This is a genomic window from Shewanella sp. SW24 (assembly GCF_025653395.1).
Taxonomy (GTDB): Bacteria; Pseudomonadota; Gammaproteobacteria; order Enterobacterales; family Shewanellaceae; genus Shewanella; species Shewanella oncorhynchi.
Window position 1 is genome coordinate 115,343 of the sequence record NZ_JAKKSH010000007.1, and the last position, 57,671, is coordinate 173,013.

Here is a 57,671-nt window from a genome sequence, read left to right on the forward strand (position 1 = left end):
CGTGTTGGAGAACTCTTATTCCTCTCGGCTTGCTGGCACATATACATACCAAATATCAGCAAGACATAATGCGATATTTAAGGCCGGATTATCTCAATCTAAAGCTAATTATCAATTGAATGACTACGGAAATAGTAGTGATGATGTTATAACTATAGAGGAGTATTCAGACGATGGCTATGGCTTATATGCCGCATTAGGTTGGCGTTGTCGTTTTTATAATGGCTTCGAAATTATGACAACATTAGCCTACCAGGATTCTGGAGTATTTGAAATGACGAGCTTCACTGTAGGAATAGGCTACAGTTTCTAAAGCTATAAATTTAAAACCCATAATGCCAGTAAATACTGGCATTATGTTCCCAATAAAAAATTTAACTTAGAATTATAGTGAAAACCCATTTTTATCATAATTAATTACGTTATTTCTATTAACGCTATATAAAATTTATAGCAAATGCTGAAGAAAAATTTCCCATTCCACAGCTGATTAAACTATATCCCATAACTATATTTCCTAAGAATAGTCATCTTATATTCACTGAAGACACTATTTTAAGCAAATATCTATACATAAAAAACGCTATTGCAGATTGGCAATAGCGTTATATTTGAGATGACAAGTTAATAAGTCTAAAGTCTCATCATTATTCTATGGGTCATCGAATTTATTTTTAGTAACTTACTCCGCCCATTTACCCATAGTGCATCTGTCATTACTGCCAAAGTCTCGCACTGTCGCGACATTCTCGTAGCCCAGTTCGATAAGCTTAGCTCTGAGTTTTACAGCCTGCTCAAAACCATGTTCGAGCAGGATATAGCCGTTAGGCTTTAAGTAATCTCGAGCTGTGTTGGCAATATAATAAAGATCGGCAAAGCCTTCCTCGGCGGCGGTTAACGCGCTTTGGGGCTCGAAACGCACGTCACCTTGGTGCAAGTGTTCGTCAGCTTCATCAATATAGGGCGGATTTGAGACGATTAAATCAAAGTCCCGCGACTTTACGGCACTGAACCAGTCACTCTGGAGAATTTCGACCTGTGGCAGCTTTAAGTTCTCACGATTCGCGATAGCCAAAGCCACGGCATCATCGACTTTATCGACCGCGGTGATTTGCCATGACTCACGCTCAGACGCCAACGCCAGCGCAATTGCCCCAGTGCCAGTGCCTAAATCGAGCACTTTGGCGTAGGTGGAAAGCGGCATGTTCAATGCAGTTTCGACCAAAATTTCCGTATCAGGACGTGGGATCAAAGTGGTGTCGTTGACGATAAAAGGCAACGACCAAAATTCGCGCTCACCGACAATATGTGCCACAGGTACGCCTTTTTGGCGTTTCTGTACCATTTGCTGGAAGCGTTTCCACTGTTCAACCGTTAGGGATTTTTCAGGCCAAGTATACAAATAGCTGCGGCTTTTATTGAGGCAATATAACAACAAAACCTCTGCATCCAGATGAGCGGATTCAGAGGTTGATGCTAACTGCACATAAGCCCATTGCAGGGCTTCGGCTATGCTAGATTGATCTGACAAAATTACCCCTGCTCGTCAGCCAGTGCGGCTAACTGATCGGCTTGATGCTCTTGCATCAGAGGCAATAAAATAGCATCGAGATCGCCTTCCATCACTTCGTTCAAGCGATATAAGGTCAAGTTGATGCGGTGTTCGCTCACGCGGCCTTGCGGGAAGTTATAAGTACGTACACGTTCGGAGCGATCGCCACTGGCAACCAGACTACGACGGGTCGATTCTTCGGCGCTACGGCGTTTTTCGTCTTCAACAGCTTGAATACGTGCGGCCAGTACACTCATGGCTTGGGCACGGTTCTTATGCTGCGAACGTTGATCTTGGCATTCCACCACGATCCCAGTAGGAATATGGGTGATTCGAATAGCTGAGTCAGTTTTGTTAACGTGCTGACCACCCGCGCCCGATGAACGATAAGTATCGACTTTCAGATCGGCTGGATTGATTGAAATCGCTTCGGCTTCAGGCACTTCGTGGAGTACCACAACAGTAACCGCTGAAGTATGCACACGTCCTTGGGATTCGGTTTCTGGCACACGCTGTACACGATGGCCGCCGGATTCAAACTTAAGTTTGCCGTATACGCCTTCACCGCTGACCTTCATGATCACTTCTTTAAAGCCACCATGTTCACCTTCGTTACAGCTCATGATTTCGATCTGCCAGCGATTTGCTTCAGCATAACGGCTGTACATGCGGAATAAGTCACCGGCGAAAATAGCCGCTTCATCGCCGCCTGCACCAGCGCGGATCTCAACGAAGGCATTTTTATCGTCGTCAGGATCTTTTGGCAGTAATAGAATTTGCAATTCGTCTTCGAGCTGCTCGAGTTTGGCCTTAGCGGCTTTCATCTCTTCCTGCGCCATTTCACGCATTTCAGCATCGTCTTCTTCCAGCATTTCTTTGGCAGAATCGAGATCGGCCTGCGCTTGCTGATAGGCTTTAAAGCCAGCAACAACGTCTTCTAACTGGGCATATTCTTTCGATAACGCACGAAACCTGTCTTGATCAGAAATGACGCTAGCATCACCCAGCAAAGCCATGACTTCTTCATTGCGCTCGAGCAAGCCTTCCAGCTTGCGGATAACGGATTCCTTCATTTAACTCGCTAACCTTAGTTTTTATCTAATCCAAGCGCTGATCTTAACTGACCGAGAGTATTCAAATCGCCCTGACGACTCGCTGCCGTGAGGGCCTGTGTCGGTGCGTGGATAAGTTTGTTGGTCAGGCGATTGGCTAGTTCAATCAATACCTGCTCAGTGTCTGAACCCTGGGCTAATTTATTCAAGGCGCGTTCCACTAACTCATCTTTTACCGCCATGCTCTGGCTGCGATACTCGCGAATACTGTCGACCGACTCTAAAGAACGGATCCAATCCATAAATAGGAAAGATTGTTCTTCAGTAATTACTTCAGCTTGCTCGGCGGCTTCTTTTCGAGAAGCCATATTCTGTTCAATAATGCTATGCAGGTCGTCCACTGTATACAGAAACGCGTCATCCAAATCGGCGACTTCCGGCTCAATATCCCGGGGAACTGCTATATCAACCAATAACATAGGTTGATGGCGACGCTGCTTTAGCGCTTTTTCGACCATGCCTTTACCTAGGATAGGCAGAGGGCTGGCGGTAGAGGATATCACGATATCGGCTTTTGGGAGATAATCTGGTATCTGCGCCAGTGTAATTGCTGTTGCGCCAAACTCCTCGCACATGCCTTGGGCACGTTCTAACGTCCGATTTGCTACGACCATTGAAGCCACGCCGTTATCTTTAAGATGCTTCGCAACCAGTTCTATGGTTTCACCCGCACCAATTAACAGCACTTTAGTGGTCGATATCGATGAGAAAATATGTTTCGCCATGCTTACCGCGGCAAATGCCACTGAAACTGCGGCGGCGCCAATTTCAGTGTCAGTGCGGACTTTCTTAGCAACTGAAAAAGTATTCTGAAAGAGTCTATCTATGGTTAACGCAACCGTACCAGCCTCTTTGGCCTTAACAAACGCTTGCTTTACTTGACCGAGAATCTGCGGCTCACCAAGGATCAAAGAATCGAGCCCGGAGGCTACGCGCATCAAATGCCTTACGGCATCTTGACCGTGATAGTTATAGAGACAAGGTGCTACATCCTCATGATCTAGGCCGTGATATTCTTCAAGCCACGCAATAATGTCGGCCTCATCGCCATTGTTGCAATACAACTCAGTGCGATTACAGGTCGAGACAATAACGGCTTCACCCGAGCGTGTACGACTGGCCAGACTCTTCATAGCGTCATGAATTTTGTCCGGAGAGAAGGCTACTTTCTCACGCAGGTCTACCGTGGCTGTTTTATGGTTAATACCGATTGCTACAAGGCTCATCTGACTCTTTCTAGATTCTTGGCGACTCTCTTAATAAGGGCATTCTACTGAATTGGCCCAACTAAAAACAGAATACGCTTAACAAAACCGAATAAAGGTCTAACTTCTTACCTAAATTTTCTATCAATAATAGGTAAGGCAAAATTTGTCCCAAGGGAGCAAATCTAAGTGACCGCCGATGGAAATTTTACGTTTGGCATTGGTATTCTTTCCAAGCCCTCGTATCATAAGGACTTTGGTATATCAGTCATAGATGAATAATTTGAAGCGCCTCACAAAAACCATTTTCTCTTGTTTTACCTTAAGCGCCCTACTCTTACTGGCGGGGTGTGAAACTTTGCCGCCGATGACTGACTTAAGCCCAATCACAGTCAATGATGCGCGCCAAGCCAAAGCTTGGGAATTACAGGGAAAACTAGCGATAAAAACTCCCGACGATAAACTCAGTGCCAATATCTACTGGCGCCACAGTGAAGATCGCGATGAACTCACACTCACGACTATGCTAGGCACAACTGTGTTGACGCTTAATTCAACCTCGAACTCTGCCCATTTACATATCGATGGCAAAGATTTTCGCGACGAGAATGCCCAGCGTTTACTCGAGCGCGTCAGCGGTTGGTCCATCCCCTTGGCCGATTTACCTTTGTGGATCACTGGTCAAGTTGGCCAAAATGATCAAGTACTTGAAAGCGATAGCCAAGGCAAACCTAAACAGCTCACAAACACTCAAACCCCACCGCCTTGGCAGGTCACATTTTTAAGTTGGCAATCCCAGAGCGGCGCCAACGTGCCCCATCAATTAAAGCTTGAGCGTGGTGACTTACAACTCAAACTACAATTGAATCAATGGCAAGCCCTCGGCAAGCCTGAAATCATACTCGAAGAGAAACCTTAGCATGCCCGCAGCAATTTCACGCCATTGGCCAGCACCAGCCAAGCTTAACTTATTCTTACACGTGAATGGTCGCCGCGCAGATGGTTATCATGAACTGCAAACCTTGTTTCAGTTTATTGATTACTGTGACATGCTCGATTTTAAGGTCACTGAAACCGCAGAACTGATTTTGCACTCCAATATCTCTAATGTTGTCGCCGATAGCGATAACTTAATTCTGCGAGCCGCAAAATCATTACAACAAATCACAGGCTTTACTGGCGGCGCCGAAATCTGGTTGGATAAACGTCTACCCATGGGCGGAGGTTTAGGTGGCGGCTCGTCAGATGCTGCCACCACCTTAGTGGCACTGAACACGTTATGGAACACCCAATTATCGACCGAAGAACTGGCTAAAATCGGCCTTAAATTGGGTGCCGATATTCCTGTTTTTATTCATGGTTTCGCCGCTTTTGCCGAAGGTGTAGGTGAACGCTTACAAGCGGTAAATCCGAGTGAGCCTTGGTACTTAATCATCGCACCCGATGCCCATGTTTCCACCGCTGAAGTATTCCAAGATCCACTTTTACCACGTGATACCCCGAAACTGGCCATAGAGACCTTAATGAACCAACCTTGGGCAAATGATTGTCAAAAACTAGTCGTTTCTAAATACCCTCAAGTTGCCAAGGCATTAGGCTGGCTGCTAGAATATGCGCCGTCGAGAATGACAGGAACAGGCGCATGCGTGTTCGGGGAATTCACACAAAAGCAACAAGCTCTCGCAGCCTTGGCGAAATTACCGTCTGAAATGCAAGGATTTGTTGCACAAGGGATGAATCTTTCGCCGCTCATCACGCGACTCACTCACCCTTAAACTACTTTCTTCTAGAGTAACCACTTAACGATAACGCCTCGGGTTCCTCCCGTCCCTACATCGTCGTTACTCTAGCCACTAAAATATAAAGCAAACGCCTGAGGTTCATACAGTGCCCGACATCAAGCTCTTTGCTGGGAACGCCACCCCCAGTCTCGCTAAAAAGATAGCCGATCGTCTATTTTGCAAACTCGGAGACGCAGTGGTTGGTCGTTTCAGCGATGGTGAAATCAGTGTCCAAATTAACGAAAATGTACGTGGTGCCGATGTGTTCATCATCCAATCCACTTGCGCGCCGACAAACGACAACCTGATGGAACTCATCGTGATGGTTGACGCGCTGCGCCGTGCATCTGCTGGCCGTATCACAGCTGTTATTCCTTACTTTGGTTATGCTCGTCAAGACCGTCGCGTTCGTAGCGCCCGTGTACCTATTACTGCAAAAGTGGTTGCCGATTTCCTGTCTAGCGTGGGTGTTGACCGCGTTCTGACCTGTGACCTGCACGCTGAGCAAATCCAAGGTTTCTTCGACGTTCCTGTTGATAACGTATTTGGTAGCCCAGTGCTGCTAGAAGATATGTTAGCGAAGAACTTAGATAATCCAGTCGTTGTTTCTCCAGACATCGGTGGTGTTGTTCGCGCTCGCGCAGTAGCAAAACTATTGGATGATTCTGATTTAGCGATCATTGATAAACGTCGCCCACAAGCGAACGTTGCGCAAGTTATGCACATCATTGGTGATGTTCAAGGTCGTGACTGCATTATCGTTGACGATATGATCGACACAGGCGGCACTCTGTGTAAAGCGGCTGAAGCCTTAAAAGAACATGGTGCGAACCGCGTATTTGCTTACGCAACTCACCCAGTCTTCTCTGGCAAAGCGGCTGAAAATATCGCTAACTCAGTGATTGATGAAGTGATTGTGACTGACACAGTTCCTTTAAGCCCAGAAATGTTGAAAGTGGCTAAAGTAACTCAGTTAACTATGTCTGCGGTACTGGCTGAGGCAATTCGTCGCGTAAGCAACGAAGAGTCTATTTCTGCCATGTTCCGTCACTAATAGTTACGTCGCGAATAGTTCGGTCGCTGAACGTTCTGACTAATCTGAGTGGTTCCGATGCACAGCTTACTGTTTTAACGAATCACTAAGCTTGCAGAGCTAATTACTCAGACATAAAAACGCACTCCTCGGAGTGCGTTTTTGTTAGTGTATTTTTTAAGCCAGCTTCTGATCATCAGATGTAAACTGGCTTCTACGCATTAGATTTTAAAATTACTCACCGCACGGAATAAGAATTCAGCTTGCGCCTTAAGCTCATCCGATGCGGACGCATTTGCATCTGCCGCATGGGATGACTCCTCAGCGATATCGCGGATCACCACCACATTCTTATTCACTTCGGCCGCCACCATACTTTGCTCTTCAATAGCCGCCGCAATTTGAGTGCTCATGTCCATAATATTACGCACGTCGTTATTGATAAGCTTCAATAAAGCGCCAGCACTTGCCGCTTGTTCAGCGCTTTCAACGCCTTGTTTTTGGCTAGATTCCATCAATTGCACAATCGATCGGGTACGCGTCTGCAGGGTTTGAATGATGTTAGCAATCTCTTGGGTTGACGATTGCGTCCGCATCGCTAAGTTACGCACTTCATCGGCAACCACAGCAAAACCACGGCCCTGCTCACCCGCACGCGCCGCTTCAATCGCAGCGTTCAAGGCTAAAAGGTTAGTCTGCTCAGCAATGCCGCGGATCACATCTAGCACGCTACCGATAGTCTCGCTGTCACGTTCCAATTCGTTAACGACCGCTGCTGAGCTATTCAACTGCTCAGCAAGTGACTGGATTTTATGTATCGTTTGCTCAACCTCTAATTGACCACTTTGGGCATTATCGTGGGTCTGACCTGCTTTTGATGCCGCTAATTCGGTTGTTTTAGCGATTTCCTCAATCGTTGCGCCCATCTCAGTGATTGCTGTTGCGACCATGTCGGTCTCATTAAGTTGTTGGCCCACACCTTCGGAGGCGAGCATGGCATTTTCTGAAACACGTTTACAGGAAGTGTTAATCGTTGCGACCGACTCAATCACTTGCTCAATCAGCTGTTGGAAGCTACTCACCATGCTATTGAAATGCTGTGCAATTTCACCAAGTTCATCTTGGGTGGAGGCATCGCACCTCAATGTCAGATCTTTACTCACCTCGATGCGAGAAATGATCTGCGTGATACGCTCAACAGGCGCGATAATACTGCGGATAATCAAGTAGGTAATGATTGATAGTAGTAACGCAATAAAGATAAACACAGTAATACCGACATTAACGCTACTACTCTCAGCATCATCAATAGCCTTAAGAGCCAAGTTTTTCAAGTCACTCGTACTGCTCTCAGTTTGCTGGTTTGCAGCTAAAACTCGCGCCATAGTACCGTCATTTTCGGTCAAACCAAGCTGCTGTTCTTTATTAATTAAGCTTTTGAAATCCTTTTGATATTGAGTAATAAGCTCTTCAATTTTTCGTTGAGTATCAATATCGATACTCGAGGCATGAAGCTTGTCATTAAACTTACCAATATTAATATCGAAGGTTTCGACATAACTTAGCTCACGACGCAGCATAAAATCCTTTTCGTTACGCCTAAGTTGCAGCATTGCGGCTTCGAGTGCGGGCTGATCAAATTCCTTGAGTAGCGTTTCAACGTTATGCACCGCAGCTCGTAACGTACCGTACAAACCTGTTTTAGGTGTTAAGCCAATCTCTTGTTGTAGCTGCACCACTTCAGAAAAAGCGGCTTGATACTGATTTAAATTACGGTCAAAACTTTCAAGTGAGGCAGTCGACACCCCATATTCTTTAAAGACTTTCTCTAACTCAGGGACAATACTGTCGATTGCCATGTGGCTTTGCTTATGCAGCTCGACATATTTCAAATCCTTGCGAGCGAAAAAGTCCTTTTCATTTTTACGCAAAATTAAGACGTCGCGCTCTAAATCAAGCACACTTTGAGCCGCGTTAGAAAGTTCCGATTTCACCGAATTTGAATAGAGTTGTAATCCAAACATGGCAATTAGTGCCGAAATAGACACTGCAGCACTGAGTAACAACTTTGAGCGGATAAACATAGAAAGTCCCCGAATATGTAATCTATCTTAAAAAGATAGCTGGAAATTAAGCCTTTAACAGCGCAAACATAGCAATACATTAAAAGTTCACATCAAATACTTTGATAGCTTGTCGATTTAAGCTCCCATACTGTGAGTACCGCATTATTTTTAACTTATTTTTAGCTTGGTGCTTCAGGGTGATACCCTACCGTTACTACAAAGTATTTCGTTTTAATTACGTTAAATATACCGTCTCAAAGCAGATGTAATTACCATAATATCAATTAGTATAAAATGAATTACTTCATTAGCTTAGTAGTAATTTTTCGGGCGAATTCTACTACAAATTACAAAAATATTACGCTGGATCATTGTTCTAAATAAAATATATTTTTTAAGGTTCCAAACCTTTTGTAGCGCCCACTGCGTCAAAACTACAACACTCAATCATTATGGCAGGAAATTACAGTGACAGCAGGGATCCTCCCACTCAATGGCTCAATGTCTGACTTTGAACTGGTCACCTTAGCGAGCCAAGGAGACAGAACTGCCTTCAAGTTGCTTTATCAAAGCCATTACCAACGTATTTACGCCCTATCACTGCGCCTTTGCGGCCATAGCGCTATGGCCGAAGAAATTACCCAAGAGTGTTTTATTTTAGTGTGGCAGAAGTTGCCACAATTTCGAGGTGAGAGTCAGTTTTCCACTTGGTTACACAGTATTTGTGTCAATCAAGCATTGAGCAGCATTCGTAAACAAAAGTCCTTTTGGTCACGATTTATTCCGCTGGAACAAGAAACTGAACCCTTAAGCTCTGATAGCAGCTATAGCGGATTAGATAAGTTAATTTTCAAACTGCCAGAACGCGCTCGCATGGTTTTCGTACTCTGTGCAATCGAAGGTTATCAACATGATGAAATCGCTGACTTACTCGGCATTGCCGTCGGCACCAGCAAGACCCAATACCATAGAGCTAAGCAACTACTACAGGAGATGCTGTAATGACGTTAACGCCGCTTTCCCGTGAACAACAGCTTGAGCAATTGCTCAATAGCGCGCCCAAAGAGATGTCGCCTACACATGATCTGTGGCAAGGCATTGAAAAACGCATGGATAAAACGCTGATAGCCCAAACGTACAAACCCCAGAAGAGTCACGCTTGGGCGATAGCGGCTTCGTTTATTATTCTAGCGGCATTGGGATATACCCAATTGCCCTATTTCAACTCATTCATAATGCAGCAGACAGAGCTTGCCCAGAACCAAGCTATGCCAGAGCAACCAGGAGATGCGGCCTTACATTTATTACTCACCCAAATTGCAACATCGCACCAAACGCAAGTGGACAACCTAGAACAGGCGCCAAATGCGCTAATGTGGCAAACGAGCAGTTTCAGCGCACCCGTTGAGCAAGGTTTAACTGAGCTAAGGCTCGCGGCAACACAGATTTACCAAGCTTTACAAGCAAATCCAACCGATAAACAACTTTGGCAACTCTGGCTTTGGGTGCAGCAGCGTGAGCTCGACCTATTACAACAGGGCCAAAAATTACCCATTAGAAACTCGACACAAGGAAACACCCTATGAGCAACCGCAATCTCACTAAAGCTAGCCTATTGGTTTCGACACTCTGTTTAGGCTTAATGGGCAATGTGTTAGCAGCACAAAGCGTTGATAAACAGTTAAGTGTCAGCAGCGACACTCAACTGCAGATCAAAGTCCAACGCGGTGATGTGACCATTCAAACATGGGACAAGAGTGAAGTGAGTGTCACTGGTACATTAGATGAATTGAGCGAAGGCTTTGTGTTTGAGCAACAGGGAAATAGTCTCAATATCGAAGACAAGATGCCTCGCCACTATAATGGCAATAATGACAAAGGATCACAGCTCACCATTAAAGTCCCAAAAACGGTTAAACTCAGTGCAGATACCATATCTGCCAATCTGCAAGTTGCCGAAACTCAAGGTGAACTAGATTTGAATACGGTAAGCGGCAATATCAACGCCAACAACTTAAGTGGTAAACCTGAGTTACATACAGTCTCTGGTGATATCACGACCAAAGCACTTGATGGAAAAATCAAATTAGAAACCGTATCCGGCACGATTCAGGACACTGACAGTAAAGGAGAAATGAATTATCGCCTCGTTAGCGGTGACTTAAAAAGCCACACTCAGGCAGAAAAAGTCACGATTGAACAAGTCTCAGGTGAAGTGAATGCTAACTTTAGCGTCACCAAGGAAATCGAGCTCAGAACCGTCAGCGGAGATTCACAAGTGTCACTCGCTAAAAACTTCAACAAAGCGAATTTAGAAAGTGTGAGTGGCGATATTACTGTGATCTTTAATGATGTTCCCGATGCAAGCTTCAACTTAGATGGTGGTCCTGGTGGAAAAATCAACAACGGTTTAACCCAAGATGTACCGCAAAAACAAAAATATGTACCAAGCACAGAGTTATCATTCCAAACAGGCTCTGGTGCAGCCAACGTGAAGATGAATACCATCAGCGGTCATCTGATTTTAAAGAAACAGTAATAAAAGCTATTTAGCACAAATAAAAATGCCGCCAAAGTAAAACTCGGGCGGCATTTTTTATATCAAACTCATCAGACTGAAGCTATCTCTTCAGCCGTCAAATATCGCCATTCACCCAGTGCTAAGGTGGGGTCTAATTCAATTTGCCCTACACTTTCACGATGCAACCCTTGCACATGATTGCCCACAGCGGCAAACATACGCTTCACTTGATGATACTTACCTTCGGTGATGGTTAATCGCACTAATTGTGGATCAATAATCTCCAGTGACGCCGGCTTAGTTAGACCATCTTCACCGCGCAATTCAACGCCAGCGGCAAATACCGCAATCAAACTAGCATCCACTGGCTCAGCGAGTTGCACTAAATAGCGTTTGCCACATTCTTTCTTCGGTGAGGTGATCTTATGCGACCATTGGCCATCACTGGTAATCAACACGAGTCCTGTAGTGTCAGCATCTAAACGACCAGCAATGTGCAAAGTTTCTGGCTTAGGCACATCCACTAAGCTCAATACCGAAGGGTAGGTTTCATCTATCGTCGAGCAAATAGTGTCTACCGGTTTGTTAAGCATTAAATAACGCTCGCCCACTAAGACAATCGGCTCGCCTTCAAGGCAAACACACATACCTTCAGTCACTTTAAAACCCGAGTCTTTAACGACTAAACCATCACAAGTAATATCACCGCGATGCAGGGCTTTTTTCGCTAATGAGCGAGTCAGTGAGGTACTCTCACAGATAAATTTGTCTAAACGCACGTTAATACTCAACTTCAATAAAGAAAACTGCCGTATTATGAAGCCGACCAGTTCAAAGGGCAAAGAATTGCTGCTCAACGCGACCTGTGTTTCTATATTAGCCCTTACGCATTGACAGTAATCACCATAGGGAAAGATGCTATGACTGAATTCCAAAAGATGATCACAGGCCAAGAATATGATTGTCTTGACAGCGAACTCTTAAGTTTAAGAACACAACAGCAGCGACTGAATCGACAATTAAATCAAACGATTGCTCAAAATAGCACTGAGTACACCCAACTCTGCCAACAACTTCTGCCCCTTAAATCGCCAGTCGCAACTATCTCCACGCCGATTTTTATCAGTTATGGCATCAATCTTACTCTTGCTGACAGAGTGTTCATCAATGTCAATGTCACCTTGCAGGATAATGCCCCCATTTTTATTGATGAACAGACTATGGTCGGCCCCAATGTACAGTTTTATACCTCAAGTCACCCACTTGATGCCGAGCTACGTTGCTCAGGTTTGGAAACCGCTAAAGCGATTCACATCGGTAAACGGGTATGGATTGGCGGCGGCGCAATCATAATGCCAGGAATCAATATTGGTGATGATGCCGTCATCGGTGCTGGCGCCGTAGTGACTAAAAATGTCGCAGCCAAAACAGTGATTGCAGGTAACCCTGCAAAACTAATTAGGCAACTGAATTAACCCTATTTTAAAATGATAAATCGAAGTGCTCACTTACCTGAAAAGGCCTGCATACGGTAACTTTGCAGCTACTGACTTAAATATGCTCACTGGTAACCTTTAGTTACATATCACTCAAGATAAATCCACGATAAACAGTGTAATGACCTTGTTTCGATTCCTAGTAAGGCATTAACATAGTTCATTGCGCCTGAAGCAATCCCATTTTGCCAAAATAACAGCCCCAATAATGGGCACAATAATAAACTCGAAGGAAACAACATGAGAAAAGTACTCATTGGGGGACTGTGTGCCTCACTTATCGCAGGCCTGACTGCCTGTAATGACAAGGCTGCCGAAGTTAAAGCACCTGAAACTGCTAAAACAGCCACCGCAGCGGCAGTGACTCAAGCACTAGGTTCTGGAATTGAATTTGCTAATTTTGATAAAGCGATTCGTCCACAAGACGATTTCTATAAATACGTTAACGGCACTTGGCTAAAAAACACTGAGATCCCAGCTGATCGCACTAGCATTGGCGCTTTCTACGATTTACGTGAAAAATCACGTGACGACGTAAAAGCCATTATCGAAGAAGTGGCTGCAACACCCAACCTCGCCGTTGGTACAGATGAGCAAAAAGTGGCCGATTTATATCGTTCATTTATGGATACTGAGACACTCAATAAACTGGGAGTCACACCAATCCAAGGCGAATTTGATGCTATTAATGCCTTAAAAGATAAGAATGAATTAGTGAAGTACTTCGCCCACAGCCAAATCGCTGGCGCGGGTACCCCAATAGCATTTTATATCGATATCGATGCGAAAAACTCTAGCCGTTACGCAACGCATCTCTATCAATATGGCCTAAGCCTGCCAGAGAAAGACTACTACTTTAACGAATCAGAACGCTTCGTTAATATCCGTAAGGCATATGTCGCCCATATCGAAAAAATGTTTACCCTTGCGGGTCTTGCTAACCCTAAAGCCAGTGCTGAAGCTATTTTAGCCTTAGAAACGGCCATTGCTGCCAAGCACTGGGATGTGGTTGAAAACCGCGACAGCACTAAGACCTACAATCTATATCAAGTCAAAGATCTACCAACACTGGCACCGGATATCGATTGGGCTGGCTACTTAGCCACTCTTGGCGCTGACAAGCAAACCGATATCATAGTTAACCAACCTAGCTATATCCAAGGGTTAAACGAAGTTTTAAAAACAACTGAGTTAGCCACTTGGAAAACCTATATGCAATGGCAAGTGCTGACGCACGCGGCGAGCAATCTGAGTGAAGCGTTAGACAATGAAAACTTCGCTTTCTTCTCTAAAACCTTGAATGGCCAAGAAGAACAAGAACCTCGTTGGAAGCGTGGCGTTGCAGCCGTCAATGGCGTTCTTGGTGAAGTTGTGGGTAAAGTGTATGTCAAACGTCACTTCACTCCAGAAGCCAAAGACCGTATGCAAGCACTGGTTGAAAACCTGCGTGGTGCTTACGGCGACAGCATCAAAGAATTAACTTGGATGAGCGACAGCACTAAAGTGGCTGCGGCGGATAAATTAGCAAAATTCAACCCGAAAATCGGTTACCCGAACAAATGGGAAGATTACAGTAAGCTGACCATCAAGGCAGACGACTTAGTCGGTAACGCTATGCGTGCCAGCGAAGTTGAACATGCTAAATCACTAGCCAAACTGGGCGCGCCAATCGATAAAGACGAATGGCACATGACGCCACAAACGGTTAACGCTTACTACAACCCAACCATGAATGAAATCGTGTTCCCTGCAGCCATTCTGCAACCACCATTCTTCAATTTGGCAGCTGACGATGCAGTCAACTACGGTGGTATTGGTGCGGTAATCGGCCACGAAATGGGCCACGGTTTTGACGATCAAGGCGCTAAATTCGATGGCGAAGGCAACATGCGTGATTGGTGGACAGAGCAAGACTTGAAAGAGTTCTCTGCTCGCGGCAAAGCGCTAATCGCACAGTACGATGGTTATGCAGTGTTTGATGATCTGCATGTCAACGGCAGCTTAACCTTAGGCGAGAACATTGGTGACTTGTCAGGTGTGACTATCGCTTATCGTGCTTATAAGAAATCGCTTAACGGTAAAGATGCACCCGTTATCGATGGCTTAACGGGCGATCAACGTTTCTTCATCGGCTTCACGCAAATTTGGCGCGCAAAAGCTAAAGAAGAAGCCATGCGTAACCGCGTAGCGACCGATCCACACTCACCTGCGGAATTCCGCGCACTGGGTGCACTATCTAACATGCCTGAGTTCTACACTACGTATGATGTAAAACCTGGCGATGCCATGTATATCGCACCAGAGAAACGCGTAAAAATTTGGTAAGCCAAATTTAAATCACTGTTCAGCGGCATAAGCTGGCCAACAATGGCGCTCACTGTTACAGGTGGCGCCATTTTTATTTCCTTAAACCACTGAGCCCCATGCGCAAGATGAACAAGTCTTCATGGTTGGTTCAGCTTTAATTAAGCAATAGAAGCCTATGGTGGATGCGTGACCTGAATAACTCACCCATAAGGAAGTAGGCCGCATGACTAAGTTATTTCGTACCTTTTTTATTTTTCTACTCTTATTATCGAGCCGCGCTGGTGTAGCAAATCCTCTCGACATCAGTGACAGTAAAGCTGAACGTGGTAATTACAGTGCAAGACAGGCACCAAGCCATGACCTACAAGGTCTATATGCACTCAGCAGTCAGACCTTCGATGCGCCTCATCAATCCTCGAATGACTTATCCGTGCTCCATCACCAAGCCTATGATGCACAAGCTGAGCTCGCCCAATTACTCACCAAAATTGCCCATTATTCACAGGCACAAGTGATTGTTCCACCAGTAAAGAGTTACCAAAGAGCTGCCGATAAAGTGGCGACAAAATTTAACGGTGATGCCAGCCAAATTACCGACCTTGCAAGGGCAAGTATTGTGACCGACAGCATTCAAGATCTGATGCATGCCTACCAAACTTTGAATGAGCACACCCAAGTTGTGAAACAAAAAAACCGCTTTGCTGAACCTAAAGCCTCTGGCTATCGCGATCTCAATCTACTGGTACGCTTACCCCAATCAGGCATGATTGCTGAAGTGCAGTTACACCTACAGGATATCGCTGATATCAAAAATGGTCCTGAACACAAGGTATATGAAAAAGTACAAAGGATTGAGGCCAATGCTCGTAAACAACAACGTTCACTAAGTGAGTTTGAACTCGCGCAGATTGCCCAATTACGTCAAGAATCACATAAGTTGTACCACAAGGCATGGCTTAACTATAAACGGGTTGATGAAGCCAGTTTATTAAGAGCCTCAGTCGCTTAACTAAAAAGCTTCCACTCTTGCGCTGGTTATCTGTAAAGGTGCCAGCGCCTTTTTTTATATTTTACAGTGCCTGAAAAAACATATTAAAAATAAGCTGAAAAATGCACTCTCTCGCATCGAACGTCTTTTTAAGTATATAATCCCGCGCCATAGCCCTATCAGCAGGAAATGCCATGCACGACATTATTGAGCAACTCCAAGAACGCAGCGAAACTGTTCCTGTACCACTCGAATTACCCACATTTGAGCAGCTCGTCGAAGTCGAAGAGCAAATCCTGATTTCATTGCCAAGGGAGCTAAAAGAATACCTGTTGTATGCCAGTGATGTAATTTACGGCACGATAGAGCCAGTAACAGCATCGGATCCCTACTCGCACACCTACCTGCCCGAAGTGACTTGCTATGCGTGGTCCATCGGTATGCCAAGGGACATGATTGCCATATGTCAGCAGGGTGATGCTTTTTACTGTATCGACCAAGATGGTCAAGTACATTTCTGGAAAAACGGCGACTTTACCGATATCTATTGGGAGTCGTTTTGGGAATGGGTTGAAGAAATCTGGTTAAAGATCAAATACTAATTTTACTTTTATTGCATTGAGAACACGATTATGTCTAAGAACATTGGCTTGAATGCCATCGAAATGAGCTACTTACGCCAGTCACTCAGCTTAAGCGCGGCTCAAGTTGGTGCTCTGACTAACCATAGCGAAGCCGATGTATTCGCCTGGGAAAGCGGTGAACAACTGGCACCTGAGCTGGCACAAAAGAAACTGCTTGATATTGATGACATCATTGAGATGCAAGTGCTCAACACCTGCGATGGTATCGAAGAACTATTTAAGAAAGAACCTAAACGTCACTTAGCCTTCGTGGTCTACCCCACTCAAGCGGTTTACACACAATACAACCCCGAATTCTTAAGTTCACTGCCTTTTACTGAGCTGTACAACACGGCAGCTTGGCGCATTAAGAAAGAGTGCAAACTGGTCCTAGAAGTCGACGTCAGCCTAGTGGCTCTCGACGTGGATGCCTACAAAGCCTTCCGTGGACCGACCAAAATGAGTGAAAGCCGCGAAAGTCGCGCAAAGTGGGCAGCGACTCAGTTATAAACTCAACCGCCACAAGTTTTAACCCTATAAAAATAAAGGCCAATATCATTATTGGCCTTTTTTATTAGAGATCACACCACCCATCATAAATGACGCGCCATTCCGAATGAAATGACGCTAAGCGGTAGTTAGAAGTTCATCGTGAATTTAGTGTAAATGTAGCGGCCCATAGGATTATGTACTGAAATAACATAGCCGTAGAGATCCGTATCACCGTCACCGATAGCAAATGGTGGCTCTTCATCAAATACGTTGTTCACGCCTAGTGTCAGCTTGAACATTTCATTGAAGCGATAAGTACCAGACATGTCGACCAATAATTGAGAGTCGATCATACGAGACTTATTACTTTCAAAATCAAGTACACCATCGAAATTGATATCTGGAGTATCTTCAAATTCACCGATGTAACTCAAATTAATATTGGCGGCAAAATTATCCATAGTCCAGTTAGTGGTGAGCAACCAGCGATGTTGAGGAAACTTATACTCACCCGTGTAATCCAGACCATCTTTCTCAAAATTATGTAAGTAGCTGTACTCTAAGCCAAACTTCAAATCCCCATAGCTATCTAACTCAAAACCATAATGACTAGAGACATCCATCCCTTGTACATCTTGAGAGCTTAAGTTGATAAAGCTTGAATGGATAATACTGATCGGACCTAAAGTTTGACCTAGCTGTGGCGCTAAGCGCTCGCACACAGTGCTATTTTGATCGTTACAATTTGCAGTATAGATATCGCCTAATGGCTGTTTATCAATTTTGTTGTCTTGCGTGATGCTAAAGATATCAAAACCCACATCAAACGTCTGACTCGGCGCCCAGATCATACCGACGTTCCAAGTTTCGGATTCTTCAGCATCCAGCTCAGAGTTACCTTCAAATTCAGTGTTGTAATCTAAGGCTTCACAATCAACATTATCGGCAGCGCAACGGTAAGTATCGACAAAGAAACTACTTTCGCGAGATGGACCAAGACCTATCTGCGCTAACGAGGGTGCACGGAAGCCCGTAGACCAAGACGCGCGCGCCGTTAACTCGTCGGTCACTCCCCATTGAAAGGCAACTTTAGGGTTAGTCGTTGAACCAAAATCGCTGTAATGATCATATCGACCAGCGAGTTGCAACTCGAAGTTATCCGTGACTGGAATAGATAATTCCATATAAGCGGCATATTGCTCACGGGATGCCGCCGCAGAGACAGCTTCAGTACCAAAAATCAATCCACGTTGGAATTGCTCATCGGGCACATCACTGACATCTTCTTCGCGATATTCAGCTCCCGCCGCCATCATGATGTCGCGACCGGCCAAGGTAAATGCTTGACCAGATATGTTAGCCGCATAAGATGTCATGTTTGACAAACCTTGGCGTACTAAACTGGTGGTAATAGCGTCAATGACCTCTTGTGAGTTCATCGTGCCGCCGAAAGGATTGTAACGACCCGCATCAATTTCACGTTGTAAATAATCGGTTCTTACCCAGCCTTGGCTGCGATCACCCGTTTGAGTCGACTCACTGCGACCTTTTTGAACAGAAGCTTCCCAATCCCACTCTTTTACTACACCGCGTAAACCAGCAACTAAACGTAAACTATCGGATTCAATATCCCAACGTCGCGCCCCTGCATCAACCGTACGGAAGCGACCAATTTCAATATCTTTCCCCCAAGGATTATTCGGGTGAGATCCAGGTACAGTTAAACCAGCATCCTCGTCAAGTGGTGTCGGTGCTCCACCTGCGATTGAGGTATTGTGCTGCGCCGCTAACTCTAAAAATGCTGTTAAATCATCATTAAAATGATAGTCAAATTGGCCAATAGCCCCTACGCGCTCCGCAGCCGGCGCAACAAAATTGTATGAGCCGTACTCAAATAAACAACTTCCACTCGCGGTTGCACTATCAGCAGGACAAGCAGGGTCGATAGTTTTAACACCATCAACATAGAAATACCCAGGAAAACCACGGGAAGAACGAAAATCTTCACCACCATAAGGTGATTGATTTGAAACACCAAAACGTCCTAAATCAGTCGCAGCTAAAGTATCATTTTTGAAATAGTCGAGGATAACGGAAGCACTGCCCTTATCGGACTTCATCCCCCACACCATATTCGCTGTAGTTTCATCGTAGCCAGTGCCTGAAGCATCACCGTAGCCAAGATTGACCTCAATGCCTTCAATGTCTTTTTTCAGAACTATGTTAACCACACCCGCGATCGCATCAGAACCATAAATAGCCGATGCACCGTCCTTCAGTATGTCGATACGTTCAATAGCTGATACCGGAATATTATTGATATCAACAAAGGAATTAGTGATACCTTCGGCAAAAGCACTCGCCGCAACACGACGACCGTTAATTAACACTAAGGTCGCGTCTGGGCCTAAACCACGTAGGCTGATAGATGCGCCGCCGTTGGCGGTTGAATCTTGACTGTTTCCTCGGGTAGAAAACGCGCCAGCACCATTGGCAGGCATGCGTTCAAGTAATTGCTGCAGGTTATCAAATCCCATATTGGCAATATCGTCTTTACTGATCGATTGAATAGGGGAAGGGCCTTCAATATCGGTACGTTTAATACGGGAACCCGTTACTTCAATACGTTCAACTTTTTCTGCACCTTTATCGGCAGCATGGGCCACTGTTGGCGCACATGCCATAGCAATTGCGATTGCACAAGCACTGGGTAGAATCTGAGGTCTGTTCATACATTTCCCTTGTTTTATTTATCTCATTAAAATTATTTTAACAATAAGAAAACCCTAAATTAACAATACACAAGGTAATGAGTTACAAACCAAAGTCAATGGCAGAGAAATAAAAGTTAAACTTTTGTTACATTTGAGGCAGTGTATTTTCCTCATACGAGAATCAAAGAACGTCTAGGCACTAAAAATTCAACCTACAAGACAAGTCGCAGTATTTGAATATCAGAATTAAAGGAAGAAATATGGAAGACAAGATTATTTATCAAGCAGAGTTTGAAAACCATTTAGGTCTGTATTGGTTGCTTTCAGGGGCCGCCTATTTCAGCCTAAGTATAATAGGTATTCCCTTGTTATTACTTTGGTTTCCAATAGGGCTGTGGGGGACTCGCCGCTATATTAACAACATGAGTGCGCAACTCACCAGCAATAAACTTATTGTCAGGAGGGGCATATTAACTCGTACTGAAAACACTGTGCCTTTGGACAAAATTACCGATATGGCATTGATCCAAGGCCCAATTATGCGCCTATTTGGTCTGCATAAACTCACGGTAGAAACCGCAGGGCAATCGGGCGCAGGCGCATTGATAAGCTTAGTCGGCATAGTCGATGCGCCTCGATTTAGAGCCCGCGTATTAGAACAAAAAGAACGGCTTACCCAGCCCTTGCACCCAATAAGCCCATCGGCACAGCCAGATAATACGCTGTTACAAATCGTAGTCGAAATGGCTGCAAGCTTAAAACGCATTGAAACTTTACTCAGTCAAAAATTAAACAGATAAATTGAATAAAACGACTTTTAGTTCAATCACTTTACCTTTAATGTTGAGCCACTCACTTAGCGTTAGCGCGGCTTTAACATGAGCGCAGCCTTAACATGAGGGAGTGTTCGATTCCCCAGATTAATTTTCAACAGGCATTTTTAATAACGACATGACAGAATCTTCAGTAACTTCTCCTTCATCCTCTTGGATGACACACCTAACTCTCGGCATTAAAGCCATGGGCCCAGGTGTTCTTATGGCCGCCGCGGCGATTGGCGCATCCCATTTAGTCGCCTCGACTCGGGCGGGCGCCGAATTTGGTTGGCAACTGGCTTGGGTTATTCTTGGGGTGAATTTACTTAAGTATCCCTTCTTTGCAGCTGGCGCACGCTACACAGCTGCCACAGGGGAGAGCCTACTGCACGGCTACCAAAAACAAGGCCGAGGTTACTTACTGCTGTTTACTGGGCTCAATGTGATAGCCGCCATTGCCAGTACAGCAGGGGTGTGCATGTTAACCGCCGCTATGTTGACCCAATTTATTCCGCTCCCCATCGATTGGTTAGCCCTACTGGTATTGCTGAGTTCATTGGCTTTACTGATTTTAGGCCATTATCAACTCCTTGATAGACTCACTAAGATCATCATGTTCGCCCTAACCTTAACCACATTAATTGCCGTGGCCTTAGCTTGGGATCATGCTCAACCATTAGCGAGCAATTTTGCCTCTCCTTCACCTTGGCAATGGGCCCATGTGGGATTTTTGGTCGCCATGATGGGTTGGATGCCAGCACCGATTGAAGTCAGCGCTTGGAACTCTCTCTGGTTGCTCGAAAAACAAAAAAGCCAGACGGTCACGAAAGCGCAGGCACTGCTCGACTTTAACTTAGGCTACATCATCACTGCGATCCTCGCGATCGTGTTTTTGTCCTTGGGCGCTTTAGTGATGCACGGCAGTGGCGAACACTTTTCAGATTCCGGCGCGCAGTTTGCTAATCAATTGATTAATCTTTACAGCCAAGTGATGGACGGCGAGAGTCGTTATCTTATTGGTATTGTGGCATTTCTGTGTATTTTCAGCACAACAGTAACAGTGATTGATGGCTATAGCCGTACCTTAGATATGGGCTGGCAGTTACTCACCTCAAAGACCAGTTCAGACAAACGCCTCACAGGGATCATGCTCGCCATCAGTGCCTTTGCCTTATTACTGATCCTCTTCTTTAAAGGTGCACTCTTACCGTTACTCGAGTTTGTGATGATCTTGGCCTTTATGACCACAGTCATTTTTGCTTGGTTAAACTACCGCTTAATGACCAGCAAACAGCTCCCCGAGACAGACAGATATGGCGCTAAGATGAAACTCCTCTCTTGGTTTGGCCTGATTTATCTACTGATTTTCGCGGCACTGTTTATCTATTGGTACAACATCATTAAAGGTTAATTGCCCAGAATGTTTATGTCGGAGCAATAAATGGCCTTAACTAACTGCCATTAAATTCCCGCTGAATTCTGCAATTAAGGTGGTTTGGGTATATAATGCGGGCTCTTAAACCAGATAGCGCAGCCGCGCCAAGAGATGACCATGATTAATAATGATATTTTGCGCCGTTTGCGCTTCGTGTTTGATTTTAGCAATGCAAAAATGATTAAAATTTTTGCTAAAGCTGGAAGAGAAGTGCCTGTCGAAGAGATGATTGATCTTCTACGTAAAGAAGAGGAAGAAGGTTATAAAGCTTGTAACGACACGACCTTATGTCAGTTTTTAGATGGTCTTATCATAGAGAAGCGCGGTCTACGTGAAGGTGCAGAAATTCCAGCGCCCGTTTCACGTTTAAACAACAACCTCATCTTTAAAAAGCTGAGAGTTGCCCTCGAAATGCGTGAAGAAGACATAGTAGCAGCTTTGGCTTTAGCCGAAGTGCAAATGTCAAAATCAGAGCTAAGCGCCCTGTTCCGCAATTCAGACCACAAGAATTTTAAAGAGTGTGGCGATCAAATACTGCGTAACTTTATCCGCGGCTTATCACTTAAGTATCGCGGCGTATAACGCTAAACTTATGACATAAAACGCAGCTTAGGCTGCGTTTTTTATATCCGTTTTTATCTACACCTGAGCTTGTTTGGATATAAACAAGACCTTAACAATTCCATCTCAACAACCTCAGAAATCCTGTTTAAAACAGCTGACTTTTTTACTGCTGCAAAAAAAACCACAAATACCTCGCTCCACGGACAACAAAGATCACATTTCATGATAACCTTACGTGACTTACAGCACGTATTGACCACTTAAACAATAACTCAAAAGGTTACCCATGGACGATAATAAACGCCCCCTCTATCTTCCGTTTGCAGGACCTGCCATTCTTGAAGCCCCACTGATTAACAAGGGCAGTGCATTTTCTGAAGAAGAGCGTATTTTCTTTAACCTCGAAGGCTTAGTCCCCTATGCCATTGAAACGATTGAGGAGCAGGCTTCTCGCGCCTACGATCAATTTAGAAGTTTCAATAACGACTTAGACAAGCACATTTACCTACGTAATATCCAAGACACAAACGAGACCTTATTTTATCGTTTAGTGCAAAATAACATCAGCGAGATGATGCCCATCATCTATACGCCGACAGTAGGTTTAGCTTGTGAACGTTTCTCGAAAAACTATCGCCGCAACCGTGGTTTGTTTATCTCCTATCCGAACAAAGATAGGATCGATGACATCCTCAATAACTCGACTCGTCAAAAAGTTAAAATTATCGTAGTCACTGATGGTGAACGTATTTTAGGACTTGGCGATCAAGGTATTGGCGGCATGGGGATCCCTATCGGTAAGCTGTCACTCTACACTAGCTGTGGCGGTATCAGTCCGGCTTATACCCTGCCTATTACCTTAGATGTAGGCACAGATAATCCGCAGTTGTTAGAAGATCCTATGTATATGGGTTGGCGCCATCCACGCATCGGTGGTGAAGAATACGCCGAGTTTATCGAAGCCTTTATGCAAGCTGTACATGTGCGTTGGCCGGATACTTTGATCCAGTTCGAAGACTTTGCCCAAAAGAATGCCATGCCGATCCTAGAGCGTTATAAGGATCGCTATTGCTGCTTTAACGATGATATTCAAGGCACTGCTGCGGTTGCTGTTGGTTGCTTGCTCGCCGCGTGTAAGGCTGCAGGCACTGAATTGAATCAACAACGTATCGCCTTCCTCGGTGCTGGTAGTGCCGGTTGCGGTATTGCCGAAGCTATCGTGGCACAAATGGTGTCTGAAGGGATCAGCGACGAGCAAGCTCGCACTCAAGTGTGTATGGTTGACCGTTGGGGCTTATTGCTGGACAACATGCCTAACCTGTTGCCATTCCAGCAAAAATTGGCGCAGAAATGCACCAACATCCAAAATTGGAGCAATTTCAGCGACAATATTTCACTGCTCGATGTGGTTAACAACGCCAAACCGACAGTGCTGATTGGGGTATCTGGCGTTCCGGGTCTCTTCACCGAAGAAATCATCCGTGCTATGCACAGCCATTGTGCTCGGCCGATTATTTTCCCTATGTCGAACCCCACCAGTCGCGTTGAAGCGACACCGAAGGACATTTTGCATTGGACCTCAGGTCAAGCACTCGTCGCTACGGGCAGCCCATTCGAGCCTGTGGTTGTCGATGGTGAAACCTATGAAATTGCCCAGTGCAACAACAGCTTTATCTTCCCAGGTATTGGCTTAGGCGTATTAGCTTCAGGCGCACGCCACGTATCCGATGCCATGTTGATGGCTTCAAGTCGAGCACTTGCCGAATGTTCACCACTGGCAATCGATGGTACAGGTCCACTACTGCCTAAACTGGAAGATATCCATGCGGTGAGTAAGCATATTGCTTTCGCCGTAGGTAAAGTCGCAGTTGAACAAGGGTTAACGCTGCCCATGAGTGATGAGATCTTACAGCAGTCGATTGAAGGCAATTTCTGGAATCCAGAATATCGCCGCTACAAACGCACTTCGTTCTAAGCATAGCGTTGCCGCGACTCAAGTTGCAGTAAAGCAGCTTAGTTGAGCGTTTGTGCTAGCCAGCAAAAAGCCCGTTACTTTGCAGTAACGGGCTTTTTCATTTCAGGCACAGTTTTTCATTTCAATAGAACACTAAGGTGCCATCACCTGTTTAAAGCTATTGAGCAAAGCGCGATCGGTACGCGCTTTCTTCAACTTACGTAGGCTTTCTTTGAGCGATTCATCGGCTAAGCGCGTAAAAATGCCATTATATTCTTGCTCTTGGATTGCACTATCGGTATCGGCTTGCTCAGAAATTTCTTGGGCGACACGACTCAATTGCAACCAAGCATTAGCAATATAGAAACCGTGGAATGCGGCTTGTTCCATTAGATTACGCGCACTGGCAGGTAAAGATGCCCAAGCTTGACTAAATTTACCTTCCCTGTCTTCCAACAGTTCGGCACACAAACCTTGGTACGCTGCTAATAAGTCACCCGGTAATTTAGCCATTGGTAACACTTTATTCGCAACATTGTAAGAAATCTGCTCGGCAGTTTCGCGGTAAACAGCTGATAATTCGCTCATAAAAATCTCGATTCGCATCCCAAAAATAGACTTAAAACTGGCCACTCACATATAAACCATAAACGCCGTTACTCGCAATCGGCGTAACTGTAATCCCCTCATAGGGTTGAGTAAAATACCAACCCGCCAGCGCTCCAATCGCCGCGCCAGCTAACACATCCTCGAGGTAATGTTGGTCGCTCGCCACTCGGGTGTAGCCCACATAAGATGCAGCAACATAGGCAGGTAAACCATATTGCCAACCATAGCGCTGCTGAATAAACGTCGCCGCCATAAAGCTGTCTGAGGTATGACCCGATGGAAACGAATCATCGCCACTATCGTCTGGCCTGTCTTTACTCACACCATACTTAAGACCTTCAACAATTAACCGACTCGACACCGCTGCCTGAATTAACTGCCAACTACCATCATAACCCTCTTCATAAAACAAGGTCGCCCCCATCGCAGTAGCGGGTAATAATAAATGCAATACATCGCCAGAGGTTTCTAAATCTGAGCCTGCCCAACTAGTGCCACTCATCATGAATAATGCAGCACAGAGTAATTTCTTCAAGGGTGATTCCTTTGTGGGATAATAACCAAGGCGGAGTTTATACCTTGATCATTAACCGAATGCAAAATTGCTATACATCTATATTAAAAATGAGCAAACAAGTTATGCTAAGCTAATAATTAGCTATTGATTTTAATTCGAACAGGAATCTTTTTTGCTACATCAACTTAGGTATTTATCATTCTCCTTATTGCTGCTTCTACTGCCGCTCAGCAACGCTATGGCAGAAGAAAAGACTCAGGTTGATAAAATATTTGCAAGATTTGAAAGCGGCGTCCCTATGACCCGTGAAGAAATCGAAAGCAATCTAGTGTTATTAAGCAAACTAATTTCGACTGACGATGTCACCCGTCATGAAAAGCTGCAACTGCTTAAATGCTGGGATCAGAATACAGAAAACGACACCGCTATTGCACTGGCACTTAAAAATACTAACCAAGCACTGAGCAATATTCCGCCAACCGCCTCCCCCCATTTCATTACCGACCTCACGCTCTGCCGCTCTTGGTTTCTGCAATTAAGTGGTGATATGGATGGCGCGATGGAAGGCTATAATCTCAGTGTTAAACGTGCCTATGAGCATGAAGACCTTAAGCTAATCGCCGACTCGCGCAGCATTCGCGGCGCACTTTACTCTTATATTGGCGATTTTTCTGCGGCATTAGACGATCTCGTCACAGCGCAAGATCTCTATGAATCACTCAATTTAAGCGGTTGGGCTAACATTAACCTTGCCGATGTTGCGACCAGTTTTAGACGTTATGGCGATCCCCAAAGTGCAATCCGCTATTACACCAAACTCAAAGCTCTCTATCTAAAAAACAATAACCAAGAACAGGCAATGTATGTCAACTCGGACATTGGCCTTGCCTTAGATGAACTCGGTGAACATCAACAGGCCGTAGATAATTTCTTAGTAAGTTATCAATACTTCAAGGAACATCAGCAGGAAAAAGTGGCAGCAACTATGGCAACGAATATTGCCTACAGCTTAATCAAACTCAATCGTCTAAACGAAGCCGAAAAGTATTTAATCGAAGCCGATACTGTTATTAATGAAAAAGATCTGACCGATTACAGCTTCATGAAGCTATTTATGGCCGATATAAAGTTTCAACAAGCTCGCTATAAAGAGGCGCTTACCGAACTTGAGCAAGGGGAAAAAGCCTTTCGCACTCTGCAGAATAATCGGGGACTCACTCAACTGCTGCAGCTTAAAAGTAACATATATGTGGCGATGAATGATTTATCTGCCGCCTACGGAGCGCTGCAAGAATTTGTTACCCTAACAAAAAAAGTCGATGGCAATTCTCTCTCCCATCATACGACAGAATTAAAGGTCAAGTTTGATACCAGTCGGATTGAATCTGAAAATCAACGCTTGATTGAAAACCAAAACCTTAAAGAACAAGAGCTCGCGCTACTCGAAAAGAACAAATCACTGCAACACATTATCCTATTACTAGCGGGCTTTATCCTGACGATAGTTTCTATATTCGCTTATAAACAAGTACATAGAAATCGCCAACTGCAAGTTATTGCCCTCACTGATTATCTTACCAAACTCCCTAATCGTCGGCATATTTATGCCCAAGCCGCGAAATATTTTCAGCAAGCCTTAAAACATCAAAGCCCTTTTTCAGTGATTATTTTTGATGCGGATCACTTCAAAAAAATCAATGATAACTTCGGCCATGAATTAGGCGATCGCGCCCTTATGACCATTGCAAATGCAGGCCGAGCCTTATCGGGTAATAAAGACCTCGTTGGCCGCATCGGTGGTGAAGAGTTTTTAATCCTATTGCCTAACACTGATGCCACACGTGCGTTAGCGCTGGCGTATCAATTGCAGAACCATATTAGCCGCCTTAGCGCACAGAATTTACCAGCAGAACTCAAATTGACCGTTAGTGCTGGTGTCGCCACTTTAGAACCACAAAATAATACGGAAGATGCATATCAAGATAAAGATTTTGCCACCCTGCTAAAGCGGGCCGACAATGCTCTTTATGAGGCTAAAAATGCGGGCAGAAATTGTGTGAAATCAGCCAAGAATGAGGCTTTAAGAGAGAATTAAACGGCCTTATGCCAAAACACTTGATGTTGTAATGGCGGTGGCAAAGTGCCAAACCATGTCTGATACAGACGACTAAATTCACCCGAGTCTTTCATTTTCTCAAGCTCTGTTTGCCAACTGATAACGGTTTCCGCCGACGTCCCTTTAGAAAAAGCTAAATAGAGATTAATCTCCGATACCACAAACACTTGGCGGATATCTGTCTCACTCGCGCCAACCTCTTCGAGTATCTGCTTTACCGCAAGATCCGCTTGGCACCAAAAACGAATTCGAGAAAACAGCAACTGTTTCGCCGATTGCTGTGGAAAACTCGCCACCAGCAAATTATCCACGCCCGCTTGTTGTAGCAACTGCGCACCCGCCGATTCCCGATAAACCCCCACAATATCTGTCGATTGAAGTTCAGCAAGTTGATCGAGAGCGATAGGATCTGCCGCCCTTGCGTACAATGCAATTTTGCTGGTCGCAATAGGACCGATAAAATCAAACTGCTCAGCTCGTTCATCATTAATTGACGTAGCAAAAAGTAAAACGTTCGCAGAGGTATTAGCAATCGAATACGCCCGAGCCCAAGGTAACACATCGATTTTTTCACTCTGACCCAGTCTTGATTGCAAGGTATTGACTAAGTCCACCGCAAAACCTTGCGGCACACCATTTTGCTCGTAACTCATGGGAGGCCAAGCTTCGGTCACCAATTTCAACTTGTCAGGCGCCGCAAAAACAAGATTAGGCATCAGGCCTAATAAGCTCATCGCAAGAAAACACGCCCTAAGGGGAATCGCACTCAGCATACGAATACCAAACGATAAACAGTAGACCTAATCATAGACTCAATCCCAACAGCAAATAAACAAATACCCCAAAGAAAATATCGCCTCACGCCCCCTTCTGAGTAAACTCGTCCTCAATAAGTGAAAACTGCTATCATATTGCCACCTAGCCAAGAGCCTCGCTGCAATCAATTCATGTCAACTTTAGTCAATCAAACCCCAAGCCAATCCTATGCCAGCATGCTGTCGCGGCTCGCTCTGCAAATTAAAACGTGGGGAAAAGCACTCGGATTTGCGCAGGTTGGCATTTGCGATACGGATTTAACCGCTGAAGAAGCCAAACTCCAAGCATGGCTAGACAAAGGTTTTCATGGCGAAATGGCCTATATGGCTACCCATGGCATGATGCGCGCTCGCCCGCAAGAACTGCATCCGGGCACAGTGCGGGTGATCTCCGTACGGATGGACTATTTGCCACCCGAAGCTGGCTTTGCAACGAATCTCACCGATCCCAACTTAGGTTATATTTCCCGTTATGCCGGAGGTCGCGACTATCACAAGTTGATCCGCGCTCGACTTAAAAAGCTCGGAGATCAAATCAGTGCAGAGTTAGTTGCTCTCGGTTTCGATGCCGCTGACTTTCGCCCCTTTGTTGACTCAGCCCCTGTACTTGAGCGCCCCTTAGCCGAAAAAGCCGGTATAGGCTGGACAGGTAAACACTCACTCATACTCAACCATGAGGCTGGCAGTTGGTTCTTTTTAGGTGAGCTACTGATCAATTTGCCTCTACCTGTGGATATTCCCATTCAAGAAGGCTGTAACACTTGTGTCGCCTGCATTACCTCCTGTCCAACGGGTGCAATCGTAGAACCTTATGTGGTCGATGGCAGACGCTGTATTTCCTATCTCACCATTGAGTTGCAGGGCGCTATTCCCGAAGAATTTAGGCCACTCATGGGCAATCGCATCTATGGCTGCGATGATTGCCAACTCGCGTGTCCCATCAATCGCCAAGCGCCGCTGACTGAAGAAACTGACTTTCATATTCGTCCGCAGTTAAAGCAACCTGACCTTCTCAGCCTTTTTGCTTGGAGCGAGGCCGAGTTTCTTAAACAAACTGAAGGCAGCGCCATTCGTCGCATTGGACATAAACGTTGGCTACGTAATATTGCAGTAGCACTGGGTAACGCTCCCGCGAGCCCAAGCATTATTGCCGCACTTAACGCCCGCAATCACAGCGAAGATATCGATGAGATAGTGCGTGAGCATATTGAATGGGCGCTTAATGCCCAGCAATCGCGCCTTGCTGAAAGCGCAGCAACTGAACAACAAAAAGCCCGCCGCAAAACCGAGCGCATGGTGCGCATTATCGAAAAAGGCTTACCGCGAGATGCTTAAGTTAGTCGGCAAGCAATAAACAACAACGGATGCATAAGCATCCGCTGTTACTAACTCAATAAACTCAGTAAAAAAATATTTCACTCAAGCATAATATTAACCAAGGCGGCGACGTAGTTCTCGCGTGGCATCGACCATGTTTTTCAGTGCGGGTTCAACTTCATCCCAAGTACGGGTTTTTAGGCCGCAATCTGGATTAACCCATAGCTGACGTACGGGCACTTTTTGCGCCGCTTTCTCGATTAAGTACACCATGGCCTCCACACTTGGAGTGTTTGGCGAATGAATGTCATACACACCGGGGCCAATTTCATTTGGATATTCAAAATCTTCGAAGGCATTGAGTAACTCCATCCGTGAACGCGAAGTCTCGATAGTAATCACATCGGCATCCATGGCGGCAATCGCGGCAATGGTGTCATTAAACTCGCTGTAACACATGTGGGTGTGGATTTGAGTCTCATCAGTCACGCCAGCAGCGCTGAGTTTAAAGGCATTAACCGCCCAATCTAAATAGGTTTGCCACTCACTTTGTTTCAATGGCAGACCTTCACGGAAGGCGGGCTCATCGATTTGTATAATGCCAATACCGGCATTTTGTAAGTCCACCACTTCATCACGAATCGCCAGCGCCAGCTGAGTCGCAATCACATCGCGGCCGATATCTTCACGGGCGAATGACCAATGCAGAATCGTCACAGGGCCAGTCAGCATGCCTTTTACAGGCTTGTCGGTGAGACTTTGGGCAAACTCGGCCCAATCAACCGTCATCGCCCTTGGACGACTAACATCACCATAGATCAACGGTGGCTTAACACAGCGTGAACCATAACTTTGCACCCAACCATTTTTGGTAAAGCCAACGCCCGCAAGCTGCTCACCAAAGTATTCCACCATATCGTTGCGCTCGGCCTCACCATGAACCAGTACATCGATACCGAGTTTAAGCTGGCGGTCGATAGTATCGCGGGTGACTTGCTGCAATTGCTCTGTATATTGTGCATCACTCAGATCGCCCTTGCGCCAACGACTGCGTAGTCCACGGATTGCCGGTGTTTGTGGGAAGGAGCCAATGGTGGTGGTCGGCAACAGAGGTAAACGGTATTTCTGCTGCTGCACAGCTTGGCGTACGCTGAAATCACTGACGCGCTCATAATCGGCAGATGTCAACGCGGCAACGCGGGCAATCACTTGACTGTCGGCGGCCTGCGCTTTCGCCTCACGGCGTGCCAAACAGGTTTGCACAATCTCTTTTGCCGCGATAGATTCAGGTGCCAGTAGCAATTGGCGCACATTGGCCAGTTCGAGTAATTTTTGCTTCGCAAACGCGAGTTGTTGACGCAGCGCGGGCTCAAGCGTGGCTTCCACCTCTAAATCCACAGGGCTGTGCAGGAGTGAGCAAGAGGTACCAATCCACAAGCGATCTCCTAGATCACGGGCAACCGCGCCTATGCGTTCGGCAATCAAATCCGCCTCTGCCGCCCACACGTTGCGACCATTGACCACACCCGTCGACAAAATTTGATCTTGACCAAGCGCATTGGCAAAGACTGCCAATTGATCCGGCGCTGTGACTAAATCGACATGCAACCCCGCAACAGGCAAAGCCGATACCAGTGCTTGATGGTGTGCGATACCGCCGTAATAACTGGTAAGAAGGATCTTCACCTTCGTAATGCTGAGGGCTTGATACGCCTCAGTGATCGCCGCTTGCCATTCGCCATCCAATTCCAATGCGAGAATGGGCTCATCGAGCTGTACCCATTGCACTCTCTGAGCAGCAAAACGCGCCAAAATGTCAGCATAAGCAGTTAATAAATTGGGTAATAAGCTCAACTTATCAAACTCTTGGCCCACGGTTTTAGCAAGGAACAAGTAGCTAACAGGGCCGAGTAGCACAGGTTTTGCTTTATAACCTAAGGACTGCGCTTCGCTGACTTCATCAAAGAACTGCTCATAGGCAATCGAAAACTCTTGGTTTTGGCTGAGCTCAGGTACCAGATAGTGATAGTTAGTATTGAAATACTTGGTCATTTCAGAGGCTGACGCATCTTGGCCCGTTGGCGCTCTGCCGCGGGCAACGCGGAATAAAGTATCGAGATCGATTGCCCCTTCACCACGATGACGCTCAGGAATGGCATTTAAAGTCGCGCTTAAGGTCAGCACTTGATCATAAAAGGCAAAATCACCTACGGGAACTTGCTCAATGCCCGCAGCAGCTTGCCACTGCCAATGGGTGCGGCGAAGTTCACTCGCCACTTCACGTAATTCCGCCTGAGTGCTCTCGCCACGCCAGTATTTTTCTAAGGCAAATTTCAATTCACGACGACGCCCAATATGGGGAAACCCAAGACTATTTAATTGCATACTCTATCTTCCTTTATTTGAGATAAGCCACATTCGGCACTTGCACCCACCAGATTGTTTTCTCTTAGCACTTTTCAGCACTTCAGCCTTGATAAATAACAACGGGCGTCTGGACGTCTAGAAGTTTATTGTGTTAGTCTCTATTCCAGCAACCGAATTGATTTCAAGCACAACATGAGCGAAATTCACTTGGAGTGAACATGATCGAACTAAGACACCTGCGAACCTTAATGGCCCTGAAAGAAAGCGGCAGTTTGGCGGGCGCAGCCAAAAAACGTTTTGTCACTCAATCCGCCCTCTCCCACCAGATTAAGGAGTTGGAGCAAAGGATTAACTCGCCCATTTTTGTGCGTAAGAGTAAGCCACTGTCATTCACCCAAGAAGGTGCACGCCTGTTGCATCTGGCCGAAGAGATTTTGCCTAAGGTGTTAGAAACAGAGACAGATTTGAAGAATGGGCTGGAAACCGAAACCAATCAGTTGCGAGTCGGCATTGAGTGCCATAGCTGTTTTCGCTGGTTAATGCCTGTGATGGAGCAATTTAGACAAGATCATCCGACAGCCGAGTTAGACTTGTCGAGCCGTCACCTATTCGACTCGCTCAATGCCTTAGAAATGGGTGAACTGGATATTGTATTAACCTCAGATCCTGTGCCTGGGCATTCACTCGCCTACCAGCATTTGTTTGATTTTGAAGTGAAGTTAGTAGTTGCTAAGGATCATCCTTTAGCGAAAGAAGCCTATGTCACCCCTAAGCAATTAGCACACTTGCCTATTATCAGTTATCCAGTGCCGTTGACACGTTTAGATATTTATCGCCACTTTTTAGAGCCTGCGGGCATAGAGGCAGGCGAGCAAAAAACCTGTGATTTAACCATGATGTTATTGCAACGCATCGCCTGTAAAGACGGCATAGCCGCACTGCCAAGCTGGTCGATTAATGAAGGACATGGACTGAGTCTCGCTACGGTAAAACTCGGCCAAGAAGGTCTGAAACGACCGCTATTTGGTGCCTATCGCCGCCACAGTGCTAACTCTGCATTGATCCAAAATTGGTTACAACTGGTGGCGAGGGAAGGTTTATCCCGCCAGCAGAAGACGAATTAATGCGGGTGACATAGAGTAAAAAGCCTGCGAATGCAGGCTTGTTTATTGAGTCAAATGACTATTTCATAGCATCGACAAATTACAGCGGATTCATCAACAATCCACGCATAGACAAGACACGGCGCAGTATCAACCCTGATGAATTAGGATTACGGGTCTGACGCAAATTATGGGCGATCATAAATTCTTGACGCAGATCCTGATCGAGATCTAACGCCTCGAACGCTTCGATGGTTAAGGTCTGTTGTTGATTATCAATCAATGACTTAATCACACTTAAAGGAAATGACTGTTCGGCATTAGCATTTAAATAGGCAAATGCGGTCAGTGCGATAATTTGGCCGAACACACTGAACAGAGCTAAGGTTTGTACTTCGTCAGCATCAACCTCCACACCTTCCATATCCGCTAAGCTATCTACCGCATCCGTTGCAATATCTTCAGTCAACTTCCAATAACCTTGGACCAACTTTTTATAGGGCTGTGGCAGTTCATCGAGGCGTTCTTTTAAATAGAACGTAAAGGCGTAGCGATAGATATTAACTTGACCTAAGCGGATCAAAGCTTCTTTCAACGAACGAGTTTTGTGATTTTCCACTACAGCAGCCTGTGCGGAATTACTGCGCATAAGCATGTGCGCTGCCAATGCGGGATCGCTCGAGATAATGTCAATCACATTACGAATGTCGCCTTCAGCAAGGATCGCTTTTTTGAGTGGAATTAGAATTCCTCGGCGGCCAATCACTTGCTCTTCGTTCGCTATGATAGCTCTAACTTGAGTAAAAACCTGTTGCTCAAGATCAGTCATAAGACACTTTACACCTGTTTATTAACAATAAGATGATTCGGTTACAGCTCACATCATACCTAAAATACTAAGAATTTCAGCCATAAACAGCAGAGTAAAATATAAATTACTCCTATTTAGTAATGACTGCCCGCTAACACTATAAATAACGACAATTAAACCACTCTACTAAAACGATATTCAAGACTATACCTATTTTAAGATTTATTCTTTGAACTCAGCGTAAAAAATAAAAAGCCAGACTGAGTCTGGCTTTGTTATTAGATAACTCATTAATATTTAGAAGCGGTAGCCCACAGTGAAACGAATATCGCGGCCTCGACCAGAGTAATAACTATCACCCCAAAGGCCACCGTAATAGCCTGCGCTGACATAGTCTTTATCAAATAGGTTATCGATACGCAGGCTGGCAAGCCAAGCATCACGATTGTAGTTCAAGGCTAAATTACCAAGCACGTAACTTGCTAGCTTATCACCTTGATTAGCGTTATCGCCTTCGATAAAACGATCCCCCGTGTAGATAGCTTCGGCAAATACTTGGAAATGCTCAGCAAAATCCATGCTGACATAACCGCGTCCCGTGTGTTTTGCCACCCAAGACAGCTCTTTGCCATCGTTAGCACCATCGGTAAATTCGGCGTCGGTATAGTTATATTCCAGCCCGAGTTGCAGCGCTTTAGTGATCTGCCAATCCCAATCGGCACCCGCGCCATAACGACGAGAAGCGTCGGCATTAACGTTTGCACCGTTGAAATTTCCACCTATGGGTTTAACTGCACTCGAGTCATAAACAATTTCATCCTCTAAATCGAGACGATATAGGCTGACTCGTAGGGTTTGACTAGCGACAGCCCAATCCCAACCCGCCTCATAGGAACGGCCTGTTTGCGGCTTTAAGCCAAATACGCCCGGCGATGTATAAGCTTGCTCATCCACTTTGGCAAAACGGAAGTTATCATCGGCGCGCACATAGAGTCTGTGTTCCGCAGTTGGGCGGTAATTTAAACCCAGTTCGAATGCGTGGGCATTTTCGTCTAAATCCATGCCATTAGGATAGACATTGCCATCGACCAACTCATCGGTCACCCGCGCATATCGTCCACCCACAACGTAACTTAAAGTATGGCTTAAAGGCACTGTAGCTTGTAGATAGGCGCTTTGCATTTGCTGCACATTACTGCGCGCCATAGTGTCAAAATCAGCCTTGCCACGGCTGATGTCTAAACCTGTGACTAGGCTTAGCTCACCTTGACGCGTGCTGTAATTCGCTAACGCTTTAGGGCTAAACATTAACAGTGAGCGTGTGTTATGGCTGTTCGCCCCCCAATTAAGAGAAGACACTAAGGTATCGCTGTAATCTAAATCCGCCGCCAGCGCCCAGTTTTGATTAAGCTGATGCTGGTAACCCGTTCGCGCCGCAGTGGTCATCTCGTGGGCATACTCTACCTTATTTGATGAAGCACGGGGATCGTCTTTAAATTGCTTTTCAGTAAGCGAGCCCGGATTTTCACGATCGTTATCGTAGTAGCTGGTTTCAACAAAGAAGGAGTCTGTGGCTGTTTTATATTGAATGCGGCCAAGAATAGAGCCGGTTTCGTTGGCATTATGCTGGCGATAGTTGTCACCTTGGTTGTAACTACCGGTGAAAAAGTAACGCCAATCTTTGTTAATCGCGCCAGACACATCACCACGACCTTCATAGGTATCAAAACTACCGCCAGATAACTGCACGCTGCCGCCAGTATTTTCAGGGGACTTAGTGACAATATTAATCACCCCGCCCACGGCTTGATCGCCATAAAGTACACCTGCACTACCCGATAAAATTTCAATACGATCCACTTGATTAAGCGGAATGGCATTAAGGCTAGGTGCGGCGATATCGATATTATTGAGACGACGACCATCAAGTAAAATCAGCGTGTTATTAACGGCAGTGCTGGCGCTAAAACCACGCATAGCAAAGCTAGTTCCAATATTGTTATCCGAAATTTGAATACCGCTTTGACCGCGTAAGACGTCGGTCAAATTAGTCGCGCCACTCATTTCAATCGCGGCTGCATCAATCACATTCACATTGGCGGCAATATTTAAGGGGGTCTTATCAGAGCGGCCGATCACGACAAGATGCTCGTCAACTTTAGCTGTGCTGGTATCGTCAGCCGCCATAACGGGCGCGATAATTGAAAAACTGCAAAGGCTGCCGATCAGCAGCGCGATTTTTGTTGGATTTGTTCCCATTTTACCTTTAACTCCTGCAAGGAAAACGGGGCATTGACGCCACGATACCGTTAATTCAGTCGTAAATACTGACGGTGATTATCGCATTTTGAGATCTGCCCACCGAAATCTCAAAAACACCTTTAGGGCCGGTCTCCGGACTTAGGCTATGTTAATCCATTAAAAGTTAGATTAACGCGAGACTGACCTTTCACATTCTGACTTTCGGGTTCACTCTTGAACACACCAATCAAACGCGGTCTTCTCTCACCTTTTACCGTTGCGGGGGCAGTGCCAGAATTTCACTGGCTTCCCGATTATCTCACGACACTATCATCGTAAGCACCACAGAAGGTTGACTCAAAATTAGGTTCAAAGGGCGTACAATCTGTTAACGCCCAACAAGGCTCAGAGCATATCAGACCTGAGCGCGCGCATTATAGACGTCTATACGGATGAAAGTCCATTAATCTCAAGTTAGCGAGAAAACTCACATGAGCTAGAAAACACCATCCCAGTTTTTTGCCGCAGGTTTTGGTCTGTCTTTGCTCAAAATCGCCTGACGCTGCTCAGGGGTTTCGCATTGGGCAACGGGGGTAAAATCCAGCGGTTTAATCACTAACGAGTCAGCAGGTTGCACTGGCGACTTGTCGAACATTGGCAAATTCATCGACCAAGAGACCAGCTCCCCCTTTTCGCTGATGCCAACATAACCGTCATCTGCGCCATCTAACCAAGTGAGTCGCGGAATACGTGCAATCAACTTCTCCACATTTTCACGGTTGGCGCGATAACCAACAGGCACCACTTTGCCATCGGGACGCGTAAACACAAAGGAGGCAGGCCCTCGAGTAATGACGCTGCCTTCCTGCCAATATTTATCAAGAATGTCTTGGGCATAGTGAAACCCAAACATATGAGCGTAATCAGTATCGTCGGCCACAATTTGCGGCACGGCCTTATCCCGCAGTAATAAAAAGCCTGAGCCGATGCTGATAATCTCTTTTACCCCTGTGATATCGGTTTTTTTAATCCAATCGACACCACAGTTAATCCCATCGCCCCAAAAATGCGCATCCCCCGTAGGACTTAAAATCGCAAAGGCACAATTGTTTGCCGTCATACTCGCCACATCCTTTAAAGCACTGCGGATCGAGTAAGCATCACTGCGCCAACCCCAACTCACCACAGTGCCGTCCTTTTTCAAGGCGGCATAGGTGTGTTGAAAATATTCGATCTTCGCTACATCCGTAAGCTGCGGGAGTAACTTTTTCATATTGGTCGACTCTTCAACCTGCCCCCAAATCACCGCGCTACCTTCTTTTTTGAGGGCGACAAAACTGCGTCCTCTGGCAAAGATATCGACAACATCAACTAATTGATCCTGCACATGTAAGCTATTGCCGCCGTAGGGGCCATAACCCCAAGTGTGTACCTTGCCATTAGCATCAAGGGCCGCAATGGCCTCTTGATTAGCGAACAACTTGGTAATATTGGTCATGCGGTTTTGTAGGGCTTTGTCGAGGCTATATTTCCCTGCATTGCCCCAGTACACCGCAGTGCCATCTTGACGTAGCGCGGCAAACCCGTCCTTAACTGGGACGATTTGCTTAACTTGCTTAAGCTGCTCCGGCACCTCGCGGCTATCACCGCCAGCATAACTGTCACCCCAAGTGATCACCTCACCGGATTTAGTTAACGCCGCAAAGGCCGAACTGTTGGTGACCACAGTCTCGACTGCGGGTAAATCACAAGGAATATGGCGATACTGTGGACTCGGATTTTCCTTAAATTGGATGAGTTTACCGTTATCAAACTGTAGCAATGACTCGTTATTACTTTCCACAACGGCCATAGGTTGAGGATCGCTACAGCCAGAGATCTGCATGGCAACCATGCCCACGAGTAAAACCTTAGGCCAAGTGATTCGATGAGTGAGCATTACTTATTTCCTTATATTTGCTTGGAGATGTCATTCAATGTTGTGCAGCGGACAGAGCGAGAATGGATTTACCTAACATCGCCTAATGTCAAAAATGGGCAGAATTCTAGCAGCTTGTTGATAAAAAGACGAAAATGCTCACAGTTTACTCTGCAAGTCCCCTACACAGGCTAGCGCCTAACTGATGGCATGCTATTCTAAGCCCCCATCACCGCTGTTTAAAGGAGTAACAGTATGACTCGCCCTATTATTCTGGATTGCGATCCCGGCCATGACGACGCTATTGCGCTCATTTTAGCTCTTGCCCATCCAGAGCTGGTTCCACTGGCCGTCACCACCAGCGCCGGTAACCAAACGCCGGATAAAACGCTCAATAATGCCCTGCGGATCTTAACCTTATTAAATCGCAGTGATATTCCTGTCGCTGGCGGCGCCGTCAAGCCATTAGCTCGCGAATTAATCATTGCCGACAATGTCCATGGTGAAACCGGACTCGACGGCCCTGCATTGCCTAATCCAAGTTTTAGCCCTCAAGCCATTACCGCAGTTGAATTAATGGCGCAGCAAATTCGCCAAAGTCATCAGCCAGTAACCTTAATTCCCACAGGACCACTCACCAATATCGCGCTTTTGCTCGCCAGCCACCACGAATTACACGCCAAGATCGAACGCATAGTGCTAATGGGCGGCGCAGCCGGTGTCGGTAATTGGACCCCAGCCGCCGAATTTAATATTTTTGTCGACCCTGAAGCCGCCGATATTGTCTTTAAATCCGGAATTCCCATTACCATGTGCGGCCTCGATGTAACTCATCAGGCGCAAATCATGGATGAAGACATAGAACGCATTCGCGCGATTCAAAATCCAATTGCTCAGTGCGTCGCCGAATTATTGGATTTCTTTATGATTTACCACAGAGATCCTAAATGGGGCTTTATTGGTGCGCCATTGCACGACCCCTGCACTATCGCTTGGTTGCTTAAACCTGAGCTATTTGAGGCGCAAGATTGCTGGGTAAGCATTGAAACCCAAAGTGAGTTGACCTTAGGCATGACAGTGGTCGATCGCTATCAGCTAACAGGTAAAGCCGCCAATGCGACTGTGCTGTTTGGGATCGATAGGCAAGGCTTTGTCGATTTACTGGTAGACAGTTTACGCGTCTATGATGCAACTTATCTCAATCGCAGATAAAAATGACAGTGAGTCTTCTATGAGCCAGATACTCGTTATCGGCAGTGCAAATGCCGACCATGTGATGAAATTTGAGTACCTGCCCGCTGCAGGGCAAACCTTAATGAGCCGAGATTACCGCCTCGAACAGGGCGGCAAAGGGGCCAATCAAGCCGTCGCCTGCGCGCGCTTAGCCAAATCAGGTTCACGCACTGATTTTATCTGCCATCTCGGCCAAGACAGTATCGGCGATAATATGCGTCAAAGCTGGATGAATGATGGCATCAGTGCGGAAGGGATCCGCCAAATAGCCGGACTGAGCACAGGCACTGCCATGATTTTTATCGGTGATAACGGTGAGAATACGATTGGCGTTGCCGCAGGTGCCAACGCCAGCCTTTCACCCGATGACTTAGAAGCTCATTACGCCCTGTTTGCTAATGCGGAGTACTTGTTAACACAATTGGAAACGCCCGCTGCCACAGTGGCAAAGGCGCTGCAAATAGCCAAGAATCTTGGCGTGACGACTGTACTAAATCCCGCTCCAGCGACGGCACTTGGCCAAGATGTACTCAAGTGGGTAGATATTATTACCCCCAATGAAACCGAAGCAGAAGCCTTAACGGGAGTTGAGATCAACCATATTGATGATGCACACATGGCAGCGCAACTTCTCCACCAGCAGGGAGTAAAGATTGTGGTCATTACCTTAGGTAGCCGTGGCGCATATATCAGCAGCCCAGGTTTTAATGGGCTAATACCTGCGTTTGAAGTGCAGGCCATAGACACAGTCGCCGCAGGGGATACCTTCAATGGCGCCTTAGTTGTGGGCTTAAGCGAGGGCATGTCGATTGCTGCAGCCGTGGGATTTGCCAATGCAGCCAGTGCCATTACTGTCACTCGCCCAGGTGCACAACGTGCGATTCCCTATCGACAGGAGCTTTCGTACTAAAAACGTAAGAAGTTCTGAAATAGACGCCCTGCGTTAGAACAAAAAATTATCATTTATAAACCAAACACATAAATAATAGTTCCTGAGTACTTAGTTCACTAAAGCTAAGTACTCACCTATGTTTACCGCTAACAATTTTGCCGCCAATAACGATGCTAGCTTTCAACCGAAAGTTGCATATACATAATTTACACGCTGATTTCATTCCCATTTAATGAAGATTGCTTATGCTGGCAGGTGCATGTCCGAGTCAAAACGGCTCGGCTACCCTTGTTCAAATAAGGAAGTACCAGATGAAAGCAAAAAGCACAGCTTTACGTAACGTGACCAGCACTAGCCTAATCGGCCTAGGATTATTATTCGCTAGCCAAGCGAGTGCCAACGAATGTGAACTGAAAATTGCCGCCACTGATGCAATGCAATTTGACACTAAAGAGCTGTCAGTACCTGCAAGCTGTAAAGAAGTGACCTTAACCTTAACCCACTCAGGCACTTTGCCAAAAGCAGCCATGGGCCATAACTGGGTATTAACTAAAGCAGCCGATATGTCAGCAGTAGCAACTGAAGGCATGAGTGCCGGTCCTGATGCAGCCTATGTCAAAGCCGGTGATACGCGCGTTATCGCACACACAGATTTAGTGGGCGGTGGCGAATCAACGTCTATCACCTTTAGCACTGCCGGTATGAGCGCTACCGAAGCCTACCAATTCTTCTGCAGTTTCCCAGGTCACTGGGCGATTATGCAAGGCAGTTTCAAGTTAAAAGCTTAAAGGAATGGCCTAGCCTCACCTTAAGTTAGTCAATAAAAAAGCGGATCTTAGGATCCGCTTTTACATTTCAGCCATTGCATTTAGCCGCACTAATCCATCATGGTCTTGGTTGGATGACTAATGGCGCAAAGCTCGTCATCGCATTACCGTTAGCGCCGTTCAAGTTAGGATATTCAACCCCTTCCTGTAAAGTGTAATACACGTCGACAAAGTCATCGTCATTGGTGAACCAAGCATCCGGCATCACACTTAAAATACCATTGGTGATTTGCGGGATCAGCGCATAACCCTGAGCTTCAGGATCGGGGATCGACTTTAAGATCTGCTCCGCCGCTTCCAACAGCTTAGTGGCCAACACTTTATAGTTAGTACCATCGTCATGCTCCATTAAGATCATGTCCGCAGCCGCCCAACGATAACGCTCCCAATGTATGATGATTTGATTCGGATAATAGGTCGTATCCGCATAATCTAAATAGGGCATTTCGACGATATCGAGCACAGGCTCTTCACGGCTCGGGGCAACCCCTGTCACTATGCCGTAAATTTCGGCACGACCAGAAATCCACGGCTCATGGTCATCCTTCAAGGATATTTGCTTGATCACTGTGGTTGAAATCGGCTTGTCTGCCACCGCCTGTGTTTGCGCACGGCTCAGTAGCGCGCCCTCTTTTTTCGCTGACTGCGCCTCGGCAAATGTCGCCCGCATCACCTCTAAGCCAGCCACAAAGGCTTTTTTGCTATCGATACCGACCACAAACACTGGCTGCTGCGGCAGGTTATACACGTCTAATTGATGCACTTGCCCATGAATATCAAAGGCTTCAATATAATCCCACTGACTCTCGTCACCATCGGGCTCATAGGCAAATAAAGGAGACTCACCTTGCTGCCATGGGGTTAACATGGTTTCATCCGCCAGACGCACTTGCACCAGAGAATCTGCTTTGGCACTTAAGCCCTTCACTCGGCGAATCGACGCATCGGCTTTGGTGATCACATTATCATTGAGCCTATGCTGAGACAGAATGTCATCGGCATTCACTGCTAACTGATACTGGTTTATTTCAGTCTGTAAGATAGGCGCAAGCTGCGCATATTGATGGCTTAAATCTAACGCCAATGCCCGCTTTGTATTGGTTAACTGAGCTTGTGCATCCAAAGTCGAATCCTTTAGCGACGCTTGTAGTAAGCGTAACGCCTCTCCATCTAAGGCTTGGCCATAACTCAGGGTTGCCGAAGCCGACAAACACAGCAATAAACTGGATTGAAGTAGTTTCATAGGAGTTCCCTTACCTTGATAAAGTTAAACGTGCGTTCGAATTCCTTACATATGAGCACAGAGCAGCATCTAAGTAAATCAAATGATAATAGTTATCGTTAATTATTAGTGGTATAGGGTACGTAATCCCGACTAAATGCGATAAAAACAAGCTAATGACAGCATCAGTAGATCAGTCCAGCCGAACAGAGTGTATGAAGATAAACGAGGAAATAGAATGAAATGAATTGATATGCACAGTTTCGCGAGCGACAAAAACACAAAAGGCAGATCTTAAGATCTGCCTTTTGCTGTTCATCGCCAGAGTAACGTTTCAGAACCCGTTATGCGCGCCCTAACAGTCACACTGGCTTGATAAGACAAGGTTAAACAAATGAGTGTTACTCTTCGTCGAAATCATCTTCATCAAGATCTTCGGCATCAGTAGCCGCTTCAGCCGCTAATGCTGCGGCTAATTTTGCTTTAGCTTGTTTCTCTGAACGACGTTTATTGCGCTCAGTTAACGTGCCTAAAAACACTTGTAATTCAGTTAAGCCCCAAGCTTGCGCTTCGGCTTCAGTCGCAAAGCCATCGTGGCTCTTAGACACAACTGTTTTAGTTGATGTCATGCGACGAGTGATTTCAGTTTTCCAACCGTTGTCGCCCTGTGTCACGCGAAAATCGTATTTTTTGCCCTTGCTCATTCTGCTCTATTTCCTAAATGATGCTTGTCACGTTTGTCTTATCAAGCGAACCAAACGCTCATCATAAAACAAAAGGAGCGCAGTGTACTTGATTTCGGCCCAGAAAGATCGCCCAGATGAAAATATTCATGCCAGTTTCATCGACTCGCTCAGTGGAGTCAATGCTCACATCTAAAGCAACACTGTACATATATCCCGACCGTCCTCTGTCTAAGGCAGTTTATCGCAAGCTAGCGTGCCTTAGATAATCGTCGTGCAAACGGTATATATTCTTGTTTATGTCATACAAATAGGCTTTTTCAGTCACATTAACACTTTAGAGTTTCTGATTAATGTTAATAATTTACATCATTACTCATAGGTAAATCTGATGAAACTACGCCCTATTTCGTCGCTCTCACTCGGCCTGTTAATTGCCACGAGCGCTTTATTAGCCGGTTGCAATAATGGCGATGATAACGCCGCAGTCACGCCACCCACCAGCAAACCCGTTCCAGCTCAAGTGGGAGAAAGACCCTTATTCCTCGTACGTCAGATGCAAGACAGCACACTTAAAACCCGCTTAGAACAATGCACCACTGACAATTTTTATCGCAGCGAATTTTCCATAGGTCACCGTGGCGCGCCAATGAAATTCCCTGAGCATACAAAGGAATCCTACCAAGCGGCTATCGATTCGGGCGCAGGCATAGTCGAGTGTGATGTCACCTTCACCGCCGATAAAGCTTTAGTTTGCCGCCACTCACAGTGCGATCTTGCCAGCACGACCAACATTTTAGCCATACCCGAACTTGCCAATAAATGTTCGATCCCATTCACTCCTGCTGATGCCGCCAATGGCGTCAGCGCATCGGCAACCTGTTGCACTAGCGATATCACCCTCGCCGAATTTAAAACTCTCAAGGGTAAGATGGAAGGCAACAATCCGAAAGCGACCACTGCGGCCGAATTCATCAATGGTACCCCAAGCTGGCGCACCGATCTTTATGCTGGCAATGGCACCTTAATGACCCACGCTGAAAGTATTGAAATGTTTAAAAAAGCCGGTGTGAAGATGACGCCTGAGCTAAAAGCCGCCAGCGTATCTATGCCCTTCGATGGTTTTACTCAGCAGGATTACGCGCAAAAAATGTTGGATGAATACACGGCGGCGGGCGTCAATGTTTCGCAAGTATTCCCCCAGTCATTTATTTTGGATGACATCAAATATTGGGTCGCCAACGCACCTGAATTTGCGAAGCAAGCCGTGTTTCTCGATGACAGATACGATTATAACAGCGCCTTTGATCCGCAGAACTCTGCCACTTGGTCACCATCAATGGCGGATTTAAAGACCCAAGGCGTCGAAATTATTGCGCCGCCACTCTGGGTATTAGTCGCCTTAGATGCGGATAAGAAAATCATTCCTTCGGAATACGCTAAGGCCGCTAAAGGCGCTGGGCTTAAGATCATCACTTGGTCGCTAGAACGTTCTGGTTTATTAAAAAATGGCGGCGGCTTTTACTTTCAAAGCATTACCGAAGCGATAGATAATGAAGGCGATACCTTTGAATTACTTGATGTACTTGCGAAAGATGTCGGCGTGATTGGAGTGTTCTCCGACTGGCCCGCCACTGTGACTTACTATGCTAACTGTATGGATTTATAAGTCATCGATATAGAAAACAAAAAATGCGTTAACGATTAATCGTTAACGCATTTTTTTTATTGCGAAAATAATCTATATCTCGCCGCGAGCTATTTAAACAGGTGCTGGATATTCTTTAAATCGCCCTTACCTTCGGCAATTTCTTCAGGCGTTAAACCTGTAACTTCGTGCGGGAAAACTAACCAGTCTTCAGAGGCATGAATGTAATAGTCGGGTTTTAAAGGCACTGCGGTATTTTTTGGCTTGTAATAAGGGCAAGCGATACGGATATCGGTTGGCATATTCAAGCGCATCAGTTGGCTGAGTTTTTCTTTTAATGCATGAATACTACGGCCAGAGTCAAACACGTCATCCACAATCAACAAACCGTCACTCGCGTTCGCATTTTCAACGATGTAATGCAGGCCATGAACTTTGATTTCTTTGCTTTGTTTGTCGGTGCCAATCCCATAATAAGAAGAGGTACGCACGGCAATGTGATCGGTTTCAACTTGTTTAAAATCGAAAAACTCCTGTACCGCGATCCCGATTGGAGCACCGCCACGCCAAATACCCACGATAAATTGCGGACGAAAGCCACTCTCATACACTTGCGAAGCTAATAAAAATGAATCTTCCAGCAATTGCTGCGCGGTAACAAAATACTTTTCTGACATGACACAGTCCCCATCACATTGATTTTATTCTTAGGTCGTTAAAGCTTATGACCCCTGTAAGGTCTGTTCGGCGGGTAAAGGTTCCCAAAACACTAGAACAGCTTTGCCTTAGCAAGTGTAGGCAGCCGCCGAATTTTGGGAGCGAATTTTATACCAAAAAAATGCGATGTGCTGCAGTAATAGTAAGAACTTGCGTGACAACAGACATTTATTTTGTCTTTTAAAGCCAAAAGCAACAAAAAGGCCACCCTAAGGTGGCCGATAAACAAGCGAACAATACCGCATTAAACGATAGGCGTAATCACATGCTCGCCTACTTTTGTCTTAGTGCTATAACCACGGGCCGTTGCGACTTGGAAATCCTTCGACAAAATGGTATCCACATAATGCCAGTCGCTGCGCACCTCATCAGCGGTAAAGGTGAGCGTCATAAAGCCTCGGTCTTTTAAGTTAGCGTACTTAAGATCTGGCACTAACTCGACGATTGCCGCCTCGGTCGCGGGGATCTGTTCCGCTGGCAGATTCAAGTAATATTCAAGGCCTGGCGATGATACTGAGCTAGTCGCAAACTCCACCCCAACGGTATCGCCATTCACGTCTTTAAGCTCGTTAGCCCATGCATTATGGGTGTCACCCGCGATCACAACTAGATTGAGATTTTTCGATTTAGCCGTACCTAAAATCACTTCACGCTCATAGGCATAACCATCCCAAGCATCTAAGTTGTACGGGATTGCAGGTAATTGCAGCAGCCCGATAACTTCTGGCGTGAGTAAGGCTTGATTGGCTTGAAGATATTGCAGCTCTTGGGCGGTCAGCGTGGGATCATTTGCCGCCGCACGGGCCGCTAACTTAGCTAACGCACCTAACATGGCAAATTGGGGAATGCTCATCTGCTGAGTGGCAATCGCCGCCGGCAATGACATCTTACCCATTAATACCTGCTGTCCCAGTACCTGCCACTTGCCTGTCGACTGTAGCAATGTGCCCTGCAGCCATAATAATTGCGTCAGCCCCAGCATAGTGCGAGTGGTTGAAGTGACATCGGCAAGGAAACGCTCTCCAGCAAACGAGCCCGTGGTAGGATCCATATAATCGGCATAATCGAGCTGTTTATCACGGGCTAATACGCGAGTATCCAGCATATGCAGATCGACGAGATTGCCGTAACTGAAGCTGCGGTAAATCTCTTCATGATTCCCTTCACGCCATGGGCGAATCGGCAACCACTCGAAATAAGCTTGTAGTGCAGCTTCTTTACGAACGGCAAAATCCCCTTCGCCTTCGTTGTGATTCTCGGCACTATCACGCCAAGTATCATTGGCCACTTCATGATCATCCCACACTGTAATAAAAGGCACTTTCGCGTGTAACTTTTGCAGACTCGCATCGGTATGGTACTGACCATGGCGAGTGCGGTAATCGCTCAACGTTAGCAACTCATTGGCGGGTAACACTTCACGGCCCAATTCGGCAGCATGCTCACTGGCATAACCACCGCGGGCATATTCATAGATGTAATCGCCTAAATGCACCACAGCATCTAAATCATCCTGCGCCGCCGCTAACTCATAGACGTTAAAATAACCGGCAGGAAAGTTAGCACAGGACATCACGGCTAATTTGACTGAGCTAACATCACCCTCAGGCAGAGTGCGGGTTTTACCCACAACAGAGGTTTTATCACCCGTCATAAAGCGATAAAAGTAGGTTTGCCCAGCACGTAAACCACGGGCATCAATCTTAACCGTGTAGTCACGGCTCGCATTAGTGACAGTCTCACCTGTGGTCACTAATTGAGCAAAGGCCGCATCACTTGCCACTTGCCAACTCACTTTTACATCGCCCTCAGACTCAGGCGTGACACGAGTCCAGAGGATCACAGCATCGACGGCCGGATCGCCACTGGCAATCCCATGTAAAAATTGCGCGGGTACAGAATTATCATCATTACTATCACTACAGCCCATCAAGCCGTAAGAGATCACAGCAACACCAACACCTTTGGCCGACATAGCCAAAAAATCACGACGAGTTACGGTACGATTCATTATTATTCCTTGTTAGATAAGGCTTCACTGGTATGAGGTCTAATAAGACCACGATTGTGAGATATCACTGTTACATATTTGTGACATCTTTGTCAGCCTTTTATGATATCTATCAATTCAAACACTTATACTGGATAGCGTACTTTATTTGTGCAGGACTGGCGTAGGTTACAGAGAAGCTGCTAACATCGGTGCAGGCTAACGCAGCGTGTTAAATGCACGCCTAAGAATGGCAAGAAAAGGAATTTAACAATGAAAGTCAGCGATATTATGAGTGATCAAGTCATCTGCATCAGCGATGGCGCCAGTTTGAAAGATGCCCACCATCTGATGCAAACCCGTGGCGTACGCCACTTACCCGTGATTTCTGAAATTGATGGCACCCTCGTTGGCGTACTCACCCATAAAAAGATGATCGCCAGCGTGATGACTATGTTGAACAAGTACGGCCAAGGCGCGCTCGAACGTAAAGAGCGATACACGCCAATCACGACAGTGATGGATAAAGAGTATCAGCATCTAACCGCCGACGAGCCCTTAACTGTGGTGGTGGAATATTTTATTGAAAACAAACTCGGCTGCTTGCCCGTCGTCGATGTCGATAAAAAGGTACTCGGTATCGTCACTTCATCGGACTTTATTAAGCTGTGCCGTACCCTACTGCAACAGCAAGCGTAACGTTTTACGCTCCCTTTCTGCCATGTCAGCCTTTTGCTACGCAAGGCTGACGCTGTCTTTTTTATAAACTGTGTGTTCTATAAAAAGAAAGGATTCCCTTGGCTAAATTACTCTCACAAGAACAATTTATTCGCGCCTATGAATGCGCAGAATTTGGCTGTTTTGCCAATCAACAACAACTCGCCAAATTACTCGCCGATCCCGATTACGACTTTTTACATCAAGACAGTACCTACTTTGGCAAAGCGGCAACGCAAATCACCTGTATCAGTGACTTACAAAGTATGGAGGAATTGCATTTTGTCGCGGCCAACTTGAATTGGGATAACGATGATCCCGACATGGTCAGGGCGATTATCGAACATCCACTCTGCGACGCAGGTACCGCCTTATTACTCTACTGGTACGGACAAGGCTTTTATTACTCCACGCCGGAGACGCTCGACACGCCTTTTGGACAGCTATTCAAAACCATAACCGATAGATTTGTTGCGCGCGGCTATGCCAGTTATAAAATCCATTTTGACCCGATTAAAGAATGTTTTATGCCCTCATTAGAAGACGTTCTTACTAGAGGATGCCAAATTCCAGGGGCTATTTTTGCCCCCTACAGCACTATGGAAATCGAAACCTATGAAGGGCATCCAAGGTATCTACAATTTAAAAATGAACTACTGAAATCGGGCAAATGGGGCAACCAATAAGTGCTGACCTTTTGTTATCAGCGCGGTTTAAGCTAGGGTTACTAGCGGAATACGCGTAAAACGCTGCCAGCGACCCGAGCGCCAACGGTGCACCATAATCAGACCGCGGATCCATTCATCGGCAGCCACAGCAAGCCAGGCTGCAAGCACGCCATAACCTAAATGCAAGCCAAAGAACCAAGCCAATAACACGCCAATGCCCCACATGCTAAAAAGACCTATACGCACAGGGAATGCCACATCACCTGCACCCTTGAGCGCCGAAATAATCACCAGATTAAACACTCGCCCTGTTTCAAGCGCGATGGAACCCGCAAGCAATAACGCTGTTAGTTGAATAACGTCTTCGTTTTCACTCAACCAGCCGACAATAACGAATCGCTGCCAGTAGAAGACTAATACTATGGTCAGTGAAGCGATAAAGCCCACCAAACAGTAACGCTGCACCCGAGTAGTGATTTCATCGAACCATTGTTTACCCACATAGTATCCGGTCTGAATTTGCGTCGCCTGCCCGAGTGCTACCGCAAAACAATAGATAAAACGGCTAATATTCAAGCCATAGGTGTAGGCCGTAAGCGATAAAGTGCCCATCTGGCTGATAAAGTAGATGATGGTCATCTGAGCCACATTGTAAGACAGCATCTCGCCAGCATTGAGCAGGCCAATACGCATCACACTCCAATAAGTGCTGCGCGGTAAAAGCTTAAGTCGTTGCAGTGGCAGCGGAATTTGCTTATGCCGGATCACCATCAGCATGATACACGCACCGATGATCTGGCTGGTCACTGTCGATATCGCCACCCCTGTTACCCCATAAACAGGTAAACCAAAGGGTGAATACAGGGCAATATAATTACCGATCACGTTCATTAAGCCTGTGCTCGAGGTGACTAACATGGCCGAGCGGGTAAAACCGTAACTACGCAAAATAGCAGCGAAGGCAATGTTCATCACTAGCCCTATGCTCAAGCTGCCGCAAATCACTAAATAGTCATATCCAAAACCAGCCACATCGTGCTCAAGCGCAAATAAGCCGATAATGCCCTTAGCACCAAAGAACATAGATGCACCCATGACCAAGGCTAATACCAAACTCAATACGACACTCGCCACCCCGATATCGACAGCCTGCTGCGGTTGGCCTGCCCCATTGCTTTGACTAATCAAAATACTCGCGCCCGTACTCACCATCATGGACATGACCATCATGAAGAACATCAGCTGAGTCGTGAGTCCCACCGCGGCAACCGCATTATCGGAATAATGGCTCAGCATAAAGATATCGCTGATCCCAAGCAGAGATTGCAACAAGGTCTCGATAAAAATCGGCCACGTCAGGGCAACTATGCCCATGCGCTGTTGCAATGTTTTGGGTGCTTTTGCCACGAAAGATTCCTGCAAATAGAGAACGAATAACGAGTGTGATCGCTGGCTCAATGTGTCGCTCAAACAGCATCTTGGCAACTTATATTTTAGCCAAGAGACTGAAACCCACTTTCACAAATAGACATCAAAGTGCTATCTAACGCACAATCAGGCGGACATTTAAGCGCATTAAGCCTGACAGTCAATTAAGTTGGTAATTTTCTTACAAGACACCCTACAACTCAATCTGTAATAGTGAAAAAGATGCCGACTGCAACCGTATTCATTACTAAGTTAATACCAAAGTTAATTTCCGCAATCATGATAGAGCTCATGGCTGAGTGTGAATCTAGGCTACCAATTCAATTAAGCTGCCGATAAACTCAGCCCATTGCAGAACAGCCGAGCGCACTAAAAATTGAGGGAGTATTAAATGAGCCAACTCTATTTAGAAGAGGGAATTAAGCAATTGGTTAGCGAGTTTATCGCGGCGGGTTGCCCATCAGTGCGAGAGCAAAGTATTGAGCAACGTAGACAAGGTTATATTGCCAGCACTGTACTCGCAGGTGAGCCTGAAGAGGTGTTCGAGGTGCGCGCAATTTCCATCGATGGCGCAGAATTAACTCTGTTTAAACCCTCGGCGGCAGACAATTTACCTATCGTCATTTACTACCATGGTGGCTGTTTTGTCAGTGGCGGCGTTGAAACCCACAATCAACAACTGCGAAAACTCGCCAATGATTCTGGCGCACTAGTGATCGCCGTTCGCTATCGCCTCGCCCCAGAACATGTTTATCCCGCTGCCCACGACGATGCCTGCCATGCCGCAGAAGTCATCTATCAACATTGTCACCAATGGGGCGGTGATAACACTAAGATCACCCTAATGGGCGACAGCGCCGGCGGCCATTTAGCCCTAGTCACTTGCCTGCGTTTAAAAGCCAAAGGGCAATGGTTGCCACACAAACAAGTGCTTATCTATCCTATGCTCGATGCCACCGCGAAGAGCCAAAGCTATAGCGACAATGGCGAGAAATACATCATCACCCGCGACACCTTGCTAACCGGTTTCGATCTGTATTTAGATTGGCACCCCAGAACCGATGGCGAAGCCAGTCCACTACGTCGTGATGACTTAGCAGGCTTACCGGAAACCCATATCATCACCGCCGAATTCGATCCACTCGTCGATGAAGGTGAACAGCTATTTAGGAATCTATTAGAGGCTGGCGTAAATGCCCACTGCCGTCGTTATCTTGGCGTCATCCATGGCTTCTTCCAACTCTCGGGCGTGAGCCGTTCCGCTCGGGATGCCATGGTGCAGGTGACTAATATAGTGAAGACAGCCTAACGTCATACTTGATGATTAATTCATTCATAAAAAAGGCTTTCTATCTAGATAGAAAGCCTTTTTTAACCGTTTGATATTTAGATTTAAACGGTTTTCTTTCGATACGCCAAGAACAACAAGACTATACCTACGGCTAAAAACGGTAAGCTCAAAAGTTGTCCCGCACTTAAGAAAGTTTCAGAGTAAGCCGCTTGGCTAACTTTAATCGACTCAATCGCAATTCGCGCACTAAACACCGACACCAGAAACAGGCCGAAAATAGCCCCATGTCTTTGTTTAATCTGCGTGTATTGATACAAAGCATACAGACCAATAAAGATAGCTAAATAAGCGAAAGCCTCATAGAGCTGTGCTGGATGTCTTGGCAACATGTCGACACGGGCAAATATAATGCCCCAAGGTTGAGTCGTAGGATCGCCTAAAATCTCTGAGTTGGCGAAGTTTGCCATACGCACAAAAAAGCCAAAAATGGCAGTGGCGATAGCGAGTCTGTCCAACAAAAACAGGAAGGGTAGCTTCACTTTACGTTGGTAATAATACAAGGCCAGAATCGCGCCTAAACCACCACCATGGCTGGCGAGTCCGCCTTCCCAAATCGCCAAGATCTTAAGCGGATGAGCAAAGTAATAAGTCGGATCGTAGAACATACAATGGGCCAAACGCGCGCCCACAATAATGCCAACCACACAATAAATCAGTAAATTATCAAGGGACTCAAGATCGAGATTTTCCTTGATATAAATCCGCTTCATCACCTGAAAACCAGCAGTAATAGCAACAGCAAACAGGACTCCATACCAATGTATTTTTAGTCCCATAAACGAGATTAATACAGGATCGAGCTCCCACACTAAGTGTTCCAAATTCAATTACTCCATAACACTTGGTACATAGAGGTACGCCAAAAAGCATGTTTTACGTGGTTAAACGCCAATAGACAAGCCTTGTCGCGGGGATATCTTACTATTGAGTCAAATTTAATGACTCAGAGCGACCTTGGTTTTGCCGAATGAGGCAATGTCAACCAAGTTACCATTTAACGAATCAACTGGCTAAATTTAACTGACTTTAGCGATTCCCTACCTGCTCAGACGTTGGATGATGTCACTATGCTGTGGATATTGGGCTAACAAAGTTTGTTGGCTAAACAGCTCAAAATCATCAAAGGTAAAACCGGGCGATACCATACAGCCCACTAATGAAAAACCATCTTGATTCATGGCTGAACCAAAGATACAGCCCTTAGGGACTAAAAACTGTGGCCGCTCGCCCGCAGCTAAATTAAGCCCTAATTGCGCCGTCGTTAGCACCCCATCAGGAGTAATCATGTAAATCGTCAGCGATTGCCCCGCATGGAAATACCACATTTCATCAGCTGTCAGACGATGGAAATGGGAAACCTCTCCCGTACGCAGCAAAAAATAGATACTGCTCCATAATGCCCGAGTCTGATCAAATGCCGTTTCTGAACGATAGGATGAGCGGTAATAACCGCCTTCAACATGCTGCTCTAGCGCTAAATGTTCAATAAAATCATCTGCAGTATGCATTATAAATCCCTGTGTAAAATTAAAACCACAATTAAGGCCCTAGATTCTACTCGAAAATCATCTGTCCACTAAACACCGCAATGAAGCTTTTTGAACATAAGCACAAACGCTAAAGTTCAAGACATCACGACTGACTCGATACGATCGCAAGGCTTAAGTTTTAAGCCTCAACAGGGATACAACTCTGCGCCATCGAACGCTCTGATGCCTTGGTAAAATCGCGACGACAAATAAATTGTACGGCATATTGTTATGGTTTGTTGTTACCCACAAAAGCGGCTAAATTGTAATGAGTTCGCAGGATGCATTCGCGGCTAAAGCGCCAAAGAGTAGTTTATCTATGATGACTTGGACACGCGGACTTAAGGTTGGGTGATTTTCCACAGGGATTTTAATCGATGATCAAAATAGAAGAAATGGCTTTAGTCCTTGATGCACTTCCTGATCCTACTTTTGTTCTGTCAAAAAGTGGTAAATACATTGCCGTCTTCGGTGGTAAAGATGGCCGTTATTACCACGATGGTAGTGGTCTAATCGGCTTGTATCTTAGCGATGTGTTAAAGGCTGACAAACTCAATTACTTTTTACAGGTTATCGAAAGTGCATTAACCAGCCGAAAATTACTGATCGAAGAATATGAATTGAGCAATAAAGATGTCAAAGGCTTACCCGATATAGGCCCTGAACAACCCATTTGGTTTGAGGGACGCATTCAAGCACTAGACTTTCTGGTTGATGATGAGCCTGTGGTGCTTTGGGTCGCCAGTAATATTTCCAAGCGGCATGAGCTTGAACTGCAACTTCGTCAACTAAGCGATACCGATCAACTGACAGGGTTGTATAACCGTCGCCGTTTAGAACGTGATTTAACCTTTCAATTCGATATATTTCAGCGCCACCGTATTCCCACCTCAATCTTGATCCTCGATTTAGACCACTTAAAGTCCATCAATGATCAGTTGGGTCACTATGCTGGCGATCAAATCATCATCGCAGTTGCTGAAACCTGCCGAACTCAATTTAGAAAAACCGATAGCGCGTATCGTTTTGGTGGCGATGAATTTGTGATTGCCCTACCTGGGGTAGAGCATTCGCAAGCGGTTGAATTTGCAGAATACCTCTGCGATTGCTTTTACACTGAGCTGCAAAAATATGCGGTCAATGGCTTGTTTGCCACCGTAAGCATTGGAGTCGCTTCTATCGAACCATTGGATAAGTCATATGAAGAAACGCTTAAGCGGGCCGATGCCGCCTTGTATCAAGCTAAACGTAACGGCAAAAATCGAGTTATATCAAATACAGCCTGAGTGGACTGAACATTTCAAACCACACATAGCAATAACAAACGCCCTTAATAAATGATAGCCACAAGTGCTCATAAGAAGCGCGAATCAAAAGAGCAACAAACAAAAAAGCGAACCAAAAGGTTCGCTTTTAAACACATTAAGCTAATGCCAAATAACAGAATTAATTCAGGTTTTTCGCAGCTTTACGGGCTTGATGCAGCTTCTTATAGCTTTCAATCAATCTTAAATGCGGCTCAATACCTTCGAGCTGCATGCTGGTCTTAGTTAAACCATAAAAACGCACTTTACCTGTGACTGAGCCAACGACGTTGTCCATCACTTCTTTACCGAACATACGGTTGAAGTTATGGATAAAATCATCAAGTTCTAACTCTTCATCTAAGGTCACTTCCAGCACAGCATTCATGGCTTGGTAGAACAGGCCACGTTTAACGGTATTGTCGTTAAACTGTAGGAACTCACCGACCAGCTCAATCGCGTCTTCGTGTGCACCGAGTGCCAAATAAATCAGGATCTTAAGCTCAATAATCGTCAGTTTTCCCCACACAGTATTTTCATCAAATACAATGCCGATTAAGGTGCGAATATCCGTGTAGTTATCGAGTTGACTTTCTTCTAAACGGTTGACCAAATTAGCCAATTGCTTAGTGCTTAACGAATGCAGATTTAGGATATCTTCACGGTATGCCAGCGCCTTGTTGGTGTTATCCCAAATCAAATCATCAACTGGATAAATCTCCGAATAATCAGGTACTAAAATACGGCACGCCGATGCGCCTAAATCGGTAAACTCAGCGATATACACCTCTTTACCTAACGCTTCTAAGATCCCAAACAGGCCGTCAGCTTCTTCTTCGCTGGTGCCAGAAAAATCCCATTCGCAGAATTCATAATCAAATTTACGGCTAAAGAAGCGCCATGAAATCACTCCTGTTGAATCAATAAAGTGCTCAACAAAGTTTTCTGGCTCGCTAACCGCCATGCTGTTAAAGGTCGGTTTTGGCACATCATTTAAGCCTTCAAAGCTACGGCCTTGCAGCAATTCAGTTAAGCTACGCTCTAACGCCACTTCAAAGCTTGGGTGCGCGCCAAAGGAGGCAAATACGCCGCCAGTTTTCGGGTTCATCAGGGTGACGCACATCACAGGGAACTGGCCGCCGAGTGAGGCATCTTTGACCACAACCGGGAAGCCTTGATCTTCTAAGCCGTTAATGCCCGCGAGGATGCTTGGGTACTTTTCTAGTACAGACATAGGCACATCGGGCAGGACAATTTCTTGCTCAATGATTTGGCGTTTTACAGCACGCTCAAAAATCTCTGACAAGCACTGCACATGGGCTTCTTGCAGGTTATTACCCGCACTCATACCATTGCTTAAGAACAGGTTTTCAATCAGGTTCGACGGGAAGTAAACAGTTTCACCGTCAGATTTACGAGTATAAGGAATCGCACAGATACCGCGCTTAATATTGCCCGAATTAGTATCAATCAAGTGCGAGCCGCACAGCTCGTCGTCTGGGTTATAAATCTCTAAGCAATAGTCATCGAGAATACCTGCTGGCAGCGCATCGTCTTCCTCTAACGCAAACCACTTTTCATTGGGATAATGCACAAATTCGCTATTGGCGATTTCGGTACCAAAGAATTGATCATTATAAAAAAAGTTGTTATTCAGACGCTCAATAAACTCGCCGAGCGCCGAACACAGCGCGCTTTCTTTGGTCGCGCCTTTACCATTGGTGAAACACATTGGCGAAGCCGCATCACGAATGTGCAGTGACCACACGTTCGGCACGATATTGCGCCATGATGAGATCTCTATCTTCATTCCAAGATCGGCGAGCATGCCCGTCATATTGGCAATGGTTTGCTCCAGCGGCAGATCTTTACCCAGAATAAAGGTGCTCGATACGCCATTAGGCTGACCCATCAACATAGCATTGGCGTCTGAATCTAGGTTCTCAACGGTTTCAATTTTAAATTCTGGGCCCGTTTGCACCACTTTTTTAACCGTACAACGGTCAATCGAGCGCAGAATACCTTCGCGATCTTTCTCCGAAATATCATCGGGTAACTCAACTTGAATTTGGAAAATCTGGTTGTAGCGATCTTCTGGATCGACAATATTGTTCTGCGACAGTCTAATGTTATCCGTTGGAATATCACGGGCTTTGCAATATACCTTCACGAAATAGGCCGCACACAGGGCTGACGACGCTAAGAAATAGTCAAACGGACTAGGCGCTGAACCATCACCTTTGTAGCGGATTGGCTGATCGGCGGTCACGGTAAAATCATCAAACTTGGCTTCAAGTCTAAGATTGTCGAGAAAATTAACTTTGATTTCCATTGAATATGATTTCCACTAAATATGCGAGTCTGTAGCAGCCCATCGACCAAGTCGCGTCATTGGTAATGAGTCATTAAGGGGGAATTATCGGTGTTTTTGGCCCATTAGTCTTGGGTTAATTATGTTAAAAACCATAATCAGAGCATTTGCGGCTGAGCTTGGTGGGTTGAATAGTAGGGTTAAGCGAGTACTTAGATTGAGTCTCAAGAAGGCGAGGAAACCAATGAGTCGCAGAGTAACACTCTGTGCAAAAACACATTATGGATGTTTTTCAGTTTCTCGCTTAACCAACAGAAAGGTTAAATACATCTTAGTCGGTAATGACAAGGCCATGCCAAAGGCGACACACATAGCGCTGATAATAATCCCTTGCACGCCCATCGCCTCAACAGTTTCATTAAAGTTATGTAAGTAGATGCCCAACGCAATAAGACAAATGCCTACAGTAATGCAGATTTTCAGCGTTAGGATCAACTTTTCATTCGTCACAACCCTGCCCTTACTATTCGCCACTACCTGCATCAGCCTGCACCAACTCTAGCTAATTTTGCATCAATTTAAGCTAATATAGTGAACTCATTGGGCCCGTATAGTGTTGATAAAGATCAAAAGAAAGGCCTAGATTCACAGCATAGTTAACGACTTTGGAATAAATCAA

The 57,671-nt window shown here is 45.8% G+C and carries 49 protein-coding genes and 1 riboswitch (1 of these 50 cut by a window edge); of the genes, 27 read left to right on the forward strand and 22 right to left on the reverse strand.

Translation table 11 applies throughout. The features are described from left to right. Positions 1 to 313: the 3' portion of an outer membrane beta-barrel protein gene (locus L5M17_RS07985; RefSeq protein ID WP_173242900.1), read on the forward strand. It extends 239 nt beyond the left edge of the window; 313 of the gene's 552 nt are visible here — the last part of the coding sequence; its start codon lies beyond the left edge, outside the window; its stop codon occupies positions 311 to 313. A gap of 369 nt (positions 314 to 682) precedes the next feature. Here L5M17_RS07985 and prmC read toward each other — a convergent pair whose 3' ends face one another. Genes prmC through hemA form a run of 3 tightly spaced genes read right to left on the reverse strand, consistent with a single transcriptional unit; the run spans position 683 to position 3,890 of the window. Next, on the reverse strand, positions 683 to 1,531 hold the full coding sequence (gene prmC / locus L5M17_RS07990; RefSeq protein WP_113939044.1) for a peptide chain release factor N(5)-glutamine methyltransferase: 849 nt from the start codon (positions 1,529 to 1,531) through the stop codon (positions 683 to 685). Between the two features lie 2 nt (positions 1,532 to 1,533). After that, a complete protein-coding gene (gene prfA / locus L5M17_RS07995) occupies positions 1,534 to 2,625 on the reverse strand; it encodes a peptide chain release factor 1 (RefSeq protein ID WP_113939045.1) in 1,092 nt (363 codons plus the stop codon). A 14-nt stretch (positions 2,626 to 2,639) separates the two neighbouring features. Beyond that, on the reverse strand, positions 2,640 to 3,890 hold the full coding sequence (gene hemA, locus L5M17_RS08000; RefSeq protein ID WP_028761678.1) for a glutamyl-tRNA reductase: 1,251 nt from the start codon (positions 3,888 to 3,890) through the stop codon (positions 2,640 to 2,642). A 253-nt stretch (positions 3,891 to 4,143) separates the two neighbouring features. Here hemA and lolB point away from each other — a divergent pair, with 253 nt between their 5' ends. From lolB to L5M17_RS08015, 3 genes are all read left to right on the forward strand, one after another. Continuing rightward, the gene (gene lolB, locus L5M17_RS08005) at positions 4,144 to 4,788 is read left to right on the forward strand and encodes a lipoprotein insertase outer membrane protein LolB (RefSeq protein WP_263146510.1); all 645 of its coding nucleotides are present in this window, start codon (positions 4,144 to 4,146) and stop codon (positions 4,786 to 4,788) included. 1 nt (position 4,789) lies between these two features. After that, positions 4,790 to 5,644: a 4-(cytidine 5'-diphospho)-2-C-methyl-D-erythritol kinase gene (gene ispE / locus L5M17_RS08010; protein ID WP_263146513.1), complete on the forward strand. Its 855-nt coding sequence runs from the start codon at positions 4,790 to 4,792 to the stop codon at positions 5,642 to 5,644. 112 nt (positions 5,645 to 5,756) lie between these two features. After that, positions 5,757 to 6,704 (forward strand): ribose-phosphate pyrophosphokinase, encoded by a 948-nt coding sequence (locus L5M17_RS08015; protein WP_006080255.1) that lies wholly within the window; start codon positions 5,757 to 5,759, stop codon positions 6,702 to 6,704. A gap of 200 nt (positions 6,705 to 6,904) precedes the next feature. Here L5M17_RS08015 and L5M17_RS08020 read toward each other — a convergent pair whose 3' ends face one another. Continuing rightward, positions 6,905 to 8,767, reverse strand: a complete 1,863-nt coding sequence (locus L5M17_RS08020) for a methyl-accepting chemotaxis protein (RefSeq protein ID WP_263146515.1) — start codon at positions 8,765 to 8,767, stop codon at positions 6,905 to 6,907. 450 nt (positions 8,768 to 9,217) lie between these two features. On the opposite strand from L5M17_RS08020, the gene L5M17_RS08025 reads away from it, so the two are divergent. The 3 genes from L5M17_RS08025 to L5M17_RS08035 are packed head-to-tail and all read left to right on the forward strand — an operon-like array spanning position 9,218 to position 11,288. After that, entirely contained in the window at positions 9,218 to 9,751 is a 534-nt protein-coding gene (locus tag L5M17_RS08025; RefSeq protein ID WP_113939254.1) for an RNA polymerase sigma factor, read from the forward strand. Then, positions 9,751 to 10,335 carry an anti-sigma factor gene (locus tag L5M17_RS08030; RefSeq protein ID WP_263146517.1) on the forward strand — a complete coding sequence of 195 codons (585 nt, stop codon included), beginning with the start codon at positions 9,751 to 9,753 and terminating at the stop codon, positions 10,333 to 10,335. The genes L5M17_RS08025 and L5M17_RS08030 overlap by 1 nt, the downstream gene beginning before the upstream one ends. Beyond that, positions 10,332 to 11,288, forward strand: a complete 957-nt coding sequence (locus tag L5M17_RS08035; protein ID WP_131523739.1) for a DUF4097 family beta strand repeat-containing protein — start codon at positions 10,332 to 10,334, stop codon at positions 11,286 to 11,288. Before L5M17_RS08030 ends, L5M17_RS08035 begins: the two co-directional genes overlap by 4 nt. A 71-nt stretch (positions 11,289 to 11,359) precedes the next feature. Here L5M17_RS08035 and rsuA read toward each other — a convergent pair whose 3' ends face one another. Continuing rightward, positions 11,360 to 12,112: a 16S rRNA pseudouridine(516) synthase RsuA gene (gene rsuA, locus L5M17_RS08040; RefSeq protein ID WP_263146522.1), complete on the reverse strand. Its 753-nt coding sequence runs from the start codon at positions 12,110 to 12,112 to the stop codon at positions 11,360 to 11,362. A 78-nt stretch (positions 12,113 to 12,190) separates the two neighbouring features. Here rsuA and L5M17_RS08045 point away from each other — a divergent pair, with 78 nt between their 5' ends. The 5 genes from L5M17_RS08045 to L5M17_RS08065 all read left to right on the forward strand — a co-directional run bounded on the left by L5M17_RS08045 (position 12,191) and on the right by L5M17_RS08065 (position 17,194). Further along, the gene (locus L5M17_RS08045) at positions 12,191 to 12,745 is read left to right on the forward strand and encodes a sugar O-acetyltransferase (protein WP_263146524.1); all 555 of its coding nucleotides are present in this window, start codon (positions 12,191 to 12,193) and stop codon (positions 12,743 to 12,745) included. A 261-nt stretch (positions 12,746 to 13,006) separates the two neighbouring features. Beyond that, a complete protein-coding gene (locus L5M17_RS08050; RefSeq protein WP_263146526.1) occupies positions 13,007 to 15,091 on the forward strand; it encodes a M13 family metallopeptidase in 2,085 nt (694 codons plus the stop codon). Between the two features lie 205 nt (positions 15,092 to 15,296). Continuing rightward, complete coding sequence (locus L5M17_RS08055; protein ID WP_263146528.1) at positions 15,297 to 16,082, forward strand: RelA/SpoT domain-containing protein; 786 nt, start codon at positions 15,297 to 15,299, stop codon at positions 16,080 to 16,082. Positions 16,083 to 16,255: 173 nt separating this feature from the next. After that, entirely contained in the window at positions 16,256 to 16,663 is a 408-nt protein-coding gene (locus L5M17_RS08060) for an SMI1/KNR4 family protein (RefSeq protein ID WP_113939053.1), read from the forward strand. 30 nt (positions 16,664 to 16,693) lie between these two features. Then, positions 16,694 to 17,194: a DUF4447 family protein gene (locus tag L5M17_RS08065; protein WP_263146531.1), complete on the forward strand. Its 501-nt coding sequence runs from the start codon at positions 16,694 to 16,696 to the stop codon at positions 17,192 to 17,194. Between the two features lie 128 nt (positions 17,195 to 17,322). Here the strand turns inward: L5M17_RS08065 and L5M17_RS08070 are convergent, their stop codons facing one another. Beyond that, entirely contained in the window at positions 17,323 to 19,908 is a 2,586-nt protein-coding gene (locus tag L5M17_RS08070) for a TonB-dependent receptor (protein WP_131523744.1), read from the reverse strand. A gap of 242 nt (positions 19,909 to 20,150) precedes the next feature. Here L5M17_RS08070 and L5M17_RS08075 point away from each other — a divergent pair, with 242 nt between their 5' ends. The 4 genes from L5M17_RS08075 to L5M17_RS08090 all read left to right on the forward strand — a co-directional run bounded on the left by L5M17_RS08075 (position 20,151) and on the right by L5M17_RS08090 (position 24,679). Further along, positions 20,151 to 20,690 carry a PH domain-containing protein gene (locus tag L5M17_RS08075; protein WP_263146535.1) on the forward strand — a complete coding sequence of 180 codons (540 nt, stop codon included), beginning with the start codon at positions 20,151 to 20,153 and terminating at the stop codon, positions 20,688 to 20,690. 151 nt (positions 20,691 to 20,841) lie between these two features. Then, complete coding sequence (locus L5M17_RS08080; RefSeq protein WP_263146537.1) at positions 20,842 to 22,116, forward strand: Nramp family divalent metal transporter; 1,275 nt, start codon at positions 20,842 to 20,844, stop codon at positions 22,114 to 22,116. A 141-nt stretch (positions 22,117 to 22,257) separates the two neighbouring features. Continuing rightward, positions 22,258 to 22,722 (forward strand): DUF1456 family protein, encoded by a 465-nt coding sequence (locus L5M17_RS08085; RefSeq protein WP_263146540.1) that lies wholly within the window; start codon positions 22,258 to 22,260, stop codon positions 22,720 to 22,722. 268 nt (positions 22,723 to 22,990) lie between these two features. Then, positions 22,991 to 24,679 (forward strand): NAD-dependent malic enzyme, encoded by a 1,689-nt coding sequence (locus L5M17_RS08090; RefSeq protein WP_198571882.1) that lies wholly within the window; start codon positions 22,991 to 22,993, stop codon positions 24,677 to 24,679. Positions 24,680 to 24,811: 132 nt separating this feature from the next. On the opposite strand, the gene L5M17_RS08095 is transcribed toward L5M17_RS08090, so the two are convergent. Continuing rightward, positions 24,812 to 25,246 carry a DUF3069 domain-containing protein gene (locus L5M17_RS08095; RefSeq protein WP_105250165.1) on the reverse strand — a complete coding sequence of 145 codons (435 nt, stop codon included), beginning with the start codon at positions 25,244 to 25,246 and terminating at the stop codon, positions 24,812 to 24,814. A gap of 31 nt (positions 25,247 to 25,277) precedes the next feature. Continuing rightward, positions 25,278 to 25,802 carry a phosphatase PAP2 family protein gene (locus L5M17_RS08100; RefSeq protein ID WP_263146543.1) on the reverse strand — a complete coding sequence of 175 codons (525 nt, stop codon included), beginning with the start codon at positions 25,800 to 25,802 and terminating at the stop codon, positions 25,278 to 25,280. A 220-nt stretch (positions 25,803 to 26,022) separates the two neighbouring features. Between L5M17_RS08100 and L5M17_RS08105 the strand changes: the two genes are divergently transcribed. Beyond that, on the forward strand, positions 26,023 to 27,879 hold the full coding sequence (locus L5M17_RS08105; protein ID WP_411568937.1) for a diguanylate cyclase: 1,857 nt from the start codon (positions 26,023 to 26,025) through the stop codon (positions 27,877 to 27,879). On the opposite strand, the gene L5M17_RS08110 is transcribed toward L5M17_RS08105, so the two are convergent. After that, positions 27,876 to 28,673 carry a substrate-binding periplasmic protein gene (locus L5M17_RS08110; RefSeq protein ID WP_173242870.1) on the reverse strand — a complete coding sequence of 266 codons (798 nt, stop codon included), beginning with the start codon at positions 28,671 to 28,673 and terminating at the stop codon, positions 27,876 to 27,878. The two genes, L5M17_RS08105 and L5M17_RS08110, sit on opposite strands and share 4 nt — an antisense overlap. Positions 28,674 to 28,847: 174 nt before the next feature. Between L5M17_RS08110 and queG the strand changes: the two genes are divergently transcribed. Then, positions 28,848 to 30,050 (forward strand): tRNA epoxyqueuosine(34) reductase QueG, encoded by a 1,203-nt coding sequence (queG, locus tag L5M17_RS08115; protein WP_173242868.1) that lies wholly within the window; start codon positions 28,848 to 28,850, stop codon positions 30,048 to 30,050. 96 nt (positions 30,051 to 30,146) lie between these two features. Here queG and metE read toward each other — a convergent pair whose 3' ends face one another. Beyond that, complete coding sequence (gene metE / locus L5M17_RS08120; protein ID WP_263146546.1) at positions 30,147 to 32,417, reverse strand: 5-methyltetrahydropteroyltriglutamate--homocysteine S-methyltransferase; 2,271 nt, start codon at positions 32,415 to 32,417, stop codon at positions 30,147 to 30,149. A gap of 200 nt (positions 32,418 to 32,617) precedes the next feature. On the opposite strand from metE, the gene L5M17_RS08125 reads away from it, so the two are divergent. After that, positions 32,618 to 33,523, forward strand: a complete 906-nt coding sequence (locus L5M17_RS08125; protein ID WP_028761667.1) for a LysR family transcriptional regulator — start codon at positions 32,618 to 32,620, stop codon at positions 33,521 to 33,523. Between the two features lie 79 nt (positions 33,524 to 33,602). On the opposite strand, the gene L5M17_RS08130 is transcribed toward L5M17_RS08125, so the two are convergent. The 3 genes from L5M17_RS08130 to L5M17_RS08140 form a co-directional block, all read right to left on the reverse strand. Then, positions 33,603 to 34,331, reverse strand: coding sequence for an HDOD domain-containing protein (locus tag L5M17_RS08130; RefSeq protein ID WP_105250172.1), 729 nt, complete (start codon positions 34,329 to 34,331; stop codon positions 33,603 to 33,605). A 279-nt stretch (positions 34,332 to 34,610) separates the two neighbouring features. Beyond that, positions 34,611 to 36,572 (reverse strand): TonB-dependent receptor, encoded by a 1,962-nt coding sequence (locus tag L5M17_RS08135; RefSeq protein ID WP_263146547.1) that lies wholly within the window; start codon positions 36,570 to 36,572, stop codon positions 34,611 to 34,613. A gap of 108 nt (positions 36,573 to 36,680) precedes the next feature. Further along, a riboswitch (cobalamin riboswitch) is annotated at positions 36,681 to 36,916 on the reverse strand. A gap of 134 nt (positions 36,917 to 37,050) precedes the next feature. Further along, positions 37,051 to 38,493 carry a hypothetical protein gene (locus tag L5M17_RS08140; RefSeq protein ID WP_263146549.1) on the reverse strand — a complete coding sequence of 481 codons (1,443 nt, stop codon included), beginning with the start codon at positions 38,491 to 38,493 and terminating at the stop codon, positions 37,051 to 37,053. Between the two features lie 234 nt (positions 38,494 to 38,727). Between L5M17_RS08140 and rihA the strand changes: the two genes are divergently transcribed. The 3 genes from rihA (at position 38,728) to azu (ending at position 41,385) form a co-directional block, all read left to right on the forward strand. Continuing rightward, positions 38,728 to 39,684: a pyrimidine-specific ribonucleoside hydrolase RihA gene (rihA, locus tag L5M17_RS08145; protein WP_105250175.1), complete on the forward strand. Its 957-nt coding sequence runs from the start codon at positions 38,728 to 38,730 to the stop codon at positions 39,682 to 39,684. Positions 39,685 to 39,703: 19 nt separating this feature from the next. Then, positions 39,704 to 40,615 carry a ribokinase gene (gene rbsK, locus L5M17_RS08150; protein ID WP_263146552.1) on the forward strand — a complete coding sequence of 304 codons (912 nt, stop codon included), beginning with the start codon at positions 39,704 to 39,706 and terminating at the stop codon, positions 40,613 to 40,615. 293 nt (positions 40,616 to 40,908) lie between these two features. Then, complete coding sequence (azu, locus tag L5M17_RS08155; protein WP_028759449.1) at positions 40,909 to 41,385, forward strand: azurin; 477 nt, start codon at positions 40,909 to 40,911, stop codon at positions 41,383 to 41,385. Positions 41,386 to 41,482: 97 nt separating this feature from the next. Here azu and L5M17_RS08160 read toward each other — a convergent pair whose 3' ends face one another. Then, positions 41,483 to 42,667, reverse strand: coding sequence for a DUF3103 domain-containing protein (locus L5M17_RS08160; RefSeq protein WP_263146555.1), 1,185 nt, complete (start codon positions 42,665 to 42,667; stop codon positions 41,483 to 41,485). Between the two features lie 380 nt (positions 42,668 to 43,047). Continuing rightward, complete coding sequence (locus L5M17_RS08165; protein ID WP_105250177.1) at positions 43,048 to 43,350, reverse strand: DUF3622 domain-containing protein; 303 nt, start codon at positions 43,348 to 43,350, stop codon at positions 43,048 to 43,050. A gap of 370 nt (positions 43,351 to 43,720) precedes the next feature. On the opposite strand from L5M17_RS08165, the gene L5M17_RS08170 reads away from it, so the two are divergent. After that, positions 43,721 to 44,998 (forward strand): glycerophosphodiester phosphodiesterase family protein, encoded by a 1,278-nt coding sequence (locus tag L5M17_RS08170; protein ID WP_168824718.1) that lies wholly within the window; start codon positions 43,721 to 43,723, stop codon positions 44,996 to 44,998. Positions 44,999 to 45,087: 89 nt separating this feature from the next. Here L5M17_RS08170 and L5M17_RS08175 read toward each other — a convergent pair whose 3' ends face one another. Beyond that, the gene (locus L5M17_RS08175) at positions 45,088 to 45,654 is read right to left on the reverse strand and encodes a phosphoribosyltransferase (protein ID WP_028759331.1); all 567 of its coding nucleotides are present in this window, start codon (positions 45,652 to 45,654) and stop codon (positions 45,088 to 45,090) included. Between the two features lie 284 nt (positions 45,655 to 45,938). Further along, positions 45,939 to 47,705, reverse strand: coding sequence for an alkaline phosphatase D family protein (locus L5M17_RS08180; RefSeq protein ID WP_263146558.1), 1,767 nt, complete (start codon positions 47,703 to 47,705; stop codon positions 45,939 to 45,941). Between the two features lie 252 nt (positions 47,706 to 47,957). Here L5M17_RS08180 and L5M17_RS08185 point away from each other — a divergent pair, with 252 nt between their 5' ends. After that, positions 47,958 to 48,383 carry an HPP family protein gene (locus L5M17_RS08185; protein WP_168824713.1) on the forward strand — a complete coding sequence of 142 codons (426 nt, stop codon included), beginning with the start codon at positions 47,958 to 47,960 and terminating at the stop codon, positions 48,381 to 48,383. A 98-nt stretch (positions 48,384 to 48,481) separates the two neighbouring features. Continuing rightward, a complete protein-coding gene (locus L5M17_RS08190; protein ID WP_168824711.1) occupies positions 48,482 to 49,087 on the forward strand; it encodes a DUF4274 domain-containing protein in 606 nt (201 codons plus the stop codon). Between the two features lie 27 nt (positions 49,088 to 49,114). Here L5M17_RS08190 and L5M17_RS08195 read toward each other — a convergent pair whose 3' ends face one another. Then, entirely contained in the window at positions 49,115 to 50,476 is a 1,362-nt protein-coding gene (locus L5M17_RS08195) for an MATE family efflux transporter (RefSeq protein ID WP_263146563.1), read from the reverse strand. 412 nt (positions 50,477 to 50,888) lie between these two features. Between L5M17_RS08195 and L5M17_RS08200 the strand changes: the two genes are divergently transcribed. Beyond that, complete coding sequence (locus tag L5M17_RS08200) at positions 50,889 to 51,806, forward strand: alpha/beta hydrolase (RefSeq protein ID WP_263146566.1); 918 nt, start codon at positions 50,889 to 50,891, stop codon at positions 51,804 to 51,806. Positions 51,807 to 51,889: 83 nt separating this feature from the next. Here the strand turns inward: L5M17_RS08200 and lgt are convergent, their stop codons facing one another. Then, positions 51,890 to 52,669: a prolipoprotein diacylglyceryl transferase gene (lgt, locus tag L5M17_RS08205; RefSeq protein ID WP_131523760.1), complete on the reverse strand. Its 780-nt coding sequence runs from the start codon at positions 52,667 to 52,669 to the stop codon at positions 51,890 to 51,892. Positions 52,670 to 52,885: 216 nt separating this feature from the next. Then, on the reverse strand, positions 52,886 to 53,356 hold the full coding sequence (locus tag L5M17_RS08210) for a cupin domain-containing protein (protein WP_263146570.1): 471 nt from the start codon (positions 53,354 to 53,356) through the stop codon (positions 52,886 to 52,888). Positions 53,357 to 53,754: 398 nt separating this feature from the next. Between L5M17_RS08210 and L5M17_RS08215 the strand changes: the two genes are divergently transcribed. Further along, positions 53,755 to 54,663 carry a GGDEF domain-containing protein gene (locus tag L5M17_RS08215; protein ID WP_263146573.1) on the forward strand — a complete coding sequence of 303 codons (909 nt, stop codon included), beginning with the start codon at positions 53,755 to 53,757 and terminating at the stop codon, positions 54,661 to 54,663. A gap of 160 nt (positions 54,664 to 54,823) precedes the next feature. Here L5M17_RS08215 and L5M17_RS08220 read toward each other — a convergent pair whose 3' ends face one another. Beyond that, entirely contained in the window at positions 54,824 to 57,013 is a 2,190-nt protein-coding gene (locus L5M17_RS08220; protein ID WP_263146576.1) for an OsmC domain/YcaO domain-containing protein, read from the reverse strand. Positions 57,014 to 57,271: 258 nt separating this feature from the next. Beyond that, positions 57,272 to 57,502 (reverse strand): hypothetical protein, encoded by a 231-nt coding sequence (locus L5M17_RS08225; protein ID WP_113939077.1) that lies wholly within the window; start codon positions 57,500 to 57,502, stop codon positions 57,272 to 57,274. Positions 57,503 to 57,671 lie beyond the last annotated feature (169 nt).

Bases quoted from the DNA above. Each gene is read 5' to 3' on its own strand.
- prfA (WP_113939045.1), bottom strand. From the start codon at position 2,625: ATGAAGGAATCCGTTATCCGCAAGCTGGAAGGCTTGCTCGAGCGCAAT.
- hemA (WP_028761678.1), bottom strand. From the start codon at position 3,890: ATGAGCCTTGTAGCAATCGGTATTAACCATAAAACAGCCACGGTAGAC.
- lolB (WP_263146510.1), top strand. From the start codon at position 4,144: ATGAATAATTTGAAGCGCCTCACAAAAACCATTTTCTCTTGTTTTACC.
- ispE (WP_263146513.1), top strand. From the start codon at position 4,790: ATGCCCGCAGCAATTTCACGCCATTGGCCAGCACCAGCCAAGCTTAAC.
- L5M17_RS08020 (WP_263146515.1), bottom strand. From the start codon at position 8,767: ATGTTTATCCGCTCAAAGTTGTTACTCAGTGCTGCAGTGTCTATTTCG.
- L5M17_RS08030 (WP_263146517.1), top strand. From the start codon at position 9,751: ATGACGTTAACGCCGCTTTCCCGTGAACAACAGCTTGAGCAATTGCTC.
- L5M17_RS08035 (WP_131523739.1), top strand. From the start codon at position 10,332: ATGAGCAACCGCAATCTCACTAAAGCTAGCCTATTGGTTTCGACACTC.
- L5M17_RS08045 (WP_263146524.1), top strand. From the start codon at position 12,191: ATGACTGAATTCCAAAAGATGATCACAGGCCAAGAATATGATTGTCTT.
- L5M17_RS08050 (WP_263146526.1), top strand. From the start codon at position 13,007: ATGAGAAAAGTACTCATTGGGGGACTGTGTGCCTCACTTATCGCAGGC.
- L5M17_RS08055 (WP_263146528.1), top strand. From the start codon at position 15,297: ATGACTAAGTTATTTCGTACCTTTTTTATTTTTCTACTCTTATTATCG.
- L5M17_RS08060 (WP_113939053.1), top strand. From the start codon at position 16,256: ATGCACGACATTATTGAGCAACTCCAAGAACGCAGCGAAACTGTTCCT.
- L5M17_RS08065 (WP_263146531.1), top strand. From the start codon at position 16,694: ATGTCTAAGAACATTGGCTTGAATGCCATCGAAATGAGCTACTTACGC.
- L5M17_RS08070 (WP_131523744.1), bottom strand. From the start codon at position 19,908: ATGAACAGACCTCAGATTCTACCCAGTGCTTGTGCAATCGCAATTGCT.
- L5M17_RS08075 (WP_263146535.1), top strand. From the start codon at position 20,151: ATGGAAGACAAGATTATTTATCAAGCAGAGTTTGAAAACCATTTAGGT.
- L5M17_RS08080 (WP_263146537.1), top strand. From the start codon at position 20,842: ATGACAGAATCTTCAGTAACTTCTCCTTCATCCTCTTGGATGACACAC.
- L5M17_RS08085 (WP_263146540.1), top strand. From the start codon at position 22,258: ATGATTAATAATGATATTTTGCGCCGTTTGCGCTTCGTGTTTGATTTT.
- L5M17_RS08090 (WP_198571882.1), top strand. From the start codon at position 22,991: ATGGACGATAATAAACGCCCCCTCTATCTTCCGTTTGCAGGACCTGCC.
- L5M17_RS08095 (WP_105250165.1), bottom strand. From the start codon at position 25,246: ATGAGCGAATTATCAGCTGTTTACCGCGAAACTGCCGAGCAGATTTCT.
- L5M17_RS08105 (WP_411568937.1), top strand. From the start codon at position 26,023: ATGGCAGAAGAAAAGACTCAGGTTGATAAAATATTTGCAAGATTTGAA.
- L5M17_RS08110 (WP_173242870.1), bottom strand. From the start codon at position 28,673: ATGCTGAGTGCGATTCCCCTTAGGGCGTGTTTTCTTGCGATGAGCTTA.
- queG (WP_173242868.1), top strand. From the start codon at position 28,848: ATGTCAACTTTAGTCAATCAAACCCCAAGCCAATCCTATGCCAGCATG.
- metE (WP_263146546.1), bottom strand. From the start codon at position 32,417: ATGCAATTAAATAGTCTTGGGTTTCCCCATATTGGGCGTCGTCGTGAA.
- L5M17_RS08125 (WP_028761667.1), top strand. From the start codon at position 32,618: ATGATCGAACTAAGACACCTGCGAACCTTAATGGCCCTGAAAGAAAGC.
- L5M17_RS08130 (WP_105250172.1), bottom strand. From the start codon at position 34,331: ATGACTGATCTTGAGCAACAGGTTTTTACTCAAGTTAGAGCTATCATA.
- L5M17_RS08135 (WP_263146547.1), bottom strand. From the start codon at position 36,572: ATGGGAACAAATCCAACAAAAATCGCGCTGCTGATCGGCAGCCTTTGC.
- L5M17_RS08140 (WP_263146549.1), bottom strand. From the start codon at position 38,493: ATGCTCACTCATCGAATCACTTGGCCTAAGGTTTTACTCGTGGGCATG.
- rihA (WP_105250175.1), top strand. From the start codon at position 38,728: ATGACTCGCCCTATTATTCTGGATTGCGATCCCGGCCATGACGACGCT.
- rbsK (WP_263146552.1), top strand. From the start codon at position 39,704: ATGAGCCAGATACTCGTTATCGGCAGTGCAAATGCCGACCATGTGATG.
- azu (WP_028759449.1), top strand. From the start codon at position 40,909: ATGAAAGCAAAAAGCACAGCTTTACGTAACGTGACCAGCACTAGCCTA.
- L5M17_RS08160 (WP_263146555.1), bottom strand. From the start codon at position 42,667: ATGAAACTACTTCAATCCAGTTTATTGCTGTGTTTGTCGGCTTCGGCA.
- L5M17_RS08165 (WP_105250177.1), bottom strand. From the start codon at position 43,350: ATGAGCAAGGGCAAAAAATACGATTTTCGCGTGACACAGGGCGACAAC.
- L5M17_RS08170 (WP_168824718.1), top strand. From the start codon at position 43,721: ATGAAACTACGCCCTATTTCGTCGCTCTCACTCGGCCTGTTAATTGCC.
- L5M17_RS08175 (WP_028759331.1), bottom strand. From the start codon at position 45,654: ATGTCAGAAAAGTATTTTGTTACCGCGCAGCAATTGCTGGAAGATTCA.
- L5M17_RS08180 (WP_263146558.1), bottom strand. From the start codon at position 47,705: ATGAATCGTACCGTAACTCGTCGTGATTTTTTGGCTATGTCGGCCAAA.
- L5M17_RS08185 (WP_168824713.1), top strand. From the start codon at position 47,958: ATGAAAGTCAGCGATATTATGAGTGATCAAGTCATCTGCATCAGCGAT.
- L5M17_RS08200 (WP_263146566.1), top strand. From the start codon at position 50,889: ATGAGCCAACTCTATTTAGAAGAGGGAATTAAGCAATTGGTTAGCGAG.
- L5M17_RS08210 (WP_263146570.1), bottom strand. From the start codon at position 53,356: ATGCATACTGCAGATGATTTTATTGAACATTTAGCGCTAGAGCAGCAT.
- L5M17_RS08215 (WP_263146573.1), top strand. From the start codon at position 53,755: ATGATCAAAATAGAAGAAATGGCTTTAGTCCTTGATGCACTTCCTGAT.
- L5M17_RS08220 (WP_263146576.1), bottom strand. From the start codon at position 57,013: ATGGAAATCAAAGTTAATTTTCTCGACAATCTTAGACTTGAAGCCAAG.